Below are 57,519 nucleotides of genomic sequence, written 5' to 3' on the forward strand. Positions count from 1 at the left end.
GCGGTCAAGATCGTAATGCTACGGACAGTGAGGCGCGGGTCCGGCGTGAGGGCTTGGCGCGAGAGTTGGTTGCCGATCTGTTGGTACAACTGCCGCCCGTGTCGTGCGAGTGGATCTCCTTGTGGGCCCGGCGGCAGTCTCCGGCAACGACTCGGCGCCTCCGATTAGTGCACAATTTTCGTCGCTGGCGCCGGCGAAGCCGCAGGTCACAGCCTTACGATCTTGCGAGAAGAATCAACGTGAGGGAAGTCAGGTTCGAAGGCTTTGCTTCCCGCGTAGGTCGCCATGAAGCTGCCGCCGCCGTAGGCTGCGCCGGAATTGACCAGCAGCAATCCGCCGCGACCACGCGCTCGCATGGGTCCGCCGAAATGGTGACACAACCGCATCATCGTCAGAACGTTGATGCGCATCAGGTCCAGCCAGGGTTGGACGTCGATGTCGAGGAAGTGCGCTCCGTTGGTGTCGGCGCCGGCGTTGGCGACGTACAGCCCGATCTCGCGGTCGCCCACCGCTTCGATGACCTGCTGGGCGCCGTCGTCGGCTGCCAGGTCCACTGACGCCGTAATACATTTAACGCCCGTTTCGGCGCGGATCGAATTGGCCAGGTCGGTCAACGGTCCCAACCGGCGCGCGAGAAGGACGGAAGGTAGCCCCTCGGAGGCGATGCGGCGGGCGAATGCCTGCCCGGTCCCTTCGGAGGCGCCAGTGATTACTGCCCATGGCCCATATTTTTCCGCGAATGTCACGAGGTTCCTTTTCTTCGGTCCGCGGCTCCCAGGCCGCAAGCGCTCGCGCTCACCGGCTACGCCTTGTGACGTCGCCCACCACCTGAAGCCTTGGCGCGTGATAGCAAGTCAGCTGGAAGTACGGACGAATACTGATGCTCGGCAACTGGTTATCGAGCTCTCTGATGCTCGACCAGAAAGGCTCATGAAGCCTCGGCCTCCTGGGCGACGATCGCGTCGACGGCCGCCAGTTCATCGGGGGTGAGCCGCCATCCGGCGGCGGAGGCGTTGGCGATGACCTGCTCGGGCTTCGTGACGCCGGCCAGGACCGACGCAACGGCTGGCTGGGAGGCGACCCACGAGATCGCGAGCTCGAGCAGAGAGCGCCCTCGTTCCTCGGCGAAGGTGGACAGCTGCTCGACGGTGGCGAGGCGCTCGTCGGACAGCGGCGGGCGGCGGGCCATGATTCCCTGGCGGAGCATGGTGCTGACCGGCGCGTCGGCGCCGAGCCGTGCGTCGGGCGGCGGTGGTTCGCCCCGGCGGTACTTGCCGGTAAGGAGTCCGCTGGCGAGGGGGAAGTAGGCAAGGACGGCCATGCCATTGCGCTCTACCGCGCCGAGTACGTCCTCCTGGGGTCGCTCCAGCACGCTGTACTGCACTTGACAGGACCGGTACGGCGAAAGCGACGACCGAGCCGCGGTCTCGGCGGCGTCCTCCAGCATCTCGCCACCGAAGTTGCTGCAACCGACCTCGCGCACCTTGCCGGCGCGCACCAGCCGGTCGAGCGCCTCGAGGATCTCCTCGATCGGCGTGAAGGGGTCGGGCTGGTGCTGCTGGTAGAGATCGATCCGGTCCGTTCCGAGGCGCCGCAGGCTGGCCTCGACGGCAGCCACGATGCGCGCCGCGCCCCGCTGATCCGGATCAGTCTCGCTCTGGTTGAGGAACTTCGTGGCGATGATCGCCTCGTCCCGACGCTGGCCGAGTGCCGCGCCGATCAGCTCCTCGGAGTGCCCCTCGCCCAAGAAGGACGTGATGCTGTACTCCTCGGCGGTGTCGAAGAGGTTGATGCCCGCGTCGAGGGCGGTGCGGACGATCCGATCGACCTCGCGCCTGTCGCAGCCAGCGCCGAAGAAGTCCGTACCGAAGTTGTTGCCGCCGAGACCGACGACGGATACCTCCAGGCTGCCGATGCGCCGAAGATTCACGACGAAGGCCTCGCGATCCGGTCATTGCGCCGTCGGTTCAGCCCAGAGATCGTGGCCCGCAACGAGCGGTGGAGCCGTCGCCCCGGTTCGTGTCGGTCTTCGATTGTCTTCATTGGTCGTCCAGCTGGACGAGGAGGTTCCGAGCGGCGTCGACACACCGGCTGAGCCTTTCGTGGGGACCGACACCGGCGTTGGCCTGCGAGCGGAGAGGCACCTCGAGTCCGATCACAAGGTGGCGCGGCAGCGCGTCGAGTATCTCGCGCAGTGGTGCCTCGCCGGTGCCCGGCACCATCCGCTCGAAGCACGCCTCTTCCATGTAGTTAGGGATGGTGGGCACGAGCGGGACGTCACTGAGCTGGATGTACTCGATCAGGTCGGGGTCGACGGCGGCGACCTCGGCCGGGCCGGAGCCGGACCGCACGAGGTGCATCGTGTCGATGAGGAGACGGAAGTCCGGCCTGCCAACTGCCCGGACGGCGTCGAGCGCCGTGGGGAGGTCGGCGATCGCGAGCCCGGGCGAGAACTCCAGCGTCGTCCGCATCCCAGACTCGGCGGCCATCTCGGCAAGCACGCCGAACTGGTCGACGCTGCGGTTGAAGTCCGGATCGAAGGTGACGGTGTTGACCCGCTGGGCACCGAGCTCGGCCATGACGGCGACGTCGCCCGCGAGATCACGCATGTCCATGTCGGGATGGAGCACGAACCCGTCGCCCAGCGACACCGTCACGCCCCGGTCGCGCAGGGCGGCGAGCGTCTCGCGCCGCAGGGCGAGATCGTCTCGAAGCGAGAAGGACGGGTAGCCGTACGGATTCGGTAACGCGCTCAGGGCGAGCGCCACGTACCGGAGCCCGAGGTCGGCGGCCAGGCCCACGGATTCAACCGGCGGAAGTCCCATCACGCTCAGCGGCTCGATCGACAGTCGTTCCATCGTGCTCCCTCTCATAATCCACGGTCCTCGGGCCATGCCGCGACCGCGACGAGGCTGGGGTTGTGCCCATCAGGTCGGCCACGGTCGCCCTGCGACGTTGCCGCCGGAGTCCGTCCGGTGCACGGTGACCTCGGCGGTGCGGACCTGGCGGTAGCCCGCGGTTGTTGATCTCCATCAGCCGGCAGTGGCGGGCCTCGTGCCGCGTCGCCCCTCGACGCCGCACATCACGCAATCTCCAGCGAGACGCGCACGGCGTCCTTGCCTTCAACCCGTCTGTCAGCGAGCGCCAGGGCTTCCTCGAATCGCTCCAGGGGAAAGGACTCTCCCGCCAGTTCCGCGGTGGGGACCTTACCCTCGTTGATCATCGAGCACGCCAGGCTCAGGTCGACGCCCCCACCTGGCAGCACGGTGAGGTTCCGCAGCGGGATCTGGTTGATGTCGAAGCCGTCCAGCGGGCGGTCCTTCATCCCGGCGGCCACCACCTTCCCGCCGGGTCGCACCAGCTCGAAGGCCGTGATGAACGATCCGGGACCGCCGGAGGCGACGTCGAGCACGACGTCCGCCATCCTGCCGCCGGTCGCCTCCGCGACACGGGCGACCGGATCCTCGCCCTCAAGGTCGACAGTGTGGTCCGCCCCGACGCGGAGTGCGGTGTCGAGGCGCAACCGATCACGTGACAGACCGACGGCGATGATCGTGCCAACGCCCTGCGCTCGGGCGGCGACGATGGCGGCGAGGCCCATGTGACCCGGACCCAGGACGAGCAGTGATTCCCCGGGTTGCGCGGGGCGTACGAAGGTCGCCGAGTTGGACAGGCACTCGTAGACGGTGAGCTCGGTCGCCGGCAGGTCGTCGCGGAGCTTCTGCACCTCGGAGCCCGGCACGAGCTCCATGTAGTCGGCGTAGCCGCCGAACTGCCCGGACGCCTCATCGACCGGGAAGTCGAACCCGTAGACGCGCGATCTCCCGCCGGCCGTCCTGACGTAGGAGCGGACACCCACCCGGTCCCCCTCCCGCACGCCGAACTCCGCGGCCGCGTCGGGTGAGATCTGCTCGATCCGGCCGACGATCTCGTGGCCCGGAACCGTGGGGAACACGCCTCCCGACGGCACCGGCGCATGACCCCTGAACTGGTCGACGTCGCTGTGACAGATCCCGACCGCTTCGACCCGAAGCACGGCGCAGCCGGGCCTGAGCTTGGGCTTCGGGACCTCGCGGAGCTCCCAGGTCTCATCACCGTTGAACACGATCGCACGCGGCAATCGAGCCTCCCGAGTTGACTGAGCCAGTGTTACCTGGCGGGTGCCCGACAAGTTAGCACTTCTCTGGCGCATGCCAGGAATTTGTTATCGTCCTGACGGTGGTTGGGCATCCGGGACGGCGAACGCAGGTCGAGCGCCGCGCCGCGTCCGAAGCAGCGTTGCTGCGAGCCGCGGCCGAACTGATCGCGGAGCGCGGGTTCGAACGGACGTCGCTGCGCAGCATCGGCGCGCGCGCCGGGACGAGCCGAGAGATGCCCGCCTACCACTTCGGGTCGAAAGAGAGCTTGATCACCCGGCTGGCTGAGCGCGCCCACGAGCGCACACTCGAGGCAACGACCGAGGCCCTCGAGCGCACCGACCGGCAAGTCGAGGAGCTCTCCGCCCTTGAGGTGCTTCGTGTGACGATCGAGACCTACCTCGAGGTCTTCATCGCCGCTGACGCACCCGAGGAGCGCGCTGTGGTCGTGATGTGGGGCGCGACGTTCCCGTCCGACTCCCCGCTGCCCGCCGTCGTCCACGCGGACCGGAAGACACATCGCGACCTTGCCGAGACAATCCGAGCCGGTCAGCAGGACAGGTCGATCCGCGCCGACGCCGACGCCGACGCCGCTGCCGTGCTCGTCATGGGGATGGCCCGGGGCATTGCGGCTCTTTCCCTCGCGCATCCCGACGCCGCCGATCCGGCCAAAGTCCAAGGCCTTTGTGGTGAGGCCATCACCGCCTTGCTCCAAGGCCCGAGCCCTACGGTGTCGGACAGCCCAGAAACGCTCGCGACCTCCAGGCGGACGTCGCGGCCCGGCTGATGAATGCCTGGCGTCTCGCACCCGCGCACCCCTACGGCATGGACGACTGGAGCGGCGGCTGCGAGGGTTACGGGGCCGGTCCCGTTTCGCCGATCAGACGGGGCATGCAGGGGCGAGGAGTCTGTGTTCGGTATGTCGAGTTTGGTGTGGGTGTCGGTCCGGAGCTGCGTGACCAGGCTGCGTGCGTTGGCGGCGCGTGCACGGGTGCCTGGAGTCGTCTGCGCGTGTGGCGTGGACCGCTGAGAGGCCGGCGGCGGCACCTCTTTGATCGTTTGACAGCCAAGTTGACAGCCTACGGCCCCTGTAGCCAACCAGCGTCCCACCGTCTGTACCCAGGCCAGCCGGTCGCCCGCGGCCCGGGGGTGCGGCCCGCCCCCGAGTAGAGTCCTATCCTCCGCCGGCTATCTCGCGCAGGGCGTCCAGGTGATCGGCGAACGCGTGCCGTCCGGTCGCCGTAAGCGAGAGCCAGGTACGGGGGCGCTTGCCCACATACCCCTTGCGGACCTCGACCAGTCCGGCCGTCTCCAGCACCGCCACCTGTTTGGAGAGCACGGAGTCGGAGATCTCGACGGTATCGATCTCACCGATCGGACCCTTGTAGCTCGCCAGCGAGCCACTCTGATCCATTTTGTAGACGAAGACGGCAATGATTCCGGCGATGATGACCGCCGCGCCAGCGACGCGCGCGAAGGCCGGTTCCCTGCAAGGCGCGGGGCGGGCTCAAGGCGCACGGTCGGCGCGCCGTTGAGACCGGGAGCAACCCTCCCCAGGCGGATTACCGCTGGAGGCGGCGGGAAGCAGATCGGAGTGACGACGGATGCCGGCCAGGGGCCCAGGGTTGCCCGGGCCGGGCGTGGGCAGCGGCGCGCGCCTGACGGCGAGCCTGCGAGCCCGGGCTCTGTCGGCTGGGGCGCGCAGGCCATGGATCGGATGCCGCGGAATATGGACCCTGTGGACGGGCGCCAGCAGGGGCGGGAGCCGGTCGGCGCGGCCGCGGCGCGGCCATGGGTGCGGACCGTCGGGGTGGAGGAGGAATTCCTGCTGTTCGACCCCGTCGCGCGTGTCCCGCGGGCCGCCGCGTCACGGGTGCTCGCCCGGGCGGGCGAGCGGTCACCCGGCCTCGGCCCCCGCCTGGACGGTGAGGGTGTCGGCGGGCTGGACGTCGAGTTCACCCGGGAGCAGGTGGAAACCGCATCGGCGCCCCAGTCCTCCCTTGCCGCGGTGCGCGCCTGCCTGGTGGCGCTGCGCCGAACGGTCCTGGATGCCGGGGCCGCCGAGGGTGTGGCGCTGGCCGCGACCGCGACCAGCCCGACGCCGGCCAGTTCGCGGCCCACCCCGAAGCGGCGCTACCAGCGGATGTACGCCGAGTTCGGCCTCACCGCCACCGAGCAGCTCACCTGCGGCTGCCACGTGCACGTGGCGGTTCGCTCGCGGACAGAGGCCGTGGGCGCGCTCGATCGCCTCCGTCCCTGGCTCGCGCCGCTCGTCGCACTGAGCGCGAACTCGCCGTTCTGGCAAGGCCGGGACACGGGGTACGCGAGCTTTCGCACCCAGGTCTGGCAGCGGTGGCCGACGGCAGGTCCGACGGCGCCGTTCGGTTCGCTGGCGGAATACGAACGGCTGGTCGACCTGTTGATCGGCAGCGGCGCGGCACTCGACGGCGGGATGATCTACTTCGATGCTCGGCTGTCCCGGCACTGGCCGACGCTCGAGCTGCGCGTCGCCGATGTCTGCCTGTCCGTCGACGACACCGTCCTGCTCGCCGCGCTGGCCAGGGCGCTGGTGTCGACCATGGCCGCCGACTGGGCCGACGGGCGTCCGGTCCCCGACGTGCGCCCGGAGCTGCTGCGCGCCGCCAGCTGGCGGGCAGCCCGATACGGCCTGTCCGCGGAGCTGCTCGACCCGGAATGCGGCGAGCGGGCCACGGCACGTACGGTGGTGGACCGGCTGGTCACCCGCGTTGGTCCGGCGCTCGCCGCGGCCGGCGACCTCGAAACCGTCGTCCGGGGCGTCGGGGAGTTGTTCGATCGTGGCACCGGAGCGGATCGACAGCGGGCTGCATACCATCGCCGCGGCCGTATCCACGATGTCGTCGATCTCGTCCTGCGTGAGACGGCCGACGACATCGGCGTGGCTGTCGCCTCGCGCCGTTCTGCCTCCCCCGCCGGCGGGCCGTCCCCTGTCGCCGAACCGGCCTCCGCCACGCCCGCTACCACGGTCGCTCCGAGGTCTCACACCCTCGCCGCACCCGCCGCCGCCGCGCCACCCTCGGTCGCGCCCGCCGATGACATGGGCGCCGCGCTCCCGCCGGGACCTGTGGGGTGCAAGCGGGTGATCAGGGTCGCCGAGCTGGGCAGACCTGCGCAGGGATCATGATGGGTCGCTGAGATGGGCACTGGGTGCCGTCGCCGCAGCGGTGGTCGGCGTCGTCGTTCTTGTCATTGTTCTCGTCGTCAACATGCTGCCGGATTTGCGGCGCGACATCGGAGCGGCCTACGACCCATCAAGCCCGACAGCCACCGCGACCCAGCTGGCCGGAAAGATCAGTGAGGTAGGTGGCGGTCGTGCCGGCGTCCTCGTGGGCGGTGTACCAGACGGACTCGCTGCGTCCGCCGGCCGCGGGTCGTTCCGCTTCGAGGAGACGGTGGACGCTCTCGGGATCGTCGGCGGCGAGCAGGTGCGCGACAAGCGCCGCCAGCGCATAGTGGTCCGCCTCGTCGCGTGCCGCGGCGTCGGGAAGCAGCCGCAGCGGTGGCTGCGAGGCCAGGCCGCCCCACCGTTCAGCAGCCAGGCCGCGCCGGGGCGTCGATTGAACGGCCCGGCCCGGCGTCAGCGGTGGCCATCGTCAGGCCGGTACGCCTGAGGTGCGCTTGATGAAGGCGTCGAAGACCCGGTCCGGCAGGACCCTGCTGAGCAGGATGAGCGGGCGGGCGCCGAAGCCGACGATGTACCGGGTGCGGGGGCGGCGGGCGGTGGCGGCCTTGGCCACGACGTCGGCGATGACGCTGGGCGGTGAGGTCCTCCGCGCGTCGGGTCGCGAGCCCTCCTCCAGTGATCTGGCAATGGCGGCGGCCTGTTCCGCGTAGGGTCCTCGTCCCGAGGTGGCGCGGAGCTTGTCGGCGGCGATGGCGCCCCATTCCGTTCGGATCAGGCCGGGCTCGATGAGGATGACGTCGATGCCGAACCGCTTCAGCTCCAGGCGCATCGCGTCGCTGAGACCTTCGACGGCGAACTTGCTCGCGTGGTACCAGGCACCCAGAGGCATGGCGAACCGTCCGCCCATCGAGCTGATGTTGACGATGGTGCCGCTGCCCTGGGCGCGCATGGCCGGCAGCACCATCCGCGTGAGGTGCGCGAGCCCGAAGAGGTTCACGTCGAACTGCGCGCGGGCCTCGGACATCGGGACGTCCTCGACTGCGCCGTACGAGCCGTAGCCGGCATTGTTGACGAGGACGTCGATGCGGCCCTCGGCCGCGAGGATCTCGGTGACGGCCTTCTGGGTGGAGACGTCGTCGGTGACGTCGAGGGCGATGGTGCGCACGCCCGTGGCGGCGAGCTCCGCCATCCGGTCGACGCGCCGAGCGGCGCCGTAGACGACGAAGCCGGCCTCGTGGAGGCGACGGGCGGTGGTTTCGCCGATGCCTGAGGAGGCGCCGGTGACCAGGGCGATCTTGCGAGCCATGGCGGTTCCTTTCAATGGGAGACGGATGGGCGGCCGGTCGCCGGGGTCAGAAGTCGGGGCGCCGGAAGTGCCCGAGAGCGGCGGTGCGGGCCAGAGCGAAAAACCGCGGCAGCGTGGGGTCGATGCTGTAGCGGGCGAAGCGGTCGGCCAAAGCGAGCCAGCCCCGCTTGTGGTCCATGATCAGATGGCTCGGTGAGGTGAATCCGCTGGTCACAATCGACTTCTCGACGTTCTCGAAGCCGAGGAGGTTGCCGAAGTCTTGCGTGAGCAACCTCAGCCGCTCCGCCGGTGGCGTGGCTCGCCAGCGCTCCGGGTCGACCCACGCGACAGCCTCGGTGGCCTTCATGCCATGTCCCTTCGATGCAATGCAGGTCGCTGAACAGCACCGACGAGACTCCGCCCCAGCATCGCGGAACAGACCGTCGGTCTCTTATAACTTAAGAGACCGACGGTCTGTAGTCAAGAGACCATCGGTCTCCTAAACTGAGGGGTATGGCAGCCTTCCAGCGTGCGAGGAGCGAGGTGCAGCGCACGGAACGCCGTGAGGGCATCCTCAGGACGGCGGCCGCGATGCTCGACGAGATGCCCGTGTCGGCGATGAGCCTCAACGAGCTCAGCCGCCGTGTGGGGCTGGCGAAGTCCAACGTCCTGCGCTACTTCGAGTCGCGCGAGGCGGTCCTGCTCGACCTGCTGGCCAACGCCGCCGCCGGGTTCCTGGTCGAGATCTCCGAGAAGCTCCCGTCGGCGGTCGACCCGTCCGCTCCGGTGCCCGTTCGCGCAGGCGAGCTGGCGTCTGGGCTCGCCGCGTCGTTCGAGGCCCATCCGATGCTGTGTGAACTTCTCAGCGCCCAAGCCGCCATCCTGGAGCGGAACGTCTCCGCAGACGTCGCGCTTCACTACAAACGGGGGGCGCGGGACAGCATGGTCGGGCTCGCCGCCCTGCTCCGCCGTCTCCTTACCGAGCTCGACGAGCGGCGATCGGCGCAGGCGGCCGGCCTGGTCATCGCTCTCGTCGGCGCCTTGTGGACCCGCGGCCATCCCGCGCCGGCCCTGGTCGCCGCCTACGAGATCGACCCGGGCCTGGCGTTCATGAATCCGCCATTCCGTGAGTCCCTCGACGCCGCGATCGAAGCCGTCCTCCTAGGCCTGGCGGCGCAGAGCGACGCCGCGGGGTAGCCGCGCCCGACCACCACCTGCAGACGAGGATCGACTGGCCCGGCAGTCAGATTGCCGCGATGGTCGTGGACCTGCCCGGCGTTGCGCGGCTCTTGGTGGCCGAGTACAAGCACCACCGGCCGGGCTCGCGCCGACATCATGATCCTCGCCGATGGCGCGCCAGCCCGACACTTGCGGCGCCCTCCTGAGGCGTCGGGCGACACCTGGCCACCGACAGGTTCGTCGCGCTGGCCGACGCCTGACGGCTCAGGCGGGCGTGAGCCCGGACAGGTCCCGCGAGGCCACGCTGTTGCGGTCGCTGACGGCGGCGCCCAGCGAGAACTGCGGCCAGAAGCCGGTGAGCTCCTGCCGGCTGCGTTCACTCCACTCGCGGGCCAGGTCCGTGCGCGACTTGTAGAAGTTCAGCGCGTACCCGCCGGCGTGGACACGCAGGAGGGAGAAGCCGCCCGGGTACTCCTTGGCCGCGCAGACCTCCTGCAACACCACGCGCGGCGCGGCCGGGCTGACCGTCCGGTGGTTGCGGTGGGTGTGCCCGGCGTGGTGGAGGAACACCCCGGGGGTCGACGCGTAGGTCGCCAGCAGCCCGGTGGCCTGCGTGGCGTCGAGCATGCTGCCCGCGCCGCCGCCGAAGGGCGTCCCCTCGACGACCAGCGGGTGGTGGCCGAAGACGATCGTCGGCTGGTCGCGGTGTGCCTTCAGGTCGGCGGCCAGCCAGGATTGCTGAGCGGCGGACATCCCGCCGGCGTCGCCGCCGTTGCCCGCCTTGTCGTACGTGTCGAGCCCGACCACGTGCAGGCCATTGAGGTCGTGCGAGAAGTACGTCGTCGCCGAGCCCGCGAAGAAGTCGTCGCGGAAGCAGTCGTCGCCCTGCCACTCGCCGGTGCCGCAGCCGGCGTAGGCCGCGCCGGCGTGCGCCCGGTCGTGGTTGCCGCGGGCGACGAAGTAGTCCTGCCGGTAGGTGCCGAAGCGGTCGAGGTGCGTCCGGACGCGGGTGACGTCGGCGGGGGCGGCCTCGCTGGACAGGTCGCCCGCGGCGAGCAGGTAGTTGGCGCCGCGGGCGGTGGCCTCGGCGACCAGCCCCTCGGCCATGACCTCCGGGTACGGCCGAAGCCCGGGCTGCTGCGAGAGGCCCTTGATGGAGGTGCCGCCGACCAGGCCGGCGACGGTCTCACCGAGGTGCAGGTCGTTGCACAGCGCGATCGAGAACAGGTGGCGTCCCGGCGGTGGCTGCGGGGTGGTGAAGGTGAAGGGGCCGTCCGCGCCGGCCGGTGCGGCGGTCCCCGCCGCGTTGCCCTGCACCAGCTCCAGCGCGGTGGGCGTGGCGGCCTTGCCGGCGGAGGCCGCCCGGTAGTAGTAGGTCTGGCCCGGCTCGAGCCCGGTCAGCTCGACGTAGTGGTACGGGGTCGGCCCGCCCTCGTCGTGCGCGGTCTTGGTCAGCTGGGACGGGCTGGTGCCGTAGGAGACCTGGCCGTCGGCGGGTTTGGGCACCATCCGCTTGGTGCCGTCGTCCGTGCCGGGGACGCCGGTATACCAAGTGATCACGGCGCTGGTCTCGGTGAGGGTGACCAGCTCCAGGTTCACCGGGCTGACCGTGCGTGGGTCGACGTCGGCCGTCGTCGCGGCCGCGGTGGCCCGGGCGGCGGGCTCGTCTCGGTCGGAGCAGGCGACGAGTGGCGCGGCGGCGATCAGGGCGGACCATCGCAGCAGGTCGCGGCGGGTGGTGTGGCAGCGGCAGGGCACGGCGGCATTCTCCCGCAGGGGTTCCGACATGTGGGTGAAATCGTCCTGGCCGTTCGCGGTACGAACGCGGCGCGCGCCGGGCGTGCCGGGTCCGCCGTATGGGCCAGGAAACCGGGCGGCGTCGGTTTCCGGCGGCCGGACTCGGCCGTGCTCGCCGGGGTCGGGTCGTAGGATCGCGGCCATGCCTGCCGATGCGAGCGTTGCGGCCGGTGTTGATGACGGCGCGGCGGGCGGCGAGGGTCAGCGGCGGCGGGGCCGGGGGCGCCCGGCGCAGTTGAGCCGAGAGCAGATCGTCGCCGCCGCGTTGGAGCTAAACCTGGAGACCCTGACGGTCCGGGAGCTCGCGGCGCGCCTTGGGGTCACGCACGGAGCGCTGTATCGGTGGGTTGGCGATCGTGACGAGCTGCTGGACTTGATCAGCGATGTGATCGTGGAGCGGATCCTCCCGGCCGATCAGCCGCGGCCGAATCAGTGGCGGGCGTGGTTGCGGCGCCTGGCGTGGTCGATGCATGACGAGTTCTTGGCCGTGCCGGGGTATGCGACGCGCACCTCGCGGCCGCACCGGCACAACCCCGAGTCGTTCGGTCGACTTCGGGCTGGCGTCATAGGGGCCTTCGTCACTTCGGGCGTCTCGCCGGAGCTGGCCGAGCAGAGCTGGTACATCTTCGGCGTCTCGATCGTGAGCTGGCTCGCGGCAGCGGAGAGCTCGCTGGAGCTTGGGCCTGCCGAGCCGCGCTTCGACGTGTTCCTCGACGTCCTGCTGCGTGGGCTGCCTGCGCGGGAACCGGCCACGCCTCGACCGGTGGGTCACGGGGGCTGCTAGCTCATCGCAGATCAGCACCCGGGGTTCGGCGGCCATGGCGCGTGCGATCGCAATGCGTTGGCGCTGCCCGCCGGATAGCTGTCCGGGGTAGCGGCGGGCCAACTCGGGCGCGAGCTGCACAGCGTCGAGGAGGTCTCGTACCTGGGTCTGCGCCCTGGCGCGGTCGAGGCCGGCGAGCGCGCATCAGCGCGCCACCTCGACGATGCCGCGGATGTTGAGCCCGTCGGCCATGTCCTGGTATGCCTTCTCGATCTCGTCGAGGGCGTAGCGACGGGTCACCATCTCGTCGAGCCGTAGCCGGCCGCCACGGTAGAGGCCGAGCAGCATCGGTACGTCCTGGTGCGGGTTGCAGAAGCCGTACAGACAGCCGACGACGGTCTTCGCGAACGAGGTGAGCAGCCCCCCCGGCAGCTTCACGGTGATCTCCTCGTAGCGGTCCGCAATGCCGGTGAGGACGAGCGTGCCGCCCTTGCGGGTCATCTCGTAGCACTCGGTGACGACCCGCTCGGTTGCCACGCCGACGCACTGGATGACGCTGTCGGCGAGCGCTCCGGCGGTGTGGTGACGGACGTGGTCGAGCGCCTCGGCGTGCGTGGTGAAGCCGGCGTGGGCGCCGAGGCGCCGGGCGAACTCGTTCTTGAAGGGCACCGGGTCGACGGTGACGACCGTCGCCGCGCCGCCCATGAGTGCGCCCTGCACGGCGGCGGCACCGACGCCCCCGACCCCATAGACCACGACGACGTCGCCGGGGCGGACGCCCGCCGCCCGTACCGCCGAGCCCCAGCCCGTCGGGACGCTGCAGCCCAGCAGGCACGCCGCGTCCAGCGCGGTGTCGTCGGGCACCTTGACCAGCGAGCGCTCCTGGGCGACGAAGAAGTCGGTGAACGTTCCCAGCGCGCAGAACCCACCGGCGTCCCGGCCGTCGCCCAGATGCATGCGGTAGGTGCCGTCGGCGAGCGCCCCCGTCAGGGTGCTCGCGCCCGCGTCGCAGAGCCAGGACTGGCCGACCGTGCACCAGCGGCACAGGCCGCACGCCGGGATGAAGGAGGTCACCACCTTGTCGCCCGGCCGCAGCCGGGTGACCCCCGCGCCGACCTCCCGCACGACCCCGCTGCCCTCGTGCCCGCCGACCAGCGGGAAGCGCAGACCCGCGCCCTTGTTGAGGTGGTCGTCGGAGTGGCACAGGCCCGCGAACGCGGTCTCGACCAGGACCTCGCCGGCGCGAGGCCCGTCCAGTGAGATCTCCTCGACGGTCCAGGGCTGGCCCGGACCGTGCAGGAGCGCGGCACGCGTCTTCATTTCCGACCCTCTCGAGTTGTCCGGCGTGCGGCTGGGTGCCCGGGCTCTCAGTGGGCGACGAGCTGGGACGCGGTGTTGTACATGACGTCGTCCTTGACCTGCTCGTCGAGGCCGTCGAGCAGGTTGCGGAAGTCCGCGGGGGAGGCGAGTCCTTCCGCGTGCGGCCAGTCGGAGCCCATGACGATGCTGTGGTGGAAGCCGAGCTGGCGGATGATCTCCACCGGGTCGTCCTCCGGGTAGGGGACGACGCGGATGTGGTCGCGGAACACCTCGCTGGGCCGGCGGTCGAGCTGGCCGCCGATCCACGGGCCGTTGCGGCCCATGCCGCGGCTCTTGTCCATGTGCCTGACGAAGTGCGGCACCCAGGACGCGCCGAACTCGCTGGCCAGCACCTTGATATCGGGAAAGCGGCCGAACAGGTTGTCGAACACCAACGCGGACAGGGTCTCCGTGATGGGCCGCTCGCCATAGGTGTTCTGCCACTGCCACGCCGACATGCGGAAGTGGATCGGGTCCGGCTCGTGCCCCCAGGCGGGTGCCAGGTTGGCGTTGTAGTAGGCCTCGGTGATGTGGTAGCAGACCGTGGCCTTCGCCTCGTTGATTCGTGCCCAGATGGGGTCGAAGTAGGGGTCGCCCGGGCTGCGGCCGTAGGCGGGGCCGGTCGTCATGAGAATGAACCGGGCGCCGTCGGCGAGGACCTGGTCGAGCTCCTTGACGGCGAGGTCGCGGTCCTTCAGAGCGATGGTCGCCGGCGCATAGATACGGCCCTCGTGGTCGAACCCCCACTGCTCGTTCATGTAGGTGTTGAACGAACGTAGGTTCGCGTACAGGGCGTCGGGCCGGGTGATGTAGGCCTCGGCCATCAGCCCCCAGCTACCCGGGTAGATGATGGTCGCCTCGAGCCCCTGGGCGTCCATCTCGCGCAGCCGCGCGTCACGGTCCTGGTAGACGTCGCGCATCGGCTCGAACATGTAGGTCTCGACCGGGGCGCCGGTGCTCATCTGCTTGAGCATCTCCTTGAGCGACCCGGGCTTGTAGGCCTTCCTGAACTCGGGCTCGACGGCGACGAGGATCCGTTCGCCCATGAGGATCGCCTCGTCGCCGTTCTGCAGCGTGACCGGCTTGACGGTCCGGTGTGCCCATTCCGGCGCGATGTGCCGGGTGAACGCGTCGGGCGTCTCGTACATGTGCTGGTCACAGTCGAAGATCCTGCCCACGGCTGCCTCCCTGCGCGTGCGTGCGCTTGTGGGCGCGAATGGTGTGGTGGAGAGAAGGACCTGACCGAGGTCAGGTGATCGTCCGGCCGCCGTCGACGGCGAGCTGCTGGCCGGTGACGTAGGCGGCGGCGTCGGAGAGCAGGAACCGGACCGCGCCGACGATGTCGCCGGGGGTGCCGGTGCGCTTGAGGACAAGCCGGTCGGCGAAGAAGCCTGGTGGTTCGGCCAGCCCGTCGACCATCTCTGTCGGGAACATCCCGGGCGCGACCGCGTTGACCCGCACCCCGTGGCGGCCCCACTGGACCGCGAGCTCGCGGGTGGCGTGCGCGAGCCCGGCCTTGGCGGCGCAGTAGCCCGCGCTCGGCACCGTCAGCCCGGTGGCGACGATGCCCGACATCGACGTGATGTTGACGATCGAGCCGCCTCCGGACTCCCGCATCGCCAGCGCGCACTGGCGGGCCAGGTCCAACGGCGCCACCAGGTTGATCTCCAGCAGAGCGCGGACGTCGTCGGCGGTCTCCTTGAGCGCCGGGACTGCGCGTAGGACGCCCGCGTTGTTGACCAGCCCGTCGATCCGGCCGTGTGTGTCCAGCGCGGTGCTGACGAGCTCGGCGCGGGCGTCGTCGTCGGTCAGGTCGGCGGGCAGGACGACGCAGCGCTGGAGCCGGGCGGCGAGTTCTTCCAGCCGGTCGGCCCGGCGGCCGGTGGCGACCACCAGCGCCCCGGCCGCGTCGAGCCCCTCGGCGATCCACGCGCCCAGGCCCGAGGTCGCGCCGGTCACCAGCACGACGCGGCCGCCCACGTCGAACGGCTCACCGGCCGACCGGGCAGCCTCGGAGCTGACTGCGACGGTCACCGGCTAGACCATCGCCGGCGTGTCGGTGTCGCGTCCCGACCGCAGCACCCGGCCCGGGGTCTGTCCGGTGAACGTCCTACCCGCCACGATCGGCGTGCCGCCGACGACGACGTGCGCGATCCCTTCCGGCTCGCTGTAGAGCCTGCCAGCGCCGGCAGGCAGGTCGAACCTGGTGGTCAGAGGCCGCTGGGTGACTGCTGCGGGGTCGAACACGACGACGTCGGCGGCGGACCCAACAGCGAGCCGGCCGCGGCCGCGCAGCCCGTAGAGGTCGGCGGGCACGGACGTCAGCAGCCGTACCGCCTCCTCGAGGCTGATCACCTTGTGCTCGCGGACGCCATGGTGTAGCAGCATGGTCGTGTAGGCGAAGAAGCCGATCATGTCGAGGTGCGCGCCGGCGTCGGAGGCGCCGACGACCGCGCGCGGGTCGCGCCAGATCTCGGCGCGCGCGGCCCAGTCCTCGGCGGTCGGGGTGCGCCACGGGTTGGAGAACGTGGTCCGCAGCTCGTCGGCGACGACGATGTCCATGAACGTCTCGAACGGGTCGCGGCCCTGTTCGGCCGCGATCTCGCCGACCGCGCGCCCCGCATACCCGCGGGTGGCGTCGCTGAAGGTCTCGATGATGTGCCGATTGCGCCAGTCCACCAGGTGGCTGTACGGGGACGGCGCCGCGCAGGCGTCGCGCAGCGCCGCCCGGCGGGCCGGGTCGCGCAGGATCGCGAGCCGCTCGGCCGGCGGCAGGAACAGGAAGTCGTGCAGCCCGGGCACCATGTCCAGGACGAACCCGGACAGGAACGAGAACCGCGACGGCGGCGTGTCGGGCATGGTCAGCCCGACGACCTTCGCCCCGCGGGCCTTCGCCTGGTCGCCGAGCGCCAGCTTGGCGCGCGCGTCGTCGAGGGTGCGCGCGGCGACGGTGAGGATGTTCCAGTTCAGCGGCCGGCCCGCCGCCAGCGACATCTGGATCATCAGCTCGCCGATGTCGTCGGGGAAGGGGCCCTTGCCGGGCACGGTGGGCAGGTACTCCAGTGACGTTCCTGGGTGCTCGCCGGCCACCGCGGCCAGCTCCAGGAGCTCGGCGTCGGTCGCCCACCGCGACGGGACAGGCCGCCCCTCGCCGTCGTGGTGGCTCTGGGCACGGGTCGTCGAGAAGCCGAGGCCGCCGGCCGCGAGCCCCTCGTGCAGCAGCCGCCTCATCGTCGCCAGCTCGTCGTCCGTGGCCGGCCGCTCGGTGGCGGCCGGTCCCATCGCGACCCGGCGCAGGGCCGAGTGGCCGACCATGTAACCGGTGTTGATCGCGAGCGTGCCGTCGAGCCGGTCGAGGAACTCGGCGGTCGTGCGCCAGTCCCAGGGCACGCCCTTCTCCAGGGCCGCCAGCGGCATTCCCTCGACCCGGGCGAGCATCCGCATCAGGTAGTCGCCGGACGTGTCGTCGAGCGGCGCGACCGTGAAGCCGCAGTTGCCGGCCAGCGCCGTGGTCACGCCATGCAGCGGGGACGGCGACAGTGTCGGGTCCCAGAAGCCCTGCACGTCGAGGTGGGTGTGGACGTCGACGAAGCCGGGCGCCACGACGAGTCCCTCGGCGTCGATCGTGCGGGCGGCGCCGTCCGTGAGCTCGCCGACCGCGACGATCCGGCCGCCGTCCACCGCGACGTCCGCGCGCCGCGCCGGCGCGCCCGTCCCGTCGACCACCTCGCCGCCACGGATCACCAGGTCATACATGACTCTCCCTCGCCGGCCCCGACCTCGAGGCCATGGACGCCATAATAAGCTAACTAATTAATTTCAGCCAACTATCGATCGATACTGGTTGGGCGCGGAGTACCCGCGACTGGACCAGGTCCTCGGCCGCCAGCACCGCGGTCTTCCGGTGAACCAGGAAGCCGCGGGCGGAAGCGCCGTGCGGGCCACCACGTGACCGGTCGGGATCCGCGGCCTGGCTGTCACGGGCGGCCCGCGGGGCGGATCTGTGTGCTGGCGGAGAACCGGACGGCGAGGCGTCCGTCGCCGACCGTGATCTCGCCCTCGGCGACTACGAACCGCCGGCCGCGATGGGTGACCTGGGCCGCGCTGCTCACCGGGCCGCCGCCCGCCGGCACGCCACGCACGTAGTTCACGAGGATGTCGAGCGGCAGGGCCTCGTCGTCCGGGCCGAGCAGGGTCGCGACAGCGTCCGCCACCGTGATGTGGGCGAGCATGGCCAGGACGCCGCCGTGCACCGCGCCGAAGCTGTTCGCGACCGCCCTGGTCGGCCTGAGCTCGAGCTGGGCGCTACCGCGGCCGGCGGCGGCGCTGGTGACGCCGAGCAGTCGATGCGGGTCGGAAGGCTGTGCCTGGTTCGGGCCCTGTGTGGGGACGGTGGTGGGTGGCGCCGCCGTCGCGGGCGCGCGCCACGTCGTGCCGAGTGACCGCAGCGAGCAGATGGCCAGCAGCTCGCCCGCGGGGTCGACCAGCTCGGCGCGGGCCAGCGCCGCTGCGTCGCGGACGGCGGTGAGTGTCGCCCTGCCTTCGACCCAGCCGGGCGCGGGCGGCGTGGGGCCGGCGAACTCCAGGCGCAGCTGGGCGCTGAGCACCGCTGTGGTGGGCGGGAGCCCGGTCGACGCCGCCGAACCACAGCACGCGTCGGCGACGATGGCCAGGGCACCGGCGAGGATCCGCCGGTCGGCGCCGAGCACCGCGGGGCTGGCAGGCATCCGGGCGACGCAGCGGCCGGCCTCGGCCTCGCGCACCTGCAGGCCAAGGGTCTCGTGGACGGGCAGCGCCGCGCCGCCTCGGCCCCGTCCCTTGCGCAGCCATTCCAGCTCCGCGGCGGCGCCGGGATCGCTCGCCGTGACGGGCGTGGTCATCGGATCACCGACGCGCGGCACCTTGTCCTCCTTGGCTCGTCCAGTCCTGGACGGAGGATACCTGAATTAGCTAAAAAATTGTTCTAAATAGAACGTCTGGGTTGGCGGTGCCCGCGCGCGGCGCGACCCCCGACGGGGGAGACCTGGACGGGGGAGACGAGGCGGCGCTCCGCCGCCGCGCTGGCCGGCCTGCGCGGCGGCGTGCCGCGGCCGGCCGTCAAAGCGTGATTGCCAGGCGGGTGGCCTGGTCGATGGCGCGGACGGCGTCGAGTCCTTCGGCGTCGTCGGCGCCGCCGACCAGGTGGGCCCTGATGCCCCGGGCGGCGAGTGCCTGGTAGAGGCCGCGGTCGCTCTCCTGGCCGGCGCAGATGACGACGGTGTCGCAGGGATGGACGTGGGCCTGCCCGTCGACGGAGTAGTGCAGGCCGTCATCTTTGATCGCGAGATAGCTGGCGCCGGTGATCTCGGCGACCCCGGCCCTGCTCAGGCGGCCGCGAAGGATCCACCCGGTGGATTTGCCCAGGCCGCGGCCGGTACGGCCGGCGTGCCGCTGGAACAGGGTGATCTCGCGAGCGGCCCTGCCCGCCGCCTGCGGGTCGGTGACGTCGCCGCGGCGACGGGCGTCCGGGTCCGCCACGCCCCAGTCCCGCAGGAACAGCTCCGGGTCCAGGGCGAGCTGGGGGTCGCCGACCAGGTAGTCGGCGGTGTCGAACCCGATGCCGCCGGCGCCGATGATGGCTACCCGCCGCCCAGGTGCCACCCGCCCGGTCAGCACGTCGGCGTAGGACACGACCTTGGGGTGGTCGAGGCCCGGGATGTCCGGCCGGCGCGGGGTGGCGCCGGTGGCCAGGACGATCTCGTCATATTCCTCGGCGGTGAGCTTGTCGGCGTCGACCGGCCGGCCGAGGCGCGGCGTGACGCCGAGGCGAGCGAGGCGGACACGGTAGTAGCGGATGGCCTCGGCGAACTCCGCCTTGCCGGGGACAGCCTTGGCGAGGTTCCACTGGCCGCCGATCTCGTCCGCCGCGTCGTAGAGGGTGACCGCGTGGCCCCGTTCGGCCGCGGTGACGGCGCACGCCAGGCCAGCGGGCCCGGCGCCGACAATCCCGATCCGCCTGCGGACGGCGGGCGCGTCGGCCAGGAACTCGATCTCTCTCCCGGCGCGCGGGTTGACCATGCATGAGGCCGTGGCGTCCGTGAAGATCCTGTCCAGGCAGGCCTGGTTGCAGGCCACGCAGGTGTTGATCTCGTCGGAGCGTCCGGCGCGGACCTTGTGGGCGAAGTCGGGATCGGCCAGCAGGGGGCGGGCCATCGAGACCAAGTCGGCCGTACCGTCCGTGAGCAGCTTCTCGGCGACCTCCGGGTCGTTGATCCGATTGGACGCGATGACCGGCACCGTGACCGCGGACCTGACACGGCGCGTCGCGAAGGCCCACGCCGCGCGCGGGACGCTGGCGGCGATCGTCGGCACCGCCGACTCGTGCCAGCCGACGCCGGTGTCGAGGACGTCGGCGCCCGCGGCCTCGACCCGCCGGGCGAGCTCGGCGATCTCCTCGCCGGTCAGGCCGTCCTCGACGAGATCCACCGCGGAGATGCGGTAGATCAGGAGGAGGTCCTCGCCGACACGCTCGCGGACCCGGCGCACGGTCTCGACGGGGAGTCGCAGCCTGCCGTCGAGGTCGCCGCCGAACTCGTCGGCGCGGTCGTTCGTCCGCGGTGAGGTGAACTCGTTGATCAGGTAGCCCTCGGAGCCCATGACCTCGACGCCGTCGTAGCCGGCCTCGCGCGCCAGCTGGGCGGTGCGGGCGAACTGGTCGACGACCTCCCAGACCTGCGCGGTGTTCAGCGCCCGCGGGGCGTAACGGTTGATGCGGGCCTTTGTGGCGGACGGGCCCACGCAGCCGGGCACCTTGGCGTAGCGGCCCGCGTGCAGGATCTGCAGGGCGATCAGGCCGCCCGCGTCGTGGACCGCGCGGCACACCGCCCGATGCGGCTCGAGGTCGTGGTCGTCGTCGAGGACGCCGGACTCGGGATCCATGCGGCCGTCCGGGTGGGGGGCGTAGCCACCGGTGAGGATGAGCCCGATCTCGCCGCGCGCCCTGGCCCCGTAGAACGCGGCCATCCGTTCCACCGGCCGGTCGAGGGTCTCCAGGCGGGTGTGCATCGCGCCCATGACCATGCGGTTGGGCAAGATGACCGGTCCCACGCGCAGCGGCGCCAGCAGGCGTGGGTAGGAGCGGGCGACGATCTTCATATAGATAACTTAATGTTATTATTGTGGAGTGTCGAGCGTAGATCGTCACGGTGGCCGGCCGGCAACCCAGGTGGACGTGCGCGAGGGAACCTGGTCGGCGCTGGTCGCTGGAGCCGTGTCGGGAGCCCAGGAGGCGGTTGTCGGTACCGCCAACCGGTGGAGTCGCGGGGACCTCGCGGACCGGGTGGGCGGCGTCGGCGCCTGGCTGACCGGCCTGGCGCTTCCGCGGGGCCGGCCGGTTCCCGCCCTGGTCGCGGACACCGGCCCCGCGCTGGCGCTCGTCATCGCCGGCGCGGCGATCGGACGGCCGATCGCGCCGCTCGGCTCTCGGCTGACTGTCGCGGAGCTCGCCGCCATGGCCCGAGGCCTGGGCGGTGGGGTGCTGCTTGCCGAGGCCTGCTTCGCGCCGCTAGCCGCCGAGGTCGCGTGGGCCACCGGCAGCCAGCTTGTGGTGCTGCCGGACCCGTTGCCGGTCGGCGGCCCGCGACTGCCCGCCCCGGAGGCCGACGACGTGGCCATGGTTCTGCACACCTCAGGCACGACCGGCGCGCCTAAAGCCATCGCCTACCGGCAGCGAGCACTCGCCGCCCGCGTCCGGGCCTACCAGTCCGTCGTGCAGCTCGGTCCTGGGGACGTGTTCGTCACGGCGGCCGGGTTCCACCACATCGCCGGGCTGGGCAACCTTGCCGTGGCGGTGGCCGCGGGCGCGACCGTGGTCTCGTTTCTGGCCTTCTCCATCGACGCCTGGCGGGCGCTCACACCGCTGGGCGTGACCCACGCACTGCTCGTCCCCACCATGATCGAGATGCTCCTGGCCGCCGACGCGCTGGCCCTGCCCGCGCTGCGTTGGGTGCAGTACGGAGCGGCCCCGATCCATCCCGACACGCTCCGCGCGGCACTCGCGGCTCTGCCCGGTGTACGGCTGGCCAATCTGTTCGGCCAGACCGAGGGCTCGCCCCTGTGCGTGCTGACGGCCGACGACCACCATGCCGCCATCACCGGCCGCCCAGAGCTGCTCTCGTCCGTGGGCCGGGCCGCTCCCGGCGTCGCGCTGCGTGTCGAGGGCGCCGGCGCGGACGGCGTCGGCGAGCTGTGCGCGCGTGGCGACCACGTGTTCGCCCCTGGCAGGGACGGCTGGCTGCGCACCGGCGACCTGGCGCGCATCGAGCCCGGTGGCTACGTCTACCTCGCAGGCCGGACCGGGGACACGATCAACCGCGGCGGTGAGAACGTCCGCCCGCTGGAGGTCGAGACCCTGCTGCGCAGCCATCCCGCGGTCGCGGACGCGGCCGTCGCGGGCGTGCCCGACCGACGCCTCGGGGAGGAGGTCGCCGCCTGGGTCGTGCCCGCCGACGAGAGCAGCCCGCCGAGCGAGGAAGAGTTGACCGGCTATCTGCGGGCTCGGCTCGCCGGGTTCAAGGTGCCCCGACGCTGGGCTTTCGTCGAGTCCCTGCCCCGCGGCGCCGCGGGCAAGCTGTCGCGCCGAGCCCTGGCCGAGACATCTGTGCCCGCGCAGGGTGACTGAGCACCACCGGCCGCACCGACACGGGGCTTGCGGATCGCGCGGGAGCTGTACGCCTTGTCAGCCAGGACATGATCGAGTCGGGTTCAGGGTCGTCCCGGCCTGTCGCGACGGATGCTGATCCCGGCCATGGCCTGCTCGAACTGGGGCGAGTCGTTCACCTTGCCCGCCGTCAGCACGACGGACAGCGGCCGGCCCTGCCCGTCGCAGGCCAGGTGGATTTTGCTCGTCAGTCCGGCCGCAGCGGGCGGGCGTCTGCCACCGCCTCCTTGAGCAGCGGCCGTCTTGGCTCGACCCACGCCGGGTTGACCGCCATAGTGCTCCAGGTCACTATGAAGCTCAACATTGAGGTCGATGTCGAGCTTGGAAGGCGCGTGATGGTTGGATGCCGCCCTACGACCTGGTGATCAAAGGTGGAACGGTCATCGACGGCTTACAGACCCCTCGTTACAAGGCCGACGTAGCCATCGCCGGCGGCCGGATCGTCCAGATCGGCAGGATCAGCGCGAGCGACGGCGCCGAGGTGGTCGACGCGTCCGGCAAGGTTGTCGCGCCCGGCTTCGTCGACCTGCACACGCACTACGACAGCCAGCTGTTCTGGGACCCGTGGTGCACGATGTCCGGCTGGCACGGCGTCACCAGCGTGGTGATCGGCAACTGCGGCTTCGGCTTCGCGCCCTGCAAGCCCACCGACCGCGAGCGGGCCATGCTGAGCCTGTCCCGCAACGAGGCCGTGCCGATGGAGACGATGAGGGTCGGCATGCCGTGGGACTGGGAGACCTTCCCGGAGTTCCTCGACAGCGTCGGCCGGGCGCCCAAGGGCGTCAACGTCATGTCGTTCGTACCGCTCTCGCCGCTGTACGGCTATGTGGTGGGTCTTGACGAGGCCAAGAGCCGGGCGGTGACCGACGACGAGCTGCGACGCATGTGTGAACTGCTCGTGCAGGCGATGGAGGCCGGCGCCTGCGGGCTGTCCGCGCAGATCCTCGGTGACGTCGGCAACGTCCAGCTTGACTACGACGGCACGCCCATGGTGACCGACCTGATGAGCGAGCGCGACCTGCGGGCGTTCTGCCAGGCGCTGGGCTCGCTGGGCCGGGGCGTGGCCCAGGTGACCGCCCCGCTGGAGACGGCGGCCTTCATGGCGCGCGAGAGCGGCCGGCCGATCATCTGGAACGCCCTGCTCGCCGACGGCGCGCTCAACCAGCACGGCGGCCAGCAGCTGTCGCACCAGGAGGCGCTCGCCCGTCTGGTCGAGCTGAACGAGGGCGAGGGCGTCCGCGTCTTCGCCCAGGCCCTCACCACCAACTTCGCCTCCGAGTTCACATTCGAGGAGTACAACCTCGCCGACGCGATTCCGTGTTGGAAGGAGGCTCTGCTCGGCACGGTCGCCGAGAAGCGGGTGAAGCTCGCCGACCCCGCGCGGCGCGCGGCGATGAAGGAGATCCACGAGCAGCGCGGCGGCCTGTTCGGCGCCGGCTACCCGCTCGACCAGATCAAGGTCCACTGGATCTCCAGCGATGTCGCCCGGGCCAGGGAGCTCAAGGAGACCTACGAGGGCTACACAGTCGGCGAGATCGCCGCGCGTGAGGGCAAGCACCCGATCGACGCGATGCTCGACGTGGCCGTCGCGGGCGAGCTGCGCGTCGGATTCGCCACGCCGCTGCTGGAGACCCCGCCGGAGTCGATGCGCGAGATCGCGAACTGCCCGGTCGCGCTGCCCGGTGTCAGCGACGGCGGCGCCCACACCAAGTTCGTGACGACCGCGCGGTACCCGAGCGAGCTGCTCGGGCTGTGGGTCCGCGAGCACGAGATCATGACGCTGGAGCAGGCGCACTGGCGGCTGTCCGCCTACCCGGCGGCGGCCGCGGGCCTGAAGGGCCGAGGCTTCCTCGCCGAGGGGGTGCCGGCGGACGTGATCGTGTACGACCCGGAGACGGTCGACAGCCTGCCCGCCGAGCGCCTCTGGGACTACCCGGCCGGTGAATGGCGCCTCGTTCAGAAGGCCAAAGGCTACGACCGGATTATCGTCAACGGGAAGACCACCTTCATCGACGGCGAGTGCACGAAGGCGACTCCAGGCCGGCTTCTTCGCCACGGCACGGACTGAGCGCAGGAACGAGACGTGATGGCAGACAACGATGCCTCTCCGTTAGTGATCCTGGGGACAACGGCCGCCGGGTGTGCGAAGGAAGATCATTTTCGCACACCCTTTGGCCCACTAGAGACCGTGTTCGACGCGGACAACCACTACTGGGAGTCGAGCGACGCGTTCACCCGGCATCGCGACCCCGCGTTCGCCGATCGGGGCCTGCGGGTCGTCGAGGTAGACGGCGCTCTCCGGTACTTCGTCGGCGACCGGCCGCATCCGATTCTGCCAGGGCCGGGGGACGCGCACCCGCGGCCGCGGCCCGGTGCCCTGTACGACTACTTCAGCGGCCGTTCCGACAAGGGCTCGGTCGGCGCGGAGCTGGCCTGCGAGGTGCCCGCCGAGCATCCCGAGTGGTTCAACCGGGACGCGCGGCTGGCGTGCATGGACGTGCAGGGCGTGCAGGCGGCATGGATGTTCCCGTCGCACGCCGTCTGCCTCGAGGGGCCGATGCAGCCCGACATCGAGGCGTCGCTGGAGGTGCTGCGGGCCTTCAACCGCTGGCTCGAGGAGGACTGGGGGTTCGCCTACCAGAACCGGATCTTCGGGGTCCCGTACCTATCGCTGTCGGACGTCGACGGCGCGGTCGCGGAGCTGGACTGGTGCCTGGACCGCGGCGCTCGGGTCGTGAGCATCCGCAACGGGCCGGCGTTCACCCCGGACGGCACCCGATCGCCAGCCGACCCGATGTTCGACCGGTTCTGGGCGCGCGTCCAGGACGCCGGCGTCGTGGTGGCGCCGCACGCCGGCTTCGATGACGGCTACCGCGAGGTCGAGGCGGCGGTCGCGCGCGCCTGGGGCTACGGTGCCGCCCAGCGCCAGGGCGACACGAACGCGATCACGCTGAGCGAGCCGTTCGTGAACATGCTGATGAAGCACCGGCTCGTCCAGGACTTCGCGGCCGCCCTTGTGGCCCACGGCCTGTTCGACCGGTTCCCGGGCGTTCGCGTGGCCTATATCGAGAACGGCGGAACCTGGGTCGGGCCGCTGCTGCATGGCCTCGAACTGCTGGCCGCCCAGAACCCGGGCATGTTCCAGGACTCGCCGGTCGACCAGTTCATCGAGCACTGCTGGGTCGCGCCGTTCGTCGAGGACAACGTCGAGGAACTGGCCGTGCACCTGCCGGTCGAGCGGATCCTGTTCGGCTCGGACTGGCCGCACGCCGAAGGACTCGGCGCGCCGAAGGACTTCCTGGCCGCACTGGCCGGGTTCGCGCCCGAAGCCCAGCGTCGGATCATGGTCGACAACGCCCGGGAACTGACCTTCGGCTGACACTGGGCACCGACGCCACCAGTCCGCACCGACGCCACCAGTCCGCACTGATCCACCAGTCCGCACTGATCCACCGATCCGCGCCGACCTGCACCGAACCTCGGCCCGTTCCCTGGCACCGCCGAGGAACGGGCCGATTTCACCGCCCTTTTCCTTACCTGACCGAAATGGATGGACCAGGCATGCTCAGGACAGAGATCTCGCCCGACCGGGCTGACCGCGTATGGCGATGGCGGCGGCCTGCGGCCACGCGCTGGGGCGCGGCGGCCTTAGCCGCCGGCCTGGTCGCCGTCCTGGCCGCCTGCGGTGGCGGTAGCGGCGGTAACGCGGGCGCCTCCTCGTCGGGAGCGCCAAGCGCGGGCGGGCTGCTGGGGCCGTCCAACCCGGCGAAGGGCACGCCGGTGCGGATCGGGCTGATCTCGGATGACAAGGGCCCCGTCTCGGACCTGTCCATCGAGACCGCCGTCGCCAAGGCCACCGTCGGCTACCTGAACGACCACAAGGGCGGTATCGCCGGCCACCCGATCGAGCTGGTGACGTGCAAGGCCCTCGCCGACCCGGCCAACGGCACGGACTGCGCGAACCGGATGGTCGAGGACAACGTGACCGCCGTCCTCGTCGGCACCTCCTCGGTCGTGGAGAGCATCTGGCAGCCGCTGCAACAGGCGCATATGCCGACGTTCCTCAGCTATGGGGCCGGAGACATGCTGAAGAACGCCGACACGACGTTCTTCCTCACCGACTTCTCCTACCCGGTCAAGGCGGTGATCCAGCAGGCCAAGGACAAGGGGGCGAAGAAGGTCACCGCCATCACGATCGACGTCCCCGCCGCGATGGGCGTTTGGAACGATGTCGCGCCGGCGATGTTCAAGTCGGCCGGCCTCCAGCTGGAGGTCGTGCCGATTCCCCCGGGCACCGCCGACATGACACCGCAGATCCAGAGCCTGATCTCTCGCGGCGATCCCGGGGTCGTGCAGGTCGTGGGCAACGACGCGTTCTGCATCAGCGCCTTCAACGGACTGCGGGCCGTCGGGTTCACCGGCGTCGTGGTCCCGCACCCGAACTGCATGTCGGACAAGACCCGGACGGCGGTGCCCAGCAGCTTCCTGAAGGGACTGGTCGTTCCGGGGGTCGCGCCCGTCGGCGTGGACAGCCCCTCGACACGCCTTTACAAGGCCGTCGTGGCCGCATACGGCGGCAAGGGCATCGACACCGGCAGGGTCGCCGGGCTGTCGATGTTCACGCAGGTCGCCGCCTTCCAGCTGGCGACCGCGAAGATCTCCGGTGACGTCACGGCCGAGTCCATCGTCGCCGCGATCCGGGCGATGCCGGAGCAGGACCTGCCGGGCGCGGGCGGCCTGCGGTTCCGGTGCAACGGCAAGGCCATCCCGAGTGAGCCGGCGGTCTGCGTCCGTGGCTGGCTGACCACCACCCTCGACGACAAGGGGCAGCCCACCGACTATCTGCCCGTCGGCGTCACGCCGATCGAGAACTAGTGCCGGCCGGGCGCGTCCGGCCAGCCGGCCAGCCGGCCAGCCGGCCGGACGCGCCCGCAAGGCGCCGCCGGATCGCGGATGAGGCGAGTGCGCGGACGGCCGCTTGGTGGATCTCGCGCTCGTTGCGCTGGCCGCCACGCCGTCTCTGGCGGGCATGGCACCCACGAGGCGGCCGCGGGGCCCTGGTCAGCTGTACAACGGAGTGCAGGCAGATGTCCCCCAACGCGAAAGGTTGACCGGAATCGATGTGTCCTGATCAATCCGACGCGGCATACGACCTGTCCGCGGTGCCTCTTCCACCGGACACCGTGGGCCTGCTGGAGGGGCTGACCACCACCCGGGCCATCCGGCGCTACGGCGACGAGCCAGTGCCGGAGGAGGCGTTGCGGGCGATCCTGTTCGCCGCCACGCGGGCGCCGAGCGGATCCAATCGCCAGCCGTTCCGATTCCTCGTGCTGACCAGCGGTCCGAAAGCACAAGAAGCCAAGAAGATCATTGCTGGCGGCGCCCGCCGGATCTGGGGTGGCAAGCGGAGCGCGGACCAGTACGAGCAGGGCTCGGGAGCGGTGGCCGACTCGCCCAAGGCTCGGATGGCCCGGACGATGCAGGAGTTTGTGGACACCTTCGAACGGGTGCCCGTGCTGATCCTGCCGTGCCTCGTCCGCTACCGCGACCCGACGCCCAGCGAGGGTGCGTCCGTGTACCCGGGCTGCCAGAACCTGTTGCTCGCGGCGCGGGCCTTGGGCTACGGCGGCGTGTTCACGGGCTTCAACTTCGCCGTCGACGCGGAGCTACGGGCGTTGCTGGACGTTCCCGACAACACGTTCATCGCGGGCACCATCACTCTCGGCCGACCGGTCGGCCATCAGGGACCGGTACGCCGCCGACCGATGCCGGAACTGGTGTACAGCGAGTCCTGGGGTGAGCCCGCGCCGTGGGCGGTCGACCCACCGGGCACAGCCTTCACCTCCGCGGGGCCGCCCAGATCCGCCATGCGCCGTGAGGAATAGACCCCGCTGGGATCGCAGATCGCACGTGGTCGGTTGCCTCGCTCGAGCCGTGCGACGGCCCTGGCGATGTCCGTACCGGAATCGACCGTTTGCGAGCCGTTGTTCTGGAGCGTTTAAACCGCGCCGATCCAGGCGCAACAGTGAGCCGGCGCGTGACGCCAGGAGTCAGCCGGGTCCATCGCTGGCGGCCGCGAGGAGTGGCACCACCAGGTCGCTGATCGGCGTCGGGATGCCGCGGGCCCGTCCGCGACGCAGCACGACACCGTTGCGGGTGTTCCATTCGAGCGGCCGGTTGGCTTCGCGGTCGGCGAGGATGGAGGTGCCCATGTCGGCCGGGTAAGCCTGGAAGCTGTCAACGATCTCTTGCGGCACCTCGTCGCTCAATACCGCGCCCTCGGCTCGGGCAACCTCTAGGCACTCCCGTAGATAGGCCAGAGACAGCTCGGCAATATCGGCCCTGGCAAATATGCCGGCGCGGCGGCCCGTGAGGACCATCAATCCGGCGACCGCGTTCTGCAGCAGCTTGCGCCACGCCACAGACTTAAAGTCCGTGGCCAGGTCGACCGAGCACCGAGTGCCGCGCAGAGCCTCGAGCACCACACGAGACGCCGGCGTGTCCGGCAGGGTGAGGCGCGCTTCGCCGCGCAACCACACCGTACCGTCGGGCTGCGCTTGGGCGGGGAACCACACGACCGAGGGGACGACCCGTGCGCCGGAGAGGTAAGACGCGATAATCGATCCTTGCTCGACGCCGTTCTGCAGAACACAGACAACGGTGTCTGCACCGCACAATTCCGTCAACCATGGTGCTGCCGCCTCAACCTGCGTCGACTTGACGGCAAGGAAAACAAGGTTGACCGCTCCCTCAGCCTGTGCCGTGTCGATCTGCACAGGCCCCGGCACGACGACGCGACCTTCTTCTACGTGCAGCTCGAGGCGTTCACGCGCTGTGCGGCCATAAATCCTCGGTGTATGGCCGATCTCATGCAGCGCCGCCGCCATGACCGTGCCGATCGCCCCCGGACCCACAACTGCGACGGTTGGATTCATCGACATCATCATCTCCCTTGAGTAGTCCCGGCCGTCCTGGACAGCCAGCCGAGCAGAACCTTGCGTCTCAGACAGATCGTCTAGGCGAGGGGGTGCGGGTGGTCGCGGCCCAGGACGCGTTCCCGGTCAGCCAAATTCCGTTCGTGCAGGTTGATCGCCTGCTTCACCCGCCCCGCCACCTGGTAAGCGCCGGCCAGGCGGTCTCGCGAGGCTAGCGTGTGGGTGGTCGACACGCGGGGCACGATTCTGATCAGCGAGGGTCCGTTCGTACAGTCCGACCGCGACTGGGGCTGGCCAGCCGGAAGCGGGCGTCCCGACGTCGGGCGGGACACGAATGCCGGGGTACTGAGGTACCGCCGCGTCGCGTCCGCGATGCGGACGGACCGTGAGAAAGATTTCAAGGTATACGCGCTGGGCTGGCCGCGCCGCCGTCACTGCCGAGGACCAGCGCGGCGCCGTGCGGTCGCGTCCGGCGGCCCGATGTCCTCTGGGCGGTGCCGTCGCCGACGCGCGTCTCCCCGATCATCGTCGGCCCGGCACCGGCGCCGCCGGCGGTGGCTACGACGGCTTGCCGGGCGCGGTTTCTCGTGGACCACCACCCGGTCACGCCGCCCGCGCACCAGGACTGCCGAGGTCTTCTTGGCGGGCCGTTCGTGCATGAACGCTGCAACACGGCCGCATCGGGGCGTCTCCGGCGCAGGTCAACGGCCCGCTGCGGCATCTCCGAAACCCGTCGTTGACATGACGCTGGGTTACTTCTATCGTCCCATCGTCAGATCAATATCTCTAGACATTTAGCCCCTTCCGCCCGGTGGCACCCTTGGATGTCCCGTGCGCAAACAGACCAGCGCGGTCTCGGTCGCCCTGATCGTCGCCCCGGCGGCGGGGCCGCCCGAGACGCCTGCCGCTGCCCGCTGGCGTTGACGCGTGGCCGCGGATATCCCCTTCGAGCATCGGCGGACCCCATGGTCCGCCGACGGGCGCGCGGTACCCGCCGCGCGCCACCGCCGAACGCACTGTGAGAGGGGCAAAACCATGTCAACGTCCAGGCGTACACCCGCGAGGAGAACCCGGTTCCGAAAACTGGCCACGCTCTTATTGGGCGCCCTGACGAGCCTGATGCTGATGCTCACCGGCGGGACCGCGCACGCGGCTGGCGGGGTGTCGCTGCCGGGTGACGAGTCGCCGCACGTCAGTGCCGGAATGGAATGGTGGTACATCACCGGCCACCTCAGCGGGAAGGACCTCCTCGGAAAGACCCATTCGTACGGCTTCGAGACCCTGATCAACCGCGTCGACGGGCTCTCCACCGCGCCGGTGGCGACCATCTACAACGGGAACTTCGCGATCGCGGACCTCACCCGGGGCACCTACACCTCCACCAAGAGCCTCTACAGCATCGGCCCGGACTCGGTTCCGGCCGGCGGCGGCTTCAGCGTCAACGCGGGCACCATTCACATCGATGGCAAGAACCGCGTCAACCATTTCTCCGGCGGCTTCTCCGACGCAAGCTACGTCTTCGGTACGATGACCGCGAGCCAGTCCACCCCGGCCGCGCTGCACGGCAACGCCGGCACCATCGGCTACGGGCCGTTCGGAACCTCGGGCTACTACTCCGAGACGAACCTGAAGGTCAACGGGACGCTGTTCGACCACGGCATGCCGGTGCTGGTGACCGGCACCGCCTGGCTGGACCACCAGTGGGGTAACTGGACGCCAGGCCAGGGTGGCTGGGAGTGGTACAGCCTGCAGCTGTCGAACAACACCCAGTACATGCTCTACTTCATCCGGGACGCGAACGGCAACTACGTCGAGACGATAGGCACCCGAGTCAACGCGGACGGCACGACCACCAATCTGCCGGCAGCGCAGCTCAGCCGCACGACGACGGCCACGTGGAAGAGTCCGAACACCGGAATCACTTATCCGGTGGCCTCGACGGTCAACATTCCTGGCGGGACGCTCTCTGTCACGCCACAGCTGGTGAACCAGGAGGTCTGGAGCAGCCTCATTCCTCAGGGCAACTACTGGGAGGGCACCGCGACCGTGGCCGGCACGATCAACGGCCAGGCCGTCACCGGGATGGCATACGCCGAGGTCATTCCCTTCATCGACATGCCGGGCCATGGCTACGTCTGGCAGTCCGTAAAGGACCTGCTCGGCCTCTGACGAAGGACCTGCCCGCGGCCCCGGGGAAACCCGAGGCCGCGCGGCGGCGTGACTCGCGGCGACGGATACCCGCGCTGGCATGCGTCGTCTCGTGGCATCGCCGGAGGCCGGGAAACGCCCCACGCCGCGACCGTCCGGACCGCCCGCGGTGCCCCGGTCGCGCGCGGCGCAGGCTGCTCGCTCGCTACAGGCCGGGCACGACGCGCAGGTCACGAACGGCGCCGCCGTCGAGGGCGGCGAGGGCCTCCTGGTAGGCGGCGCTGTCATGCGCGGCCCGGGCGGCCTCGACCGAATCGAATGTGATGAGCACGGTGCGGGTCTTCTCCCCAGCCTCGTAGGTCAGCTCAGGAATGCCACGGGCTATGAAGGTGCCGCCGGCGGCGCGCAGGGCCGGACCGGCCAGCTCGGCGTACGCCGCGACCTTGCTCTCGTCGACGATCTCCTTGTACACACTGATCCAGTAGGCAGTCATGAGGCCATCGTGCCCGAGGCCGGGACACAGACGGGGCTCAGTCCCGGGCGATCGTGGCAACGTTTCCGGTAGAGGTCGGTGGCTTCGGTTTCGTCGTCGAACCCGATCGCGCCCGGCTCGCGGACCTCGCCCAGCGACTCCGGGACGGACGCCTCAAGCCGATCATCGGGGCCGTGCGGACACTCCGGGAAGCGCCCTCCGCGTTCGCCCCCGACCGGCGCACCCCCGGCAAGACGATCATCAGGGTCACGGAAGACCGAGAGTCGTCATGATCGGAATACGGATCCGGTGCACGAGCTCGAGGTCGGCGTCGCCGCCGAACGGGTGCCGTCCGGTCCCGGCGTAGGCGACGAGCCTGCCCCAGGCGAACACGTCGGTCGCTGATCCGATGGGCTGACCGGTCAGCTGCCCACCGCGTTACTGGGTTACTGGGGCGCCTGTTCTCCGGGGGTCATGAGGCCGTGTTCGTAGGCGAAGACGACGAGTTGGGCGCGGTCGCGGGCGTGGACCTTGGTCATGGCCCGGTTGACGTGGGTCTTGGCGGTGGCGGGGCTGATGTAGAGCTGGTCGGCGATCTCGTCGTTGGACAGGCCGCGGGCGACCAGGATGGTGATCTCGCGTTCGCGGGTCGTGAGCTCGCTCATCGCGGGGAGTGCCGCGTGGGGGTGCGCCGTCGGGCGGGTGAGGAATTGCTTGATCAGGGTCGTAGTCGCGGTGGGGGATAGGAGCGATTCGCCGGTGGCGACGGTCCGGATGGCGTTCAGGAGTGCCGCTGGGGCGACGCCTTTGCCGAGGTAGCCGCTGGCGCCGGCGCGCAGGGCGGCGAGGATGAGCTCGTCGGTCTCGAAGGTCGTCAGGACGAGGACGTGCGTGCCGGCGAGGGCTTGGTCCGAGGTGATCTGGGCGGTGGCGGCGACACCGTCGAGGTCGGGCATGCGGATGTCCATGAGGACGACGTCGGGCATCGTCGCTCGCGCCACGGCGATGGCCTCGACGCCGGTGCCGGCCTCGCCGACCACCTCCATCTCGGGCACCGCGTCGAGCAGCAGCCGGAAGGTGGCGCGCAGTAGTTCCTGGTCGTCGGCGAGCACGATCCTGATTGAGGCGGTCATGGCCTGGGCTTCTCTGTGGGGCGGTCCGGCTTGGTCCGGAGCTCGGCGGTGACACGGTAACCGCTGTCGTCGGTCGGGCCGGCCTCGAGCCGGCCGCCCGCGGCGCGTGAGCGTTCGCGCAGGCCGATCAGCCCGTGTCCGGTCCCGACACGGCGGGCGTGACTGGGCTGGGGCGTGGGTGCGTTGCGGATCTTGAGGTTGAGGTGACCGCTGGTCCAGTGCAGTATGACGGCGACGGGCACGCCGGGGGCGCGCCGGGGGCGTGCTTGGTGGCGTGGTGAGCGTCTCCTGGACGATGAGGTAGGCAGCCAGGTTGTTCTGGTGGTTGAGTTCGTTGTCTGGCTGCCGCGGGACCGGATGTCGCGACCAAGGTCATTTTCTCGGTGGTTGCCGCCCCGGCCAGTGCCGAAGGCCGCACGCCCAGATACCGCATCCGTGGTGGTCCAGAACCACCACGTAGGGATGATGGCGAAGGGCGCAGTCCCGGACATAGCGGTGAGGAATCAGCGATCAGCCTGGAGCCCGCCTGTGGCCAACGATTCTCTTTCGGTGACCGGTCGCGCTCGATCGTCCCGCTGTTATCAATGGCGGCGCTGGCCATCGCGCTGTGGCGCGGCTGAAGCGCTGCCGCGCCCGCGGTGCGTTCTTCGTGACTGGCGGTGGATTTGCAGGTCGGCTCCGCTCTGTTGAATTAATGTCCCCGGTTCCCGGGCGCGGCGATGGGAGATTGCGTTCGTACTCCCGCCGGTGCAACAGACCCCGCTAGCCAGTTGGCGATCTCGCCGAGTGCGTCGGACTCGTAGTCCTGGGCGACGGAGCGGCCGAGGTCGGCGATCGACACTTCGCGGAGTGCCGCGCGCCAGGCTCGGTCGGCGGCGATCATCGTGCGGGTGATGGCGCACGGCGCGGTGCACGCCTCCGGTGGGGCGGCCATCGGGCCCCGCTGCCGGATCTCCGTGCACACGAACGTCGGCTGCGGCCCCTCGACGGCCTCGACCACGTCAAGCGCCGTGATCTCCTCCGGCGGGCGGGTCAGCACGTACCCGCCGGACTTGCCCTGCACCGAGTGCACCAGCTCCGCGCGGGACAGCGCCTGCAGGTGCTTGGCCAGGTATGTCGCCGAGACGCCGTGCAGCTCCGCCAGGCGCGCCGCGGGGACCGGCTCGGTCGCCGCGGTCAGCACCACGCAGCAATGCAGTGCCGCCTCGACCCCACCGGACAACCTCACGGATTCAGCGTATCGACGACAGCTTGACTCGGACAACATGTATCTGGGTATGCTCAAACTCGGACATGATGAATCCGAGTTAAGGAAGGCTGGCACCATGAAGATCGCGGTCATCGGCACGGGCCTCATCGGATCCCAGGTCGCGCGGAAGCTCGCGGCGGCGGGCCACGAGGTCGGCGCGCACTCGCGTGCCACCGGCGTCGACCTGCTCACCGGGGCGGGGCTCGACGAGGCGGTGCGCGGCGCCCAGGTCGTCGTGGACCTGACCAACTCCCCGACCTTCGACGAGGCCTCGGTGGACTTCTTCCGCACGTCGGTCACCAACCTGCTGGCCGCCGCGGAGCGGGCCGGCGCCAGCCATGTCGTCGCGCTGTCGATCGTCGGTGCCGACCAGGTGCCCGACCTGGTCTACTACCGCGCCAAGACCCTGCAGGAGGACCTGGTCAAGGCCGGGCCAGTCCCGTACTCGATCGTGCGCGCCACCCAGTTCATGGAGTTCGTCCCGGCGGTGCTGACCTGGACCACCGACGGCGACGTCGTGCGCCTGCCGGCCACGCCGATCCAGCCCATCGCCGCCGCCGAGGTCGCCGACGCCGTCGCCGGGGTCGCGGCCGGCGCCGCGCTGCGCGGCACGCGCGAGGTCGGCGGGCCAGATGTCTTCCCGCTCGACGAGCTGGGCCGCATCACCCTGGCCGCGACCGGCGACAGCCACCAGGTCGTCACCGACGACACGGCGGGCATGTTCGCCGCGGTCAAGGGCGACGTGCTCACCACCTCGGAGGGTGCCCACATCGCCGCCACGCACTACCGCGACTGGCTGCGGTCGCGCTGACCCGGCGACCCGCCTCAACCCGGCCTGGCCGCCCCGATCTGATCCGATCCGGGCATCGCGCGCGCCGTAGTTGTCATACTCTGCCGGGGTTGCGCCTCCTGGCAGGCAGGGCGACAGAACAGAGGGCGTCATGCGCAGGATCCTGATCGTCGGCGGCGGCTACGCCGGCTTCTACGCCGCCTGGAAACTGGAGCGGAAGCTCCGTTCCGGCGAGGCCGAGGTCACCCTCGTCGACCCTCGCCCGTACATGACCTACCAGCCGTTCCTGCCCGAGGTCGTGGCCGGCTCGGTCGAGGCGCGGCACGCCGCGGTGTCGCTGCGCCGCCACCTGCGCCGCACTCGGGTTGTCGCCGGCACGGTGACGGCCATCGACCACGAGCACCGCGTCGTCACCGTCCAGCCCGCCGACGGGGACACGTTCGAGGTCACCTACGACCTGATCGTCGTCACCGCCGGCGCGGTCACGCGGAAGATCCCCGTGCCCGGTATCGCCGAGCAGGCGATCGGCCTCAAGCACGTCGAGGAGGCCGTCGCCATCCGGGACCAGCTGCTCACCGCGTTCGACCGGGCCGCCGCGCTCCCGCCCGGGCCGCGGCGGCGCAAGCTGCTCACGGTCACCTTCGTCGGCGGTGGTTTCTCCGGGGTGGAGGGGTTCGGCGAGCTGTTGTCGCTGGCGACAGCGCTGTTCAAGCGCTACCCGGAGCTGCGCCGTGACGAGCTGGGGTTCCACCTGGTCGAGGCCTCCGGCCGCATCCTGCCCGAGGTCACCGACCGGCCGGGACGCTGGGTGGTGCGCTCGCTGGAGCAGCGGGGCGCGCACGTCCACCTGAAGACCCAGGTGACGTCCGCCGTCGACGGGCACGTGGTGCTCTCCACCGGCGTGGAGTTCGACTCGGAGCTGATCATCTGGACGGTGGGCAACGGCGGGAACCCGGTCATCGGCAGGCACACCGATCTCCCGGTCGACGAGCGCGGCCTGGTCGTCGTCCGGCCGGACCTGCGGATCGGCACCGAGAGCGACCCCGTGCCCGACGCCTGGGCGGCCGGTGACGACGCCGCCGTGCCCGACCTCGCGTCGGCTGTCCCGGGCGCGCGCACCGTGCCCAACGCCCAGAACGCCTACCGCCAGGGAAAGCTGCTGGCCCACAACCTCGTCGCCACCCTGCGGGGCCGGGAGCCGAAGAAGTACGTGCACCACAGCCTGGGCGCCGTCGCGACCCTGGGCCTCGGCCACGGCATCTTCCAGTATCGGCGCATCGTCATCACGGGGCTGCCGGCGTGGCTCATGCACCGCGGCTACCACATGCTGGCCGTGCCGAGCTGGGAGCGCAAGGCCCGGGTCTTCGCCATCTGGCTGACCGCCGCGCTGTTCGGCCGCGACACCCTCTCGCTGGCCGCCGTGCAGCACCCCCGGGCCGCCTTCGTCAGCGGTGGCGAGCCGTCCGTCCTTCCGGAGTAGGACGGACCGCGACCGACCTCCGAAGGCCCGGGGCCCGGCCGCCGCACCCCGGGCCCCGGACCCGGCCGCTGGGCCCGGACACCGACCCCTTGAGCCCAGGCCCAGCCGTCGGCGCGCTCCGGGCCCTCGCACCCCGCTCACCTCCGCCTACACGGGCTCGGCCCGCGTCCCAGACTTGGTCTGAGCTGCCGGAATGGGGCGCGATGGATCTACACTTGCGTGAGCTTGCGGTGCCACAGGGGAGAGAGACGCCGATGACCACGCCAGGGCAGCCGACCGGCAGTTTTAACTACGCGCCTCCCGGGTCGACGGGCGGCGCAGCGATTCCACCCCCGTCGGCCCCGGCGGCTCCCACGGCGCCGCGAGGTCCCGGGGCACCGGGCGCCCCCGTGCCGCCGACGCAGCCACGGGGGGCCAGGTCACGGCTGCCGGGGAGGCGCCAGCGCGGCGGCGGGGTCAGCTGGGTGGTCTACGCGGCGACCGTCATCGTGCTCGTCCTCGCGATCCTCGTCGTGCTGTTCGTCGCCCAGAACGACCAGCGGGTGACCATCTGGCTGTTCGGCACCCGCAAGTACATGTCGGTGGCCGGCGCGCTCAGCATCGCCGCCGCCGCCGGGCTGGTCGTCGGGCTGCTGCTCGGCGTCATCACCCAGATCCCGGTGCGCCGCAAGCTGCGGGCCGCCAAGCGCCGCCTGGAGGGCTGACCGGCCCGCCGGCCCGGGCCCTCCGGGCGCGCGCGCTGGCGCGGGATCGGCGAGGGCGGGCGAAGTGAGAGCTGGGTCGCGAACGGACTGGTGACGGTGGCGGGCCGGATATCGTCCGGCTCGTGACGGCGTCTCGAACCGATCTCCCGGCCGACGCGACGGCGCCGGTGCGCCATCCGGACGCGCCGGCGCCGGGTACCGCGGTGCCCGCCCACTACGCGCACTGCTTCGGGTGCGGGGCCGCCGAGGAGCACGGGCTGCATCTGGCGATCGTCGCCGGCGAGGGCGTCGAGCTCGCGGCGACGCTGGAGGTCACCGAGCACCATCAGGGCGCCCCAGGTCTCGCGCACGGCGGGCTGCTGGCGTCGGCGCTCGACGAGATCCTCGGCATGCTCGGCCATCTGACGCGGATGAGCTGCGTCACCGCCCGGCTGGAGACCGACTTCCGGCGGCCGGTGCCGGTGGGCTCGACGCTGCACCTGCGCTCCCGGGCCGACGGCGTCGCCGGGCGCAAGCTGTACGCGAGCGCCGAGGGGCGCCTGGGCGCCACCGACGGGCCGGTCGCGGTCCGGGCTCGCGCCCTGTTCGTCCAGGTCGGCCTGGAACACTTCGCGGAGCACGGCCGAGCCGAGGAGCTTGAGGCGGTCGCCCGCGACCCGCACCTGATCAGCATCCCGGACTACACCGTCAACCCATAGCGGGACGTCGTCCGTCGTCCCCGGCGCGTGGGGCCGCGTGGGGCCGGCGCCGCGGGCTCGAGCTCAGGCCCGGACATGACGGGGGGTGCGCGCGAGGCCGGCCGGGACAGGTGGTAAGCGGATTTGGCGGATGCACGCGACACGCCGTGATGGGGCCACCCATAGCCGCTTACGGCCCGTCTTGTCGGTACGCTCCAGTCGCGGCCAAGGTCTGCTGCTGGACCAGCGGCTGGTGCTGTGCCACCGGCCGTGCCGCCCCTCGCGGAAATGGCAGGTTCATTCGTGGCTGGATTCTCCGACGCGCCCTCGGTGGGCGGTGCTTCCCGGGTGCCCTTCGGTGAGGTCACCATCGAGAAGCCGCGGATCCCCGAGGAAGGCCGCCTCGAGCTGGCCCACGACGACGACAAGGTCGGCCAGCGGGGTCCGACGGGACGGCCGATGCCGCTGTTCCCGGTGCCCGAGCCGCTGACGTCGCACGGTCCCGCCTGGGTGCTCGCCATGTGCAACCAGAAGGGCGGGGTCGGCAAGACCACGAGCACCATCAACCTGGGCGCCGCGCTCGCCGAGTACGGCCGCCGGGTGCTGCTCGTCGACTTCGACCCGCAGGGCGCGCTGTCGGTCGGCCTGGGCATCAACCCCAACCAGTTCGAGCTGACCGTGCACGACCTGCTGCTCGGCGGTGGTGACACGGACATCAACGACGTCATCATCGAGACCCAGGTCGAGAACCTCGACCTGCTGCCCAGCAACATCGACCTGTCGGCCGGCGAGGTGCTGCTCGTCAGCGAGGTCGGCCGCGAGCACAGCCTGACGCGCACCCTGAGGCCGGTCCTCGACGAATACGACGTCATTTTGGTCGACTGCCAACCGTCGCTCGGCCTGCTGACGGTGAACGCGCTTACGGCCGCCGACGCCGTGATCATCCCATTGGAGTGCGAGTACTTCGCGCTGCGTGGTGTCGCGCTGCTGCTGCAGACCATCGACAAGATCAGGGACCGGCTCAACTCCCGCCTCGACCTGGCCGGGATCCTCGCGACCATGTACGACGCCCGCACCCTGCACGCCCGCGAGGTGCTCGCCCGGGTCGTCGAGCGCTTCCCGGACGAGGTGTTCCACACGGTGATCAACCGGACGGTCCGTTTCCCGGAGACGACCGTCGCCGGCGAGCCGATCACCACCTACGCTCCGACCTCCGTCGGCGCGGCCGGCTACCGCCGTCTCGCCCGCGAGCTCATCTCCCGCCGGGTGACGCCGCCGGTTGTCGGCTAGGGCGGCGGGCGCTGGACGCGCCGCCCGCCTGTCGGACGCTGAGCGGCGTGCGGCGCTGGACGCGCGCCCTGCCTGTCGGACGCTGAGCGTCCTCCCTGCGTGGTGACGGCTACATGCGTATGGCCGTGGTTGCTGTGGTGCTGGGTCGAGGACGTGGCTGGGTTGGTGCTGCGCTTGAGGCGCCGTCACCTCGCTGTGGTTGCGTGTTGCCTGGGTCTGGCGGTGCTCCTGGCTGCTGGCCGCTGGCGGTGGCGGGGGTGGTGCCAGGCTGAGGACGTGGCTGGGTTGGTGGTGCGCTTGAGGCGCCGTCACCTCGCTGTGGTTGCGGGTCGCCTGGGTCTGGCGGTGCTCCTGGCTGCTGGCCGCTGGCGGTGGCGGGGGTGGTGCCGGGCTGAGGACGTGGCTGGGTTGGTGCTGAGCCAGAGGCGCCGTCGCCATCCCTGGCGTTGCGCGGGTCAGTAGCTTGGGTGCCCGGCCACCCGCCTGGTCGCCGCCCGCTGGGGGAAGTGCGACCCGGGAGTGGGAGAATCGGCGCCTACTTCGGCGTTGTAGGGACGACGGAGACGGACGAACTGGAGGCGGACGACCTCTCGTGCTGTTCCACCTGGCCGAGCCCGCGGCGCTGCTCGGGATTTTCCTTGCCCTGGTCATCGGGGTCTACGCCCACGACACCGCCCAGATCTTCGCCGCAAGGCTGGTGCGCGACCCGACGCCGCTGCGGTCCGGGCGGCTGAAGGCGAGACCGCTCCCGACCCGGGTGGGCCCCTTCAGCGCGGTCGCGATGCTCATCGCCGGCAACGGCTGGACCGAGCCGATCCGGATGAACGAGGTCTGGCGCAAGCGCCGGTTCCACGTCAGCGCGGCGATCCTCGCCGGGCCGCTCGCCTACCTGCTGCTCGCCTTCGGGGCGTTGGCGGGGGTCGCGGGCCTGTCCGAGCCGGCCACGCTGGTCATCGGCGACCGGACCATCGAGTACGACAGCATCGACAGCTTCCCGGCGGAGCTGCTGCTCTCGATGGCCGTCACCTTTGCCGCCATGTTCATTCTGAGCCTGATCCCGATCCCGCCGACCGACGGCGGCCGGTTGCTGTTCCTGCTCGGCCCGCAGTCACCCGGCTGGCGCAACGCGAACTACAAACTCACCGAGACCCACCTCGGCATCATCCTGCTGCTGGTGATCCTCCTCGTTCCGATCCTGCTGCCGAGCCTTCCCTCGATCGTCGGCCAGCTCGTGCCACCGCTGCTGCGCGGCCTCGGCGACATCGTCGGCATCAGCCTGTAGACCAGCGGCGGCCTGTCGGCCAGCGGCACGCGGTTGTCCGTAGCTGGACCGGACGTGTTCGCACGGGGTGCTCAGGTGGCCATGTGCCGGCGCCACGCTGCCGCAGGCCGCCGGCCTGGGCACGCGGCCGGGCGCTGTGGGCGGCATGTCCGCGGGCCGTCGGTGATCGGCGGTAACGTTGCGCCATGCCGCCGGCTCACTCCTCCCTCCCCTCGGGGACGGCCGGGCTGCATGCTGTTCCCGACCCGACCGACCCGACCGACCCGACCGACCCGACCGACCCGACCGACCCGACCGACCCGGGCGGTGAGGCCGGTGAGGCCGCGGTCGGCCCGGCCGCCGATGCGCCCTCACCCGACATCCCGGGCCCGCAGGCGAGGCCCGATCACGCGGACAGCGGCCCGCTGGACGGGGTGCTGACCGGGCGGAGCGGGCGCTCAGATGTGTTCGTCGTCGAGCTGGAGAACTTCTCCGGGCCGTTCGACCTGCTGCTGTCACTGATCGCCAAGCACAAGATGGACGTCACCGAGGTGGCGCTGGCCAAGGTCACCGACGAGTTCGTGGCGCACATCCGGCGGCTCGGCGACCGGTTCGACCTCGGGCAGGCCACCGAGTTCCTGGTGATCGCCGCGACCCTGCTGGACCTGAAGGCCGCCCGGCTGCTGCCGTCGTCGGGCAGCGAGACCGACGACGAGGACCTCGCGCTGCTCGAGGCGCGTGACCTGCTGTTCGCCCGCCTGCTCCAGTACAAGGCCTACAAGGAAGCCGCCGCGATCTTCCAGACGCTGATGGCGCTGGAGGCCCGGCACACCCCGCGGGCGGTGCTGCTGGAGCCGCGCTACGCGGCCGCGCTGCCCGAGGTGCAGATCACCATCGGCCCGTCGGAGCTGGCGGCGCTCGCCGCGAAGCTGCGGGAGCCGGTGCTGCCGCCGCTGGTCGCCACCGACCACGTGCACGCCCCACGGGTGAGCGTTCGCGAGCACATGCTCGTCGTCATCCAGCGGTTGCGGGAGCTTGGTGTCGCGTCGTTCCGCACGCTGTGCGTCGGCTGCCTGGAGACGATCGAGGTCGTCGCCCGGTTCCTGGCGCTGCTGGAGCTGTTCCGCGAGGGCCGGATCTCCTTCGAGCAGGACCTGCCGCTCGGCGAGCTGGTCGTGCGCTGGTCCGAGCAGCAGCCGGACAACCTCGACATCGGCGGCGGCCTCGTCCCGGTCGCCGAGCTGGCCGCCCGCAGCAGCTTCGACGAGGACGAGGACGGCGTGCACGACGAGGAGGGGCGTTGACCGAGGCCACCGGTGACACCACGGGTACCGGCGACGGCGAGACCGCGGGCGGCATCCCGTGGCCGCGGGTCATTCCCGACCGTCCCCCCGAGCCGCGGGCCGACCCCATGGCCGACTCGACGGACGGTGCCGCCTCGGCGGACACCGCCGCCCCCGACACATCTGCTCCCGACACATCTGCTCCCGGCACGTCCGCCCCTGACAGGCAGGGCCGCGAGCCTGGCGCGGCGGCGGACGTGGCCACGGCGGCGGACGCCACGGACGCGGCAGGCGCCACGGACGCGGCGGACAGGACGGAGGCCCCGGACGCGGCGGACACCGCGGACCGGCCGCCGCTGCGGACGCTCGTCGAGGCGGTGCTGATGGTCGCCGAGAAGCCGGTCGGCGTCGCCGAGTTCGCGACCGGGCTGGAGGCGCTGGCGCTGGACGTCGAGCGGGTGCTCGCCGAGCTCGCCGCCGAGTACCGCCGCGACGGCCGGGGCTTCGACCTGCGCCACGTCGGCGGCGGCTGGCGCTTCTACACGGCGGAGGACTGCGCGCCGTGGGTGGAGAAGTTCGTGCTCGCCGGGCAGATGTCGCGGCTGTCACAGGCCGCGCTCGAGACGCTGGCCGTCGTCGCCTACCAGCAGCCGGTAAGCCGCGGCCGGATCTCGGCGGTCCGCGGCGTCTCCGCCGACGGCGTGATCCGGACACTGACCGCCCGCGGGCTGGTCGAGGAGGCCACCACCGACCCGGAGACCGGCGCGATCCTCTACCGCACGACCGACTACTTCCTGGAGCGGATGGGCCTGCGTTCCCTGGACGAGCTCCCGCCCCTCGCGCCGCTGCTGCCTGGCATCGACGACATCGAGGACATCATCGCCCCCTGACCCCCGCCTCACTTCTGCGCCTGGCTGTCCGTGGGGTCCCCCGGGTTCCTCCCGGATCGGCGACAGGGTTCCTGCCGGATCGGCGGAGCCGATCTGGGAGGTAAGCGATCTGGGAGGTCTGCTGGGAGGTCCGGATTGGCCGCCGAATGGCGTAGACCCGGACGTTCCGGTGTGGGTTGGGCCGACACCTAGCCAATCGGTGGGGGAGGCCGTGATGAACTGGAAGGGGACCCGTCGGCGATGAGGCCGTCGGGCGCGGCGAGGGACGTGGTGGAAGCGGTGGCGACGGTGGTCGAGACGGACAAGCCCGAGGGAATCCGGCTGCAGAAGGTGCTGGCGGCGGCCGGCGTCGGCTCGCGCCGGCACAACGAGGAGCTGATCGACGCCGGCCGGGTACGCGTCGACGGGCAGGTCGTCCGTGAGCAGGGCCGCCGCGTCGACCCGGAGACGGCGGTCATCGAGGTCGACGGTGAGCGGGTCGTCACCAGGACCGGGCTGATCCACCTGGCGCTGAACAAGCCGCGCGGCGTGCTGTCGACCATGGCCGACGACCAGGGCCGCGCGACGATCGCCGAGCTGCTCACCGAGTTCGGCTCGCATCCTGGCCTGTTCCACGTCGGCCGGCTCGACGCCGACAGCGAGGGCCTGCTTCTGGTCACCAACAACGGCGAGCTGGCGCACCGGCTCACCCACCCGTCCTTCGGCGTGCCCAAGACCTACCAGGTCGAGGTCAACGGCCCCGTCCGCAAGGAGACGCTGCGCTGGCTGCGCGTGGGCGTGCAGCTGTCCGACGGGCTGGTGCGGGCCGACAACGTCCGCGTCATTGACCAGGCCGGCTCCCGGGTGCTCATCGAGCTGGTGCTGCATGAGGGCCGCAACCGGATCGTGCGCCGGCTGATGGACGAGGTCGGCCATCCGGTGCAGCGCCTGCTGCGCACCGAGTTCGGCGCCGTCCACCTCGGCAACCTGCGCTCCGGCCGTGCCCGCCACCTCACCCGCTTCGAGGTCGGCGCGCTGCACAGCGCCGTCGGCCTGTAGCTGTGGCCGCTGTCCATGCCGCGCCAGCCGATCCGTCGGCCGGCCGCGCGGCGGCGGCGAGGCCGCATGCGGCCGGCGGCTCCCCGGCGGAGCTGCCGCGCCGCGTCGGCATCGTCGGGTCCGGCCTGATCGGCGCGAGCATTGGGCTGGCGCTGCGCCGCGTCGGCGTCGAGGTGCTGCTGCGCGACACCGACCCCGAGCAGGTCAAGCTCGCGGAGGCGATGGGCGCGGGCACCCTCTGGCAGGGCGAGCACGTCGACCACGCCGTCATCGCGGTGCCGGCGCACGCGATAGCCCCCGAACTGCGCGCGGTCCAGCGGGCGGGCCTCGCCGTCACCGCCAGCGATGTCGCGAGCGTCAAGAGCCGGCCGATCGCGGAGGCGGTCGTCGCCGGCGTGGACCTGACGACGTGGTGCCCGGCCCACCCGATCGCCGGCCGGGAACGCGGCGGTGCCGCCTCCGCGCAGGCGGACCTGTTCGCCGAGCGGACCTGGGTGCTCTGCCCGATCTCGCAGACGGACGCCGCGGCTGTCGCCGCCACCGAGGCGCTCGCGCGGGCCTGCGGCGCGCTGCCGGTGCGCGCCACCCCGGACCGCCACGACGAGGCGATGGCCGCGCTGTCCCACCTGCCGCAGGTGGTCGCGAGCCTGCTCGCCGCCGCCGCCCCGCACCTGGCGCCCGGCGAGGTGGCGCTGGCCGGGCAGGGATTCCGGGACACGACCCGGCTCGCCGAGTCCGACCCGGCGCTGTGGTCGTCGATCCTGGAGGGCAATCGCGGGCCGGTCTCGGCGCACGCGCGCCGCCTCGCCGCCGAGCTCGGCGCGCTCGCCGACGCGCTCGACCATGCCTCCGAGGCCAGCGTCACCAAGGTCGTGACCGACATCATGGAACGCGGCCGGACCGGCCGGGCGCAGCTGCCGAGCAAGGCGGGCGGGCAGGCGGCCCGGCCGTGGGGCTGGGTCGGCGTCGTGCTCGACGACCGGCCTGGGCAGCTGGCCGCGCTGCTGACCACGGTCGGCGGCTGGGGGGTCAACCTCGAGGACGTCGCGCCGTTCGAGCACAGCCTCGACGCGCCCGCCGGCGTCATGGAGCTCGCCGTCGCGCCCGACGAGGCCGGCCCCCTGGTCGACCGCCTCAACGCCGCCGGCTGGGTGGCATACCGCCGCTCCTGAGCCCCGCGCCGGGCTGGCGGGCGGGGCGGCGGCGTGGGTCTCGTCACCGGCGCGCAGCCTTGGGCCGTGCCGCCGGTCATGATCCGACCGGGACGAGTAGCCTGATCCCGGCCACGGCGAGTATCGGCGGGTGGGGACGGTACCCCGCGGGCGTGGGCGCAGGTGTGCAAGGACATCCGGACGGAGGGCACGGGGTGGAGCACGACCACGGATCCGGATCGCCGGCAGGCGGCGACGCGGCGGCGGCTGGGCATGGACCCGGGCTGGTGGTCGCGGTCGACGGGCCCGGCGGTTCGGGGAAGTCCACCGTGGCGAAGGCGGTCGCCCGCCGGCTCGGCCTGCGCTACCTCGACACCGGCGCGATGTACCGCGCGGTGACCCAGCTCGCGCTCGAGCAGCGTGTCGACCTGGAGGACACCGAGGCCGTCGCCCAGCTCGCCGAGCGGGCCACGATCACCCCCGGTACCGACCCCGACGGCCCGACGATCGCCGTCAACCAGGTCCGGGTCGACGCTGAGATCCGCACCCGGGCAGTGACCAACGCGGTGAGCGCCGTGAGCGCGGTCGAGGCGGTGCGCCGCAGGCTCGTCGCCCAGCAGCGGCAGATCGTCGCCGACGCGGTCGGAACCACCGGCGGCATCGTCGTCGAGGGCCGTGACATCGGCACGGTCGTCGCCACGGACGCGCCGGTGAAGGTGTACCTGACGGCGTCCACCGAGGTGCGGGCGCTGCGCCGCTCGCGTGAGCTGGGGGAGAAGGGCGTCGACGACGTCGCCCGGACGCTCGCCGAGCTCGGCCGGCGCGACGCGCTGGACAGCACCCGCACGGTCGACCCGCTGCTGGTCGCGCCGGACGCCCTCGTGCTTGACTCGACCGGGATGTCCATCGACGAGGTCGTGGGCTTGGTGTTGCGCCGCTGCGGCGAGGCGGGCTTCGTCGTGCCCACCGTCGCCGGCACCCCCGGGGCGGCGTCGTGAGCACGGGCGACGACGTGCCCGCTGATCCGCCGCCCACCCACGTCACCGAGGCAGCGGAACAGGTGCAGGCGACGCAACCGGCGCCTCCGGCGGCCGGTACCGAGACGGCGCGGGCCGGCGAAGTGGTCCCGGCCGGCGTCCCGGCCGGCCAGGTGGTGCTCGCGGTGGAGCCGGCGCCGGCCGTGCCGCCGTCGGCGGGAGCCAGCCGGAGGACCACGGGGAAGGCACCCGCGCTGACCGCGGCGGGGCCCGCGCATCGGGGCGCCGAGTCGCCGCCGTACAACGACATCCTGCACCGGCTGCTCAAACCGCCGGTACGCTGGGTGCTCAACCATGTGGTGATGCGGATCCGCCTGGAGGGCGTCGACAACGTCCCGAAGGGCGAGCCGCTGATCTTCGCGGGGAACCACTCGAGCTGGCTCGACGGGCCGCTGGTCGTCATCGAGTCGCCGCGCACGGTCCGGTGCCTGACGAAGGTCGAGATGTACAAGGGCATCCTCGGCTGGCTGCTGCGCCTCGTCGGGCAGATCCCGATCGACCGCGGCAAGGCCGACCGGGTCGCGCTGCACACGGCGCTCGACGAGCTCGCCCGTGGCAACGCGATCGGGGTCTTCCCCGAGGGCACCCGCGGCAGCGGCGAGATGGCTGCCGTGCAGCACGGCATCGCCTACCTCGCGGTGCACGGCCGCTGCCGGGTGCTGCCGGTGGCCTGTCTCGGCACGGGCGGCGCGCTGCCGAAGGGGGCGCACTGGCCGAAGCGCTCGGCTCGGGTGCGGGTGGTCTTCGGTGAGCCGTTCACCGTGGAGATTCCGGCGAACCCGCGGTCGCGCAAGGCCTTGGCCGCGGTGGCCGAGGACATCAGGGTTCACCTGGCCGATCATCTGACCGCCGCCCGGTCGGGCGCCCCGGCGCCGGAGATCGCCGCCGGGAACACGGAGGCCGGTCGGCGGGCTGAGTAGGGCGGCGGTACGGCGGTACCCCGGCGAGCGGGGCACCGCCGGCCGCGTTCTGGCCGGCGCCGGGCGGGCCACGGCCGGGCGGGCCACGGCCGGGCGGCCCGCACGGGCCGCGTCGCCGCCCGAAGTGGACGATGGTTGCCAGGCGCCAGCCATGGCTCTCCGCGGACAGGCGCGACGGGCCACGGCGCGAGGCGCCTAGGTGGGACAGACGGTCGGCGTAGGACAGTCGACGTGGCAGACGAAGGATGACAGCCGGAGTCGGGGCAGGCGGTGACGCCGCCCGGACCGACGACGCGGGAACGACAGGAAGCAGTACGACGGTGACGACACAGGACAGCCCGAGCCAGGACAGCCCCGCCGTGGGCACCGCATCCGGGGGGCAGCCGGTGCTCGCCGTCGTCGGCCGGCCCAACGTGGGCAAGTCGACGCTGGTCAACCGCATTCTCGGCCGGCGGGCGGCCGTCGTCGAGGACGTTCCCGGCGTCACCCGCGACCGGGTCGCCTACGACGCGACCTGGTCGGGCCGGCGGTTCACGCTCGTCGACACCGGCGGCTGGGAGCCGGACGCGAAGGGCCTGGCGGCCCGGGTCTCGGCCCAGGCTCAGTCCGCCCTCGCGACCGCGGACGCGGTGCTGTTCGTCGTCGACGCCGTCGTGGGCGCGACCGACGCTGACGAGGCCGTCGCCCGGGTGCTGCAACGGTCCGGCCATCCCGTGGTGCTCGCCGCGAACAAGGTCGACGACCAGCGGCTGGAGTCCGACACCGCCGCCCTGTGGAGCCTGGGGCTGGGGGAGCCGTACCCCGTGTCGGCGCTGCACGGCCGGGGCAGCGGAGACCTGCTCGACGCGGTGCTCGCCGCCCTGCCCGAGGCGCCGGCGGAGCGGTTCGACGACGAGGACGGCCCGCGCCGCGTCGCGCTCGTCGGCCGGCCCAACGTCGGGAAGTCCAGCCTGCTCAACAGGCTCGCGGGCGAGGAGCGCTCGCTGGTGCACGACGTCGCCGGAACCACCCGGGACCCGGTCGACGAGGTCGTGACCGCGGGCGGGCAGCCGTGGCTGTTCATCGACACGGCCGGCCTGCGCCGCCGCGTCGGCCAGGCCAGCGGCGCCGAGTACTACTCGTCGCTGCGCACCGCGGCGGCGATCGAGGCGGCCGAGGTCGCGATCGTGCTGCTCGCCGCCGACGAACCGCTCACCGAGCAGGACCAGCGGGTCATCCAGATGGTCGTCGACGCCGGCCGGGCTCTCGTGCTCGCCTTCAACAAGTGGGACCTGCTCGACGAGGACCGCCGGCTCACGCTCGAGAAGGAGATCACCCGCGACCTGGCCCGGATCGCGTGGGCGCCCCGGGTGAACATCTCCGCGCGCACCGGCCGGGCGACCGACCGGCTCGCTCCCGCGCTGCGCACCTCGCTGGAGAGCTGGGGCAACCGCATCCCGACGGGCCGGCTCAACGCGTGGCTCGGCGAGGTCGTCGCCGCCACCCCGCCGCCCCCGCGCGGCGGCAAGATCCCCAAGATCCTGTTCGCCACCCAGGCCGGTGTGCGCCCGCCGCGCTTCGTCATCTTCTCCACCGCCTTCCTCGAGCCCGCCTACCGCCGCTTCCTGGAGCGCCGCCTGCGGGAGGACTTCGGCTTCGTCGGCTCGCCCGTGGAGATCTCCATCCGCGTCCGCGAACGCGACGACCGCCGCCACGGTCGCTGAGCCCGGTCCGTCGCGATCCGGCGTGCTGCCGCGCGCCAGATCACGACGGGCTCCGCTGGCCGGTCAGCTCGCCGCGCGGGATGATCGCGTGGCGGGCTGCCACCCCGGATGTGCCAAAGGCCGTTGATCAGGGCTGGAAGCCCTGATCAACGGCCTTTGGCTACCTGTCGGGACGACAGGATTTGAACCTGCGACCCCCAGACCCCCAGTCTGGTGCGCTACCAAACTGCGCCACGTCCCGAGTGTGATGCCGCCGCGGTCCAGTGACCATTCCGGCGACGAGGGACACGTTACCTGATCTGCGGGCGCTGTGGTTGGCGGGGTCCGCGGGTCCCGGCGGATTCGTGTTCCGTGGCGGTGGGCGCCCCGACGGGGTCGGGGCGCCCACCGAGGGTGGTCGCCGTGGGCGCGGGTCGCGCGGGACCGGTCCGGCCAGGCGGAGTGGGCGTTCGCCTGGCCGGAACCGGAGCGCGCGGTGGTCTGTCTCGCGGCCGTCCGACCTCAGCGGGCCGGATCGGCCGGGACAGCCGACGTCGACCGTCGGGGCGGCCCGGGCGGGGCCGCCGGCGGACGGCTGGGTCAGATGGTGCCCTGGCCCCGGCGGCGGTTCACGACGCCGACGGTCAGCAGGATGGCGCCAAGGCCGGCGCCGGCCAGCGGGAGGACGGGGGTGGAGTTGGTGGCCATGCCGCCACCGCCCGCGGCGACGCCGCCGGGGCCGCCGCCGGGGGCGCCGCCCCCGCCGCCGCCCCCGCCGCCCCCGCCGACACCGACACCGACACCCGCGCCGACGACGCAGTCCTTGTCCTTGTCGCGGTCGCCGAGGATGCCGTCCTTGAACCAGTCGTCATTCCTGCCGTCGTCCGTGCCGTCGATGCAGTCCTTGTCCCTGTTCTTGTCGTCGAGGGCGCCGTTGTCCTTCCGGTCACCATTGCCGTCCGCGGCCTGCGCGATCCCAAGGCCGGGCCCACCGATGGTGAGGATGACGCTCGCGGCGCCGGCCAATCCCAGCAGGGCTGCACTACGTCCCAGGCCCTTCATCAGGTCCCCTCTCTCGCAGATTGTGACTTTCACATGACTGCGAGTGACACCATAGCCACTCCTTGGCCAAATCCTGAGCAGCCCGCATGGGCGTGGTGAGCACCTGGTGAGTGGCCGGAGAATCAACGGCGGGGTTCGGGGCCCCTGGCGGCGGTTGCCTGCGGCGACGGGGACCGCCCCGTTCCCGCCGGTTTCCTCCGGCGCCTTTCCCGCGATCCAGGACGGGTTTTCCGGAATTCGGGACCACAGCGTTGGCCCTGATTGTCTTCCGCGTGCGTCCTGTCCCTTTTTCCTGTCCCGTCCGGGCGCGCCGTTGATTCACTGCCGGATACGGCGTCGGTGACGCGGACAACGGGCTTCGGCGCCATAGCATGCACGCCGTCGGGTGCCGGTGGCACGGGAAGGGGCGAGCATCGTGGGCGGTGCGTCAGAGCGTGGCGGCCGGCGGCCCGGTCCGCGGGCGGTCGCCGCGGCCGGACGGCCCCGGCGGCCCGACCCCCGGCCCGACCGCCTCGGCGCGGGGCCCGAGCAGGTGGCCGGCTCGGACCGCCTGCTGGACCACCGCGGGCCCGCGCGGGGCGACGGGCTTCCTCGGGACCGAGGCGTCGCGAGCGGCGGGCGCCAGCGTGCCGCCGTTCGTGAGGACGGCCTCGACGCCCTCCTCGACTCCACCGAGCCCGTGGCCCTGGGCCCGGCCCGGACCCGGGCGACCGCTCGCGCTCGTCTGCGTGGCAGGTCCCGGGCCGGCATGCCGTCGGCCGGGCCGCCGGACAGGCCAACGGGCCGGTTCGGGTCGAAAGCCCGGCTGACCTGGCCGCTGGTGCTGGCCGGGCTGGCGCTGGTCGCCCTCAGCGGATACCGGCTGGCCGCTCCGGAACTCTCCGCGGTCGAGGCGCCGTCGGCCGGCCGGGTGCTGCCGCCTCCGGTCACCGCGACGGCCTCGGCTCCGCCGGCCACGGCGAGCCCCGCGCCACTGCTTCCACCGCCTGTGGTGGCCGACCCGGTACGGCTGCGGATCCCGGCGATCGCGGTGGACGCGCCCGTCGTCGGCCTTGGGCTGACGCCGCAGGGCGCCATCGACGTGCCAACCCAATGGGGCGACGTCGGGTGGTACAAGCCGGGGGTTGCCCCAGGCGCCGTCGGGCCCGCGGTGCTCGTCGGCCACTACGACTCGAAGAAGGGGCCGGCTGTCTTCTACCGGCTGCGCAGCCTGCTGCCAGGGGACCAGCTGACCGTCGTGGGCGTGTCCGGGGCGAGCGTCACGTTCGTCGTCGACCGGTCGGAGACCGTGTCCAAGGCGGCGTTCCCGACGCAGCGGGTCTACGGCCCGGTCACCCGCCCGGAGATCCGGCTCATCACCTGCGACGGCGGGTTCGACGAGCGGACCCACCACTACCTGGACAACCTCGTTGTCTACGGCCATGCCATCCCCACACCGGTCGTCCCGCCCGCCCAGGGCCTCCCGGCGGCGCCCGGTGCCACACCCGCGGCCGTGCCGACGCCCGTGGGTGTGACGCCACCCGTGTCGCCCGCCGGGGCCCAGCCCACGCCGTCGGCCGGCACCCCGGCGGGAGTGGCATCCGCCGCGCCCGTGTCCGCCCCGCCGGCGTCGGCCGGATCCGCGTCGGCCGGGCTCACGCCGCCCCCGCCCGCCTCGGTCGCTCCCGCCGTGCCCTCCGCCGCCACTCCGCGGCCATCCGGGTGACGGCGCCGCCGCGCCCACCGCGGTCGTCGCCCGGTGGCCGGGCCGTCCGCGGCCACGCCCTCCGTCGGCCGTCCGCAATCAGGCCGCGACTGTCGGCCTGACCGCGCCTGCTGGTCCGACCGTGTCTTGCGCTCTGCCGAGGACCCTGTGGTTTCGGCGGCTCGCGCCAACCCGCCCACAAGATAGTCAACGCTGTTGACGCGACGGGACCGGCGCGACGATCTTCGTCGCGCCGGCGGCCCTTTGGTGTGGGATGGGCGGAGGTCGGGTCGCCGTGGCATGCCGGTCGCGGCGGGTGTGTCGCGTTGCGACCACGCGCGTCTGTTTCGGCCCATTCGTCCGGTAGGGCCCTTGGACCCTAGAGCGATCCGGGACTTTAGTCCTGCACGAACTGGGCTCGGTGGGCCCCGAGGGTGTAATTTCTCTCGGCCGACCCAACGTCGGATCAATCGACTGGGCCGCGCTGGCGCGGGATGGTTCGCAACCCCTGACGCCGATGACGATTTCTCCTGGTTGGGCGTGTGGGCAGAGCCGGTCGGAACGAGGCGGACATCTCATCGAAACCTGCTGGGAGGTGTCCAATTGTTGTGTTTACGGTGGTTGGAGGTGCCGCTGGGGGATCGACTATGGTCAGCGATGCAACATTCTTCGCCTAAGGCACCAAATCGTCAGGCCAAACGCCGAGTCCTGCCCCTGGTCTGAACACCCTCCGACAAGCCGGGGCAGGAGCGGGGGACCCAAGGTCTCACCGGGCAACGCCGGAACACCGGCCGCGTCCTCGGGGTGAAGCTGCCGCAAGGCAGCCGGGTGGCGTGAACCCCGCCCGAACCCGACAGCTGACCTCGCAGGCGTCAGGGAAGGACGCGCGTTGTCCCGTCGTGGCATGGCCTGGCTCCCGGACGACTGGGACGAGCTTGTGCGCGGCCGGCATCGCACGGACGGCGCCCCGAACGGGGCCCGCCGGCGGACCGGCAACCAACCCCGCCGGGTCAGCACGATCGCCGCGTTCACGACCGGCACGCTCGCAGTCTCCACCGCCGCGTTCGCCGCCACGGTCCCCTCCTCGGACTCGCCCTCGACCGTCGACACGAACCCGCAGAACAGCAGCACCACCTACGAGGCGAGCGCCCTGGGCGCCGCGTTCGGGGGCGGGGGCGACGAGAGCGGCGCCAGCGGCCTGGGCCGCGCCGTGTCCGACGGTTCCGGCTCGGGCGGCCTCGCGGGAGCGGTGGCCGACTCCGGCCCGGTCTTCACCAACCTGACGCTCACCGCGGACCACACCACCGTCCAGCCCAACGCTCCGGTCGTGTTGACCGTCAAGGCGAGCGAGGCTCTCGACGGCTCGGCGCTGGTCCGCCAGAAGGTGAAGATCGTCGTGGTGGACGGGCCGAAGTGGCAGGCCACCACCACCCTCACCACTGACGACCAAGGCCAGGCGAGCATCACCGCCCGGCTGCTGTCGACCACCACGCTCACCGCCGTGTTCGACGGCGGCAGCACGCTGCGGCCCTCGGTGGCCGGCGCGACCACGATCACGATCCAGCAGCGCAGGAGCGACGACTACCTCGACACCGGCGTCCCGTCGGTCATCCAGGGCAGCACCATCGGCGAGAAGGCCGTCTACCTCGCCTCGCTGCAGAAGGGCAAGCCGTACGTCTACGGCTCGGAGGGCCCGTACTCGTTCGACTGCTCGGGCCTCGTCCAGTACGTCTTCAAGCAGCTCGGCCGCAACCTGCCACGCACCGCCGAGGCACAGTACTGGGCCACGACGCACGTCGCCCAGTCGGGCAAGCAGCCGGGCGACCTGATCTTCTACGGCAGCCCGGGCAACATCTACCACGTCGGCATCTACGCCGGTAACGGTTACATGTGGGCCGCCCCGCAGACCGGTGGTGTGGTGTCCCTGCGCCCGATCTACAGCTCGACCTACCTGGTCGGCCGGGTCATGTGACGGGACGCGGCCAGGCGCGGAGCGCCCCGGCCGTGTCTTCGTCTCCCGGACGCTTCGCGCCCGACCAGCCTGGATCCCGATGCCTGTTCATGGCGGGGGTAGCTCTTCTTCGGGCCCGGTGAGCCAGGTCCAGTCGGCGGCGGACGGTTCCCCGCGGCTATTTCCCCGCGGGCGACGGTGTGGACGAGGCTTCATGCGTCCCGCGGCCGGAAGCCGGTGATCCTCATCTCCTTCTGATCCGGCTGACCTGGTCCGCCGCGGCGGTCTGCGGCCGGTGCCGAGCCCTGCCCGGAACGCGCGGCGGGGCTGCCGGCGCCACGGTCCGCGCCGCGGAAGGCCCGGGTTACGCCCTCAGTGCCGGCGCCCGGTCGGGCGCGCTGTCCTGCCCGCCCTCGCCGCGCCCGCGTGCATGGTCATCGACTAGCGTCTTGCCTCCAGAGGGCGCGCCGATCCTGCCGGGCGCGCCACGGTACGCGTGTGCCCGACGCGGGCAGGACATTTCCGCGTCTCCTTTGGCCCGTAATCTTGCTGGCAGGTCGCCGCTGAGGGGAGGAAATGCCGCATGACGAGCGCCTCCGCCCCCAGCGACCGGATCTGGACCATCCCGAACCTGCTGTCCGCGCTGCGCCTGCTCGGTGTACCCGTCTTCCTGTGGCTCGTGCTCGGCCCGCACGCCGACTGGGTGGCGCTGGGCATCCTGGTCTTCGCCGGCATCAGTGACTATCTCGACGGCCGGCTCGCTCGGGCCCTGGGCCAGACCAGCCGCCTGGGCATCCTGCTCGACCCGCTCGCCGACCGGCTCTACATCCTCGCCACCATCGTCGCCCTCGCCGTCCGGGGGATCATTCCCTGGTGGCTGTTCGCGGCGATCGTCGGCCGCGACGTGTTCATCACCCTGCTGCTCATCCCGATGCGCCGCCTGGGCCTGGGCACCGCGCTGCCGGTGCACTACCTGGGCAAGGCGGCCACCTTCAACCTGCTGTACGCCTTCCCGCTGCTGCTGCTCGCCGACGGTCACGGGACGGTCTCGACCGTGGTCCGCCCGCTCGGCTGGGCGTTCGCGATCTGGGGGACCGCGCTGTACTGGTGGGCCGGGCTGCTCTACGCCTTCCAGGTCGCCGGCATCGCCCGGGCCCGCCGGCAGGCCGCCCGGGGCCGGCCGTCCCCGGCGGGAGGCTCGCCGTGAGAGCCGTGGTCATGGCCGGCGGGGAGGGCACCCGGCTGCGGCCGCTGACCGCGAACGCGCCCAAGCCGCTGCTGCCGGTCGTCAACCGGCCGATCATGGAGCATGTCCTTCGGCTGCTGAAGCGGCACGGCTTCGACGAGACGGTGATCACCGTCCAGTTCCTCGCCGCGATGGTGCGTACCTACTTCGGTGACGGCGACGAGCTCGGCATGCACCTGTCGTATGCCACCGAGTCGACGCCGCTGGGCACCGCGGGCAGCGTGAAGAACGCCGAGGCGGCGCTGCGCGACGAGCAGTTCCTGGTGATCAGCGGCGACGCGCTCACCGACATCGACCTGACCGAGCTCGTCGCCGAGCATCGCAAGAACGGCGCGCTGGTCACCGTCGCCCTCAAGTCGGTGCCGGACCCGCTGGAGTTCGGCATCGTCATCGCCGGCGAGGACGGCCGGATCTCCCGCTTCCTGGAGAAGCCGACCTGGGGCCAGGTCTTCTCCGACACGGTCAACACCGGCATCTACGTCATGGAGCCGGAGGTGTTCGACCACGTCCCGGCCGGTGAGCCCGTCGACTGGTCGGCCGACGTGTTCCCCCGCCTGGTCGCCGCCGGCGCCCCCGTGTTCGGGCACGTCGTGTCCGGCTACTGGGAGGACGTGGGCACGATCGCCAGCTTCCTTCGGGTCCAGGCCGACGTGCTCAACCAGCAGGTCGACGTGGAGATCGGCGGTTTCGAGGTCTCGCCGGGGGTGTGGGTCGGCGAGGACACCGACGTCCACCCGGACGCGGTGCTCAAGGGCCCGCTCGTCGTCGGCGACTACTCGAAGGTCGAGGCCGGCGCGGAACTGCGCGAGTTCACCGTCGTCGGCAGCAACGTCGTCATCAAGCAGGGCGCCTTCCTGCACCGCGCGGTCGTCGGTGACAACGCGCTGATCGGCGCGCGGACCAACCTGCGCGGCTGCGTCATCGGCAAGGGCACCGACGTGCGTCGCGCCGCCCGCGTCGAGGAGGGCGCCGTCGTCGCCGAGGCCTGTGTCGTCGAGGAGGAGGCGTTCATCTCCCACGACGTGCGGGTCTACCCGTACAAGACGATCGAGGCCGGCGCCGTCGTCAACACCTCGGTCATCTGGGAGTCGCGCGGGCAGCGGTCGCTGTTCGGCCCGCGTGGCGTCTCCGGCCTGATCAACGCCGAGATCACCCCGGAGCTGGCGGTCCGGCTCGCCGCCGCCTACGCGACCACGCTGCGCAAGGGCGCGACCGTCACCACCGCCCGCGACGGCTCGCGCGCCGCCCGGGCGCTCAAGCGCGCGGTGATCAGCGCGCTCACCACGAGCGCGATCAACGTCCGTGACCTGGAGGTCGCGGCCATGCCGGTCGCCCGGTTCGACGTGCGCACGTCGGACGCGGCCGGCGGGATCATCCTGCGCACGACCGAAGGCGACCCCGAGCGCATCGACATCGTCTTTCTCGACGCCGACGGCGACGACCTGTCGCCCGCGGCGCAGCGCAAGCTGGACCGGGTGTTCTCCCGCCAGGAGTTCCGCCGTGCCTTCCCCGGCGAGATCGGCGACCTGCGGCTCCCGGCGCGCACCGCCGACCGCTACACCCAGGACCTGCTGGACCAGGTCGACACCTCCGGCGTCGCCGAGGCCGACCTGAAGGTCGTCGTCGATCCCTCCGGCGGTGCCGCGTCGCTGGTGCTGCCGACGCTGCTCGGCCGGCTCGGCGTCGACGTGCTCACGGTCAACAACCGCCTCGACGACACCGTCACCACCCACACCGAGGCGCAGCGCCACCGCGCCGTCGAGCGGCTCGGCGAGCTGGTGGCGAGCTCCCGGGCGGCGTTCGGGGTCCGGTTCGACCAGGTGGGAGAGCGGATCACCATCGTCGACGAGCGGGGCGACCTGATCGACGACGACCGGGCGCTGCTGGTCTTCCTCGACCTGGTCGCCGCCGAGAACCGGGGCGGCGAGGTGGCCGTGCCGGTCACCACGACGCTGGTCGCCGACCAGGTCACCCAGTTCCACGGCCTGACGGTGCGGCGCACGTCGCTGTCGGCCGCCGACCTGCCCCGGGTGGCGCGCGACCCCAGGGTCGTGTTCGCCGCCGACGGGCGCGGCGGGTTCGTCGTGCCCGAGTTCGGCGCGGCGCTCGACGGGCTCGCGGCGTTCGTCCGGCTGCTCTCGCTGGTCGCGCGCACCCGGCTGACCCTGTCCGCGATCGACGCGCGGATCCCGCCGGTCGCGGTCGTGCGCCGCTCGGTGCCGACGCCGTGGGCGGCCAAGGGGACGGTGATGCGCCGGGTCGTCGAGTCGGTCGACGCGGCCGCCGGGCACGTCATCGACACGACCGACGGCGTGCGGGTGGTGCGCCCGGACGGGGCGTGGGTGCTGGTGCTGCCCGACCCGGCCGAGGCGGTCACCCATCTGTGGGCCGAGGCCGGCGACCGGGACGAGGCCCGCGCCCTGCTGCGCCACTGGGCCGCCGTCGTCGAGGCCGACCACCGCGACCGCGCGTCCACATCCCACGGCCAGTACGGCCCTCACAGCCACCACTGACGCGGGCCGGTGACGGTGAGGGCGCCGACACGGCCGGGCGCCCGCGCGGGTGCGCTGCGCGCCAGTGGCTTCGGCGTCGGTGAGAATGCCCGGTGTGCGCGCGCCCGGATCGGCCCTGACCCCTGGACCGGGCCTCCAGACTCGCGAAACCCCTCCAGCGTCCAGGTCCCCTGGGGCGGCGGCCCCGCTCGCCCTGGTGGCCGCTGGGGCGCTGGATCCGGCCTACCGCGCCGCCGCGGCGCGCCGTGCCCGGCGCGCCGGGCCGGCCGAGGCCACCGGCGGGGTCGGTGCGGCCCGTGCCGCCGCGGCCCGCCGCCGGCCGTCGCGACTGGTCACCCTCGCGCTGGCCGCCATGGTCGGGCTGCTGCTGGCCGACGCGGCCGGCACCTGGCGGGCCGGCGCGCCCGCCAGGGCATACGCCGACGCGGCGCTGATCACCGAGCGCGACCGCCGCGCCGCCGACGTCGCCACGCTGACCGGCCGGGCACGGACGCTGCAGGCCGACGTCGACGCGGCCAGGGCCGCGCTCGCGCTCGGCGAGGG

49 protein-coding genes, 1 tRNA gene, 3 pseudogenes and 1 riboswitch are annotated in these 57,519 nt (G+C 71.7%); of the genes and pseudogenes, 29 read left to right on the top strand and 24 right to left on the bottom strand.

What is annotated here, in order from left to right; all coding sequences use genetic code 11:
* Positions 1-206: 206 nt before the first annotated feature.
* From BCD48_RS33990 to BCD48_RS34005, 4 genes are all read right to left on the bottom strand, one after another.
* Positions 207-746 (bottom strand): SDR family NAD(P)-dependent oxidoreductase, encoded by a 540-nt coding sequence (locus tag BCD48_RS33990; RefSeq protein WP_241842209.1) that lies wholly within the window; start codon positions 744-746, stop codon positions 207-209.
* 182 nt (positions 747-928) lie between these two features.
* On the bottom strand, positions 929-1,930 hold the full coding sequence (locus BCD48_RS33995) for an aldo/keto reductase (RefSeq protein ID WP_071052491.1): 1,002 nt from the start codon (positions 1,928-1,930) through the stop codon (positions 929-931).
* Positions 1,931-2,039: 109 nt separating this feature from the next.
* The gene (locus BCD48_RS34000; protein ID WP_071052492.1) at positions 2,040-2,858 is read right to left on the bottom strand and encodes a sugar phosphate isomerase/epimerase family protein; all 819 of its coding nucleotides are present in this window, start codon (positions 2,856-2,858) and stop codon (positions 2,040-2,042) included.
* 224 nt (positions 2,859-3,082) lie between these two features.
* Positions 3,083-4,120: a zinc-dependent alcohol dehydrogenase gene (locus BCD48_RS34005; RefSeq protein WP_071052493.1), complete on the bottom strand. Its 1,038-nt coding sequence runs from the start codon at positions 4,118-4,120 to the stop codon at positions 3,083-3,085.
* 98 nt (positions 4,121-4,218) lie between these two features.
* Between BCD48_RS34005 and BCD48_RS34010 the strand changes: the two genes are divergently transcribed.
* A complete protein-coding gene (locus tag BCD48_RS34010) occupies positions 4,219-4,923 on the top strand; it encodes a TetR/AcrR family transcriptional regulator (RefSeq protein ID WP_071052494.1) in 705 nt (234 codons plus the stop codon).
* Between the two features lie 387 nt (positions 4,924-5,310).
* On the opposite strand, the gene BCD48_RS34015 is transcribed toward BCD48_RS34010, so the two are convergent.
* Complete coding sequence (locus BCD48_RS34015; protein WP_083419618.1) at positions 5,311-5,550, bottom strand: transcriptional regulator; 240 nt, start codon at positions 5,548-5,550, stop codon at positions 5,311-5,313.
* 315 nt (positions 5,551-5,865) lie between these two features.
* Between BCD48_RS34015 and BCD48_RS34020 the strand changes: the two genes are divergently transcribed.
* Together BCD48_RS34020 and BCD48_RS34025 are read left to right on the top strand one after the other, a co-directional pair.
* The gene (locus BCD48_RS34020) at positions 5,866-7,299 is read left to right on the top strand and encodes a carboxylate-amine ligase (protein ID WP_083419619.1); all 1,434 of its coding nucleotides are present in this window, start codon (positions 5,866-5,868) and stop codon (positions 7,297-7,299) included.
* Between the two features lie 40 nt (positions 7,300-7,339).
* Positions 7,340-7,786 carry a hypothetical protein gene (locus tag BCD48_RS34025; protein ID WP_071052497.1) on the top strand — a complete coding sequence of 149 codons (447 nt, stop codon included), beginning with the start codon at positions 7,340-7,342 and terminating at the stop codon, positions 7,784-7,786.
* Here BCD48_RS34025 and BCD48_RS34030 read toward each other — a convergent pair.
* On the bottom strand, positions 7,769-8,605 hold the full coding sequence (locus tag BCD48_RS34030; RefSeq protein WP_071052498.1) for an oxidoreductase: 837 nt from the start codon (positions 8,603-8,605) through the stop codon (positions 7,769-7,771). The two genes, BCD48_RS34025 and BCD48_RS34030, sit on opposite strands and share 18 nt — an antisense overlap.
* Positions 8,606-8,651: 46 nt before the next feature.
* On the bottom strand, positions 8,652-8,951 hold the full coding sequence (locus BCD48_RS34035; RefSeq protein WP_071052499.1) for a hypothetical protein: 300 nt from the start codon (positions 8,949-8,951) through the stop codon (positions 8,652-8,654).
* A 176-nt stretch (positions 8,952-9,127) separates the two neighbouring features.
* Between BCD48_RS34035 and BCD48_RS34040 the strand changes: the two genes are divergently transcribed.
* Positions 9,128-9,781 carry a TetR/AcrR family transcriptional regulator gene (locus tag BCD48_RS34040; protein ID WP_241842210.1) on the top strand — a complete coding sequence of 218 codons (654 nt, stop codon included), beginning with the start codon at positions 9,128-9,130 and terminating at the stop codon, positions 9,779-9,781.
* A gap of 246 nt (positions 9,782-10,027) precedes the next feature.
* Here the strand turns inward: BCD48_RS34040 and BCD48_RS34045 are convergent, their stop codons facing one another.
* Positions 10,028-11,551, bottom strand: a complete 1,524-nt coding sequence (locus tag BCD48_RS34045; protein WP_241842211.1) for a purple acid phosphatase family protein — start codon at positions 11,549-11,551, stop codon at positions 10,028-10,030.
* Positions 11,552-11,702: 151 nt separating this feature from the next.
* On the opposite strand from BCD48_RS34045, the gene BCD48_RS54340 reads away from it, so the two are divergent.
* The gene (locus BCD48_RS54340) at positions 11,703-12,344 is read left to right on the top strand and encodes a TetR/AcrR family transcriptional regulator (RefSeq protein WP_241842219.1); all 642 of its coding nucleotides are present in this window, start codon (positions 11,703-11,705) and stop codon (positions 12,342-12,344) included.
* A gap of 9 nt (positions 12,345-12,353) precedes the next feature.
* Here the strand turns inward: BCD48_RS54340 and BCD48_RS54345 are convergent.
* The 7 genes and pseudogenes from BCD48_RS54345 to BCD48_RS34080 all read right to left on the bottom strand — a co-directional run.
* Positions 12,354-12,479 (bottom strand): annotated as a pseudogene (locus BCD48_RS54345) (ATP-binding cassette domain-containing protein); the annotation flags it as partial.
* A 48-nt stretch (positions 12,480-12,527) separates the two neighbouring features.
* Positions 12,528-13,643, bottom strand: coding sequence for an NDMA-dependent alcohol dehydrogenase (locus BCD48_RS34055; RefSeq protein ID WP_071052501.1), 1,116 nt, complete (start codon positions 13,641-13,643; stop codon positions 12,528-12,530).
* 47 nt (positions 13,644-13,690) lie between these two features.
* Positions 13,691-14,860, bottom strand: a complete 1,170-nt coding sequence (locus BCD48_RS34060) for an amidohydrolase family protein (protein ID WP_116271752.1) — start codon at positions 14,858-14,860, stop codon at positions 13,691-13,693.
* Between the two features lie 70 nt (positions 14,861-14,930).
* Entirely contained in the window at positions 14,931-15,716 is a 786-nt protein-coding gene (locus BCD48_RS34065; RefSeq protein ID WP_071052502.1) for an SDR family NAD(P)-dependent oxidoreductase, read from the bottom strand.
* Positions 15,717-15,719: 3 nt separating this feature from the next.
* Positions 15,720-17,438, bottom strand: a complete 1,719-nt coding sequence (locus BCD48_RS34070) for an N-acyl-D-amino-acid deacylase family protein (RefSeq protein WP_071052503.1) — start codon at positions 17,436-17,438, stop codon at positions 15,720-15,722.
* Positions 17,439-17,659: 221 nt separating this feature from the next.
* A complete protein-coding gene (locus BCD48_RS34075) occupies positions 17,660-18,562 on the bottom strand; it encodes a PaaI family thioesterase (protein WP_131804154.1) in 903 nt (300 codons plus the stop codon).
* A gap of 217 nt (positions 18,563-18,779) precedes the next feature.
* Positions 18,780-20,816 carry an oxidoreductase gene (locus tag BCD48_RS34080; RefSeq protein WP_071052505.1) on the bottom strand — a complete coding sequence of 679 codons (2,037 nt, stop codon included), beginning with the start codon at positions 20,814-20,816 and terminating at the stop codon, positions 18,780-18,782.
* A gap of 76 nt (positions 20,817-20,892) precedes the next feature.
* Between BCD48_RS34080 and BCD48_RS34085 the strand changes: the two genes are divergently transcribed.
* Positions 20,893-22,341, top strand: a complete 1,449-nt coding sequence (locus BCD48_RS34085) for a class I adenylate-forming enzyme family protein (protein WP_198543504.1) — start codon at positions 20,893-20,895, stop codon at positions 22,339-22,341.
* Positions 22,342-22,427: 86 nt separating this feature from the next.
* Here the strand turns inward: BCD48_RS34085 and BCD48_RS49980 are convergent.
* Positions 22,428-22,574: pseudogene (locus BCD48_RS49980) on the bottom strand (transposase); the annotation flags it as partial.
* A 149-nt stretch (positions 22,575-22,723) separates the two neighbouring features.
* On the opposite strand from BCD48_RS49980, the gene BCD48_RS34090 reads away from it, so the two are divergent.
* The 4 genes from BCD48_RS34090 to BCD48_RS34105 all read left to right on the top strand — a co-directional run bounded on the left by BCD48_RS34090 (position 22,724) and on the right by BCD48_RS34105 (position 28,265).
* A complete protein-coding gene (locus tag BCD48_RS34090; RefSeq protein WP_071052507.1) occupies positions 22,724-24,448 on the top strand; it encodes an N-acyl-D-amino-acid deacylase family protein in 1,725 nt (574 codons plus the stop codon).
* Between the two features lie 18 nt (positions 24,449-24,466).
* On the top strand, positions 24,467-25,759 hold the full coding sequence (locus BCD48_RS34095; RefSeq protein WP_241842212.1) for an amidohydrolase family protein: 1,293 nt from the start codon (positions 24,467-24,469) through the stop codon (positions 25,757-25,759).
* 182 nt (positions 25,760-25,941) lie between these two features.
* A complete protein-coding gene (locus BCD48_RS34100; RefSeq protein WP_071052509.1) occupies positions 25,942-27,255 on the top strand; it encodes an ABC transporter substrate-binding protein in 1,314 nt (437 codons plus the stop codon).
* Between the two features lie 287 nt (positions 27,256-27,542).
* Positions 27,543-28,265 carry a nitroreductase family protein gene (locus BCD48_RS34105; RefSeq protein WP_241842213.1) on the top strand — a complete coding sequence of 241 codons (723 nt, stop codon included), beginning with the start codon at positions 27,543-27,545 and terminating at the stop codon, positions 28,263-28,265.
* 165 nt (positions 28,266-28,430) lie between these two features.
* Here BCD48_RS34105 and BCD48_RS34110 read toward each other — a convergent pair whose 3' ends face one another.
* Complete coding sequence (locus BCD48_RS34110; protein WP_241842214.1) at positions 28,431-29,315, bottom strand: oxidoreductase; 885 nt, start codon at positions 29,313-29,315, stop codon at positions 28,431-28,433.
* Between the two features lie 80 nt (positions 29,316-29,395).
* Positions 29,396-29,548 (bottom strand): tetratricopeptide repeat protein, encoded by a 153-nt coding sequence (locus tag BCD48_RS52625; RefSeq protein ID WP_198543505.1) that lies wholly within the window; start codon positions 29,546-29,548, stop codon positions 29,396-29,398.
* A gap of 886 nt (positions 29,549-30,434) precedes the next feature.
* Between BCD48_RS52625 and BCD48_RS34115 the strand changes: the two genes are divergently transcribed.
* Positions 30,435-31,484: a lipocalin-like domain-containing protein gene (locus BCD48_RS34115; RefSeq protein WP_312624483.1), complete on the top strand. Its 1,050-nt coding sequence runs from the start codon at positions 30,435-30,437 to the stop codon at positions 31,482-31,484.
* 184 nt (positions 31,485-31,668) lie between these two features.
* On the opposite strand, the gene BCD48_RS34120 is transcribed toward BCD48_RS34115, so the two are convergent.
* From BCD48_RS34120 to BCD48_RS34140, 4 genes are all read right to left on the bottom strand, one after another.
* Positions 31,669-31,956, bottom strand: coding sequence for a DUF1330 domain-containing protein (locus BCD48_RS34120; RefSeq protein WP_071052513.1), 288 nt, complete (start codon positions 31,954-31,956; stop codon positions 31,669-31,671).
* 246 nt (positions 31,957-32,202) lie between these two features.
* Complete coding sequence (locus BCD48_RS55145; RefSeq protein WP_274536613.1) at positions 32,203-32,328, bottom strand: hypothetical protein; 126 nt, start codon at positions 32,326-32,328, stop codon at positions 32,203-32,205.
* 53 nt (positions 32,329-32,381) lie between these two features.
* Complete coding sequence (locus BCD48_RS34130; RefSeq protein ID WP_071052515.1) at positions 32,382-33,068, bottom strand: response regulator transcription factor; 687 nt, start codon at positions 33,066-33,068, stop codon at positions 32,382-32,384.
* A 691-nt stretch (positions 33,069-33,759) separates the two neighbouring features.
* Entirely contained in the window at positions 33,760-34,296 is a 537-nt protein-coding gene (locus tag BCD48_RS34140; protein ID WP_241842215.1) for an RrF2 family transcriptional regulator, read from the bottom strand.
* A 97-nt stretch (positions 34,297-34,393) separates the two neighbouring features.
* Here BCD48_RS34140 and BCD48_RS34145 point away from each other — a divergent pair, with 97 nt between their 5' ends.
* From BCD48_RS34145 to der, 13 genes are all read left to right on the top strand, one after another.
* Entirely contained in the window at positions 34,394-35,128 is a 735-nt protein-coding gene (locus tag BCD48_RS34145) for an SDR family oxidoreductase (RefSeq protein WP_071052517.1), read from the top strand.
* Positions 35,129-35,258: 130 nt separating this feature from the next.
* On the top strand, positions 35,259-36,587 hold the full coding sequence (locus tag BCD48_RS34150; protein WP_071052518.1) for an NAD(P)/FAD-dependent oxidoreductase: 1,329 nt from the start codon (positions 35,259-35,261) through the stop codon (positions 36,585-36,587).
* A 464-nt stretch (positions 36,588-37,051) separates the two neighbouring features.
* A complete protein-coding gene (locus tag BCD48_RS56035) occupies positions 37,052-37,291 on the top strand; it encodes a lipopolysaccharide assembly protein LapA domain-containing protein (protein ID WP_312624475.1) in 240 nt (79 codons plus the stop codon).
* A gap of 122 nt (positions 37,292-37,413) precedes the next feature.
* Positions 37,414-37,989, top strand: a complete 576-nt coding sequence (locus BCD48_RS34160; RefSeq protein WP_071052520.1) for a PaaI family thioesterase — start codon at positions 37,414-37,416, stop codon at positions 37,987-37,989.
* Positions 37,990-38,271: 282 nt separating this feature from the next.
* Entirely contained in the window at positions 38,272-39,258 is a 987-nt protein-coding gene (locus tag BCD48_RS34165; RefSeq protein WP_071052521.1) for a ParA family protein, read from the top strand.
* A gap of 592 nt (positions 39,259-39,850) precedes the next feature.
* On the top strand, positions 39,851-40,540 hold the full coding sequence (locus BCD48_RS34170) for a M50 family metallopeptidase (protein WP_071052522.1): 690 nt from the start codon (positions 39,851-39,853) through the stop codon (positions 40,538-40,540).
* Positions 40,541-40,725: 185 nt separating this feature from the next.
* Positions 40,726-41,823: a segregation and condensation protein A gene (locus BCD48_RS34175; protein ID WP_241842216.1), complete on the top strand. Its 1,098-nt coding sequence runs from the start codon at positions 40,726-40,728 to the stop codon at positions 41,821-41,823.
* A gap of 107 nt (positions 41,824-41,930) precedes the next feature.
* Complete coding sequence (scpB, locus tag BCD48_RS56040; protein WP_083419627.1) at positions 41,931-42,692, top strand: SMC-Scp complex subunit ScpB; 762 nt, start codon at positions 41,931-41,933, stop codon at positions 42,690-42,692.
* Between the two features lie 279 nt (positions 42,693-42,971).
* A complete protein-coding gene (locus BCD48_RS34185; RefSeq protein ID WP_241842217.1) occupies positions 42,972-43,730 on the top strand; it encodes a pseudouridine synthase in 759 nt (252 codons plus the stop codon).
* 2 nt (positions 43,731-43,732) lie between these two features.
* Positions 43,733-44,902 carry a prephenate dehydrogenase gene (locus BCD48_RS34190; protein ID WP_083419624.1) on the top strand — a complete coding sequence of 390 codons (1,170 nt, stop codon included), beginning with the start codon at positions 43,733-43,735 and terminating at the stop codon, positions 44,900-44,902.
* 194 nt (positions 44,903-45,096) lie between these two features.
* The gene (gene cmk, locus BCD48_RS34195) at positions 45,097-45,879 is read left to right on the top strand and encodes a (d)CMP kinase (protein ID WP_071052523.1); all 783 of its coding nucleotides are present in this window, start codon (positions 45,097-45,099) and stop codon (positions 45,877-45,879) included.
* Positions 45,876-46,838, top strand: coding sequence for a lysophospholipid acyltransferase family protein (locus BCD48_RS34200; RefSeq protein WP_083419625.1), 963 nt, complete (start codon positions 45,876-45,878; stop codon positions 46,836-46,838). Before cmk ends, BCD48_RS34200 begins: the two co-directional genes overlap by 4 nt.
* 320 nt (positions 46,839-47,158) lie before the next feature.
* Positions 47,159-48,541 (top strand): ribosome biogenesis GTPase Der, encoded by a 1,383-nt coding sequence (der, locus tag BCD48_RS34205; RefSeq protein WP_071052524.1) that lies wholly within the window; start codon positions 47,159-47,161, stop codon positions 48,539-48,541.
* Positions 48,542-48,708: 167 nt separating this feature from the next.
* On the opposite strand, the gene BCD48_RS34210 is transcribed toward der, so the two are convergent.
* Positions 48,709-48,782 (bottom strand) — tRNA-Pro (locus BCD48_RS34210).
* Between the two features lie 338 nt (positions 48,783-49,120).
* Positions 49,121-49,582 carry a hypothetical protein gene (locus tag BCD48_RS51675; protein WP_071052525.1) on the bottom strand — a complete coding sequence of 154 codons (462 nt, stop codon included), beginning with the start codon at positions 49,580-49,582 and terminating at the stop codon, positions 49,121-49,123.
* Positions 49,583-49,997: 415 nt separating this feature from the next.
* Between BCD48_RS51675 and BCD48_RS34220 the strand changes: the two genes are divergently transcribed.
* The 5 genes and pseudogenes from BCD48_RS34220 to BCD48_RS52630 all read left to right on the top strand — a co-directional run.
* Positions 49,998-51,287, top strand: coding sequence for a class F sortase (locus tag BCD48_RS34220; RefSeq protein WP_241842218.1), 1,290 nt, complete (start codon positions 49,998-50,000; stop codon positions 51,285-51,287).
* A gap of 668 nt (positions 51,288-51,955) precedes the next feature.
* A riboswitch (cyclic di-AMP (ydaO/yuaA leader) is annotated at positions 51,956-52,152 on the top strand.
* 3 nt (positions 52,153-52,155) lie between these two features.
* Positions 52,156-53,238, top strand: coding sequence for a C40 family peptidase (locus BCD48_RS34225; protein ID WP_071052526.1), 1,083 nt, complete (start codon positions 52,156-52,158; stop codon positions 53,236-53,238).
* Between the two features lie 562 nt (positions 53,239-53,800).
* Complete coding sequence (gene clsA, locus BCD48_RS34230) at positions 53,801-54,424, top strand: cardiolipin synthase ClsA (protein WP_071052527.1); 624 nt, start codon at positions 53,801-53,803, stop codon at positions 54,422-54,424.
* Positions 54,425-54,435: 11 nt separating this feature from the next.
* Positions 54,436-56,976, top strand: coding sequence for a mannose-1-phosphate guanyltransferase (locus BCD48_RS34235; RefSeq protein ID WP_071052538.1), 2,541 nt, complete (start codon positions 54,436-54,438; stop codon positions 56,974-56,976).
* A 196-nt stretch (positions 56,977-57,172) separates the two neighbouring features.
* Positions 57,173-57,519 (top strand): annotated as a pseudogene (locus tag BCD48_RS52630) (hypothetical protein); the annotation flags it as partial.

The sequence above is a fragment of the Pseudofrankia coriaricola genome (assembly GCF_001854805.1).
Taxonomy (GTDB): Bacteria; Actinomycetota; Actinomycetes; order Frankiales; family Frankiaceae; genus Pseudofrankia.

Bases quoted from the DNA above. Each gene is read 5' to 3' on its own strand.
- BCD48_RS34110 (WP_241842214.1), bottom strand. From the start codon at position 29,315: ATGAATCCAACCGTCGCAGTTGTGGGTCCGGGGGCGATCGGCACGGTC.
- BCD48_RS34090 (WP_071052507.1), top strand. From the start codon at position 22,724: ATGCCGCCCTACGACCTGGTGATCAAAGGTGGAACGGTCATCGACGGC.
- BCD48_RS34150 (WP_071052518.1), top strand. From the start codon at position 35,259: ATGCGCAGGATCCTGATCGTCGGCGGCGGCTACGCCGGCTTCTACGCC.
- BCD48_RS34235 (WP_071052538.1), top strand. From the start codon at position 54,436: ATGGCCGGCGGGGAGGGCACCCGGCTGCGGCCGCTGACCGCGAACGCG.
- BCD48_RS34015 (WP_083419618.1), bottom strand. From the start codon at position 5,550: ATGGATCAGAGTGGCTCGCTGGCGAGCTACAAGGGTCCGATCGGTGAG.
- BCD48_RS34000 (WP_071052492.1), bottom strand. From the start codon at position 2,858: ATGGAACGACTGTCGATCGAGCCGCTGAGCGTGATGGGACTTCCGCCG.
- BCD48_RS34070 (WP_071052503.1), bottom strand. From the start codon at position 17,438: ATGTATGACCTGGTGATCCGTGGCGGCGAGGTGGTCGACGGGACGGGC.
- BCD48_RS34020 (WP_083419619.1), top strand. From the start codon at position 5,866: ATGGACCCTGTGGACGGGCGCCAGCAGGGGCGGGAGCCGGTCGGCGCG.
- clsA (WP_071052527.1), top strand. From the start codon at position 53,801: ATGACGAGCGCCTCCGCCCCCAGCGACCGGATCTGGACCATCCCGAAC.
- BCD48_RS34055 (WP_071052501.1), bottom strand. From the start codon at position 13,643: ATGAAGACGCGTGCCGCGCTCCTGCACGGTCCGGGCCAGCCCTGGACC.
- BCD48_RS34095 (WP_241842212.1), top strand. From the start codon at position 24,467: ATGGCAGACAACGATGCCTCTCCGTTAGTGATCCTGGGGACAACGGCC.
- BCD48_RS34175 (WP_241842216.1), top strand. From the start codon at position 40,726: ATGCCGCCGGCTCACTCCTCCCTCCCCTCGGGGACGGCCGGGCTGCAT.
- BCD48_RS34130 (WP_071052515.1), bottom strand. From the start codon at position 33,068: ATGACCGCCTCAATCAGGATCGTGCTCGCCGACGACCAGGAACTACTG.
- BCD48_RS51675 (WP_071052525.1), bottom strand. From the start codon at position 49,582: ATGAAGGGCCTGGGACGTAGTGCAGCCCTGCTGGGATTGGCCGGCGCC.
- scpB (WP_083419627.1), top strand. From the start codon at position 41,931: ATGGCCGACTCGACGGACGGTGCCGCCTCGGCGGACACCGCCGCCCCC.
- BCD48_RS34115 (WP_312624483.1), top strand. From the start codon at position 30,435: ATGCTGATGCTCACCGGCGGGACCGCGCACGCGGCTGGCGGGGTGTCG.
- BCD48_RS54340 (WP_241842219.1), top strand. From the start codon at position 11,703: ATGCCTGCCGATGCGAGCGTTGCGGCCGGTGTTGATGACGGCGCGGCG.
- BCD48_RS34080 (WP_071052505.1), bottom strand. From the start codon at position 20,816: ATGAAGATCGTCGCCCGCTCCTACCCACGCCTGCTGGCGCCGCTGCGC.
- BCD48_RS34100 (WP_071052509.1), top strand. From the start codon at position 25,942: ATGCTCAGGACAGAGATCTCGCCCGACCGGGCTGACCGCGTATGGCGA.
- BCD48_RS34145 (WP_071052517.1), top strand. From the start codon at position 34,394: ATGAAGATCGCGGTCATCGGCACGGGCCTCATCGGATCCCAGGTCGCG.
- BCD48_RS34030 (WP_071052498.1), bottom strand. From the start codon at position 8,605: ATGGCTCGCAAGATCGCCCTGGTCACCGGCGCCTCCTCAGGCATCGGC.
- BCD48_RS34035 (WP_071052499.1), bottom strand. From the start codon at position 8,951: ATGAAGGCCACCGAGGCTGTCGCGTGGGTCGACCCGGAGCGCTGGCGA.
- BCD48_RS34045 (WP_241842211.1), bottom strand. From the start codon at position 11,551: ATGTCGGAACCCCTGCGGGAGAATGCCGCCGTGCCCTGCCGCTGCCAC.
- BCD48_RS34120 (WP_071052513.1), bottom strand. From the start codon at position 31,956: ATGACTGCCTACTGGATCAGTGTGTACAAGGAGATCGTCGACGAGAGC.
- BCD48_RS34075 (WP_131804154.1), bottom strand. From the start codon at position 18,562: ATGACCACGCCCGTCACGGCGAGCGATCCCGGCGCCGCCGCGGAGCTG.